This window comes from Kitasatospora sp. NPDC059646 (assembly GCF_042734615.1).
Taxonomy (GTDB): Bacteria; Actinomycetota; Actinomycetes; order Streptomycetales; family Streptomycetaceae; genus Kitasatospora.
In genome coordinates, this window is the sequence record NZ_JBHWDS010000015.1 from 39,033 (window position 1) to 96,489 (window position 57,457).

General features: G+C 72.5%; 43 protein-coding genes and 1 pseudogene. 19 read left to right on the top strand and 25 right to left on the bottom strand.

Annotated features, from left to right (window positions below):
- Positions 1-937: 937 nt before the first annotated feature.
- The gene (locus ACFV1L_RS13230; protein ID WP_380365401.1) at positions 938-1,150 is read right to left on the bottom strand and encodes a hypothetical protein; all 213 of its coding nucleotides are present in this window, start codon (positions 1,148-1,150) and stop codon (positions 938-940) included.
- Between the two features lie 485 nt (positions 1,151-1,635).
- Here ACFV1L_RS13230 and ACFV1L_RS13235 point away from each other — a divergent pair, with 485 nt between their 5' ends.
- Both ACFV1L_RS13235 and ACFV1L_RS13240 read left to right on the top strand, forming a co-directional pair.
- The gene (locus ACFV1L_RS13235) at positions 1,636-2,199 is read left to right on the top strand and encodes a hypothetical protein (protein WP_380365403.1); all 564 of its coding nucleotides are present in this window, start codon (positions 1,636-1,638) and stop codon (positions 2,197-2,199) included.
- A complete protein-coding gene (locus ACFV1L_RS13240) occupies positions 2,196-2,807 on the top strand; it encodes a trypsin-like serine protease (RefSeq protein ID WP_380365404.1) in 612 nt (203 codons plus the stop codon). The genes ACFV1L_RS13235 and ACFV1L_RS13240 overlap by 4 nt, the downstream gene beginning before the upstream one ends.
- 801 nt (positions 2,808-3,608) lie before the next feature.
- Here the strand turns inward: ACFV1L_RS13240 and ACFV1L_RS13245 are convergent.
- From ACFV1L_RS13245 to ACFV1L_RS13260, 4 genes are all read right to left on the bottom strand, one after another.
- Positions 3,609-4,433 (bottom strand): ABC transporter permease, encoded by an 825-nt coding sequence (locus ACFV1L_RS13245; protein ID WP_380365405.1) that lies wholly within the window; start codon positions 4,431-4,433, stop codon positions 3,609-3,611.
- A 15-nt stretch (positions 4,434-4,448) separates the two neighbouring features.
- A complete protein-coding gene (locus tag ACFV1L_RS13250) occupies positions 4,449-5,345 on the bottom strand; it encodes an ABC transporter permease (RefSeq protein WP_380365406.1) in 897 nt (298 codons plus the stop codon).
- A 3-nt stretch (positions 5,346-5,348) separates the two neighbouring features.
- Positions 5,349-6,554, bottom strand: coding sequence for an ABC transporter substrate-binding protein (locus ACFV1L_RS13255; RefSeq protein WP_380365408.1), 1,206 nt, complete (start codon positions 6,552-6,554; stop codon positions 5,349-5,351).
- A 63-nt stretch (positions 6,555-6,617) separates the two neighbouring features.
- On the bottom strand, positions 6,618-7,673 hold the full coding sequence (locus ACFV1L_RS13260; protein WP_380365409.1) for an ABC transporter ATP-binding protein: 1,056 nt from the start codon (positions 7,671-7,673) through the stop codon (positions 6,618-6,620).
- A 169-nt stretch (positions 7,674-7,842) separates the two neighbouring features.
- Here ACFV1L_RS13260 and ACFV1L_RS13265 point away from each other — a divergent pair, with 169 nt between their 5' ends.
- On the top strand, positions 7,843-9,261 hold the full coding sequence (locus tag ACFV1L_RS13265; RefSeq protein ID WP_380365558.1) for a PucR family transcriptional regulator ligand-binding domain-containing protein: 1,419 nt from the start codon (positions 7,843-7,845) through the stop codon (positions 9,259-9,261).
- A complete protein-coding gene (locus tag ACFV1L_RS13270; RefSeq protein WP_380365411.1) occupies positions 9,179-9,478 on the top strand; it encodes a helix-turn-helix domain-containing protein in 300 nt (99 codons plus the stop codon). The genes ACFV1L_RS13265 and ACFV1L_RS13270 overlap by 83 nt, the downstream gene beginning before the upstream one ends.
- A gap of 543 nt (positions 9,479-10,021) precedes the next feature.
- Here the strand turns inward: ACFV1L_RS13270 and ACFV1L_RS13275 are convergent.
- From ACFV1L_RS13275 to ACFV1L_RS13300, 6 genes are all read right to left on the bottom strand, one after another.
- Complete coding sequence (locus ACFV1L_RS13275) at positions 10,022-10,498, bottom strand: hypothetical protein (protein ID WP_380365413.1); 477 nt, start codon at positions 10,496-10,498, stop codon at positions 10,022-10,024.
- 91 nt (positions 10,499-10,589) lie between these two features.
- Positions 10,590-16,877: a DNRLRE domain-containing protein gene (locus ACFV1L_RS13280; RefSeq protein ID WP_380365560.1), complete on the bottom strand. Its 6,288-nt coding sequence runs from the start codon at positions 16,875-16,877 to the stop codon at positions 10,590-10,592.
- A gap of 511 nt (positions 16,878-17,388) precedes the next feature.
- On the bottom strand, positions 17,389-17,889 hold the full coding sequence (locus ACFV1L_RS13285) for a hypothetical protein (protein WP_380365414.1): 501 nt from the start codon (positions 17,887-17,889) through the stop codon (positions 17,389-17,391).
- A 484-nt stretch (positions 17,890-18,373) separates the two neighbouring features.
- Positions 18,374-19,117 (bottom strand): SDR family NAD(P)-dependent oxidoreductase, encoded by a 744-nt coding sequence (locus tag ACFV1L_RS13290; RefSeq protein WP_380365416.1) that lies wholly within the window; start codon positions 19,115-19,117, stop codon positions 18,374-18,376.
- A 14-nt stretch (positions 19,118-19,131) separates the two neighbouring features.
- Complete coding sequence (locus tag ACFV1L_RS13295) at positions 19,132-19,605, bottom strand: SgcJ/EcaC family oxidoreductase (RefSeq protein WP_380365417.1); 474 nt, start codon at positions 19,603-19,605, stop codon at positions 19,132-19,134.
- Between the two features lie 47 nt (positions 19,606-19,652).
- Positions 19,653-20,279, bottom strand: a complete 627-nt coding sequence (locus ACFV1L_RS13300) for an SgcJ/EcaC family oxidoreductase (protein ID WP_380365418.1) — start codon at positions 20,277-20,279, stop codon at positions 19,653-19,655.
- Positions 20,280-20,400: 121 nt separating this feature from the next.
- Between ACFV1L_RS13300 and ACFV1L_RS13305 the strand changes: the two genes are divergently transcribed.
- Positions 20,401-20,847 (top strand): MarR family winged helix-turn-helix transcriptional regulator, encoded by a 447-nt coding sequence (locus ACFV1L_RS13305; RefSeq protein ID WP_380365561.1) that lies wholly within the window; start codon positions 20,401-20,403, stop codon positions 20,845-20,847.
- Positions 20,848-21,765: 918 nt separating this feature from the next.
- Here ACFV1L_RS13305 and ACFV1L_RS13310 read toward each other — a convergent pair.
- Both ACFV1L_RS13310 and ACFV1L_RS13315 read right to left on the bottom strand, forming a co-directional pair.
- Positions 21,766-22,971 (bottom strand): PP2C family protein-serine/threonine phosphatase, encoded by a 1,206-nt coding sequence (locus ACFV1L_RS13310; RefSeq protein WP_380365420.1) that lies wholly within the window; start codon positions 22,969-22,971, stop codon positions 21,766-21,768.
- Positions 22,968-24,578, bottom strand: coding sequence for a CHASE3 domain-containing protein (locus tag ACFV1L_RS13315; protein WP_380365422.1), 1,611 nt, complete (start codon positions 24,576-24,578; stop codon positions 22,968-22,970). The genes ACFV1L_RS13310 and ACFV1L_RS13315 overlap by 4 nt, the downstream gene beginning before the upstream one ends.
- A 110-nt stretch (positions 24,579-24,688) precedes the next feature.
- On the opposite strand from ACFV1L_RS13315, the gene ACFV1L_RS13320 reads away from it, so the two are divergent.
- Complete coding sequence (locus ACFV1L_RS13320; protein ID WP_380365424.1) at positions 24,689-25,450, top strand: response regulator; 762 nt, start codon at positions 24,689-24,691, stop codon at positions 25,448-25,450.
- A 108-nt stretch (positions 25,451-25,558) separates the two neighbouring features.
- Here ACFV1L_RS13320 and ACFV1L_RS13325 read toward each other — a convergent pair whose 3' ends face one another.
- The 3 genes from ACFV1L_RS13325 to ACFV1L_RS13335 all read right to left on the bottom strand — a co-directional run bounded on the left by ACFV1L_RS13325 (position 25,559) and on the right by ACFV1L_RS13335 (position 29,250).
- Positions 25,559-26,758, bottom strand: coding sequence for a cytochrome P450 (locus ACFV1L_RS13325; RefSeq protein WP_380365426.1), 1,200 nt, complete (start codon positions 26,756-26,758; stop codon positions 25,559-25,561).
- Between the two features lie 104 nt (positions 26,759-26,862).
- Positions 26,863-27,840: a pentalenene synthase gene (locus tag ACFV1L_RS13330; protein ID WP_380365428.1), complete on the bottom strand. Its 978-nt coding sequence runs from the start codon at positions 27,838-27,840 to the stop codon at positions 26,863-26,865.
- Positions 27,841-27,891: 51 nt separating this feature from the next.
- The gene (locus ACFV1L_RS13335; RefSeq protein WP_380365429.1) at positions 27,892-29,250 is read right to left on the bottom strand and encodes a cytochrome P450; all 1,359 of its coding nucleotides are present in this window, start codon (positions 29,248-29,250) and stop codon (positions 27,892-27,894) included.
- Positions 29,251-30,316: 1,066 nt separating this feature from the next.
- On the opposite strand from ACFV1L_RS13335, the gene ACFV1L_RS13340 reads away from it, so the two are divergent.
- On the top strand, positions 30,317-30,769 hold the full coding sequence (locus tag ACFV1L_RS13340) for a hypothetical protein (protein WP_380365431.1): 453 nt from the start codon (positions 30,317-30,319) through the stop codon (positions 30,767-30,769).
- A gap of 378 nt (positions 30,770-31,147) precedes the next feature.
- Here ACFV1L_RS13340 and ACFV1L_RS13345 read toward each other — a convergent pair whose 3' ends face one another.
- Positions 31,148-32,263 carry a CU044_5270 family protein gene (locus ACFV1L_RS13345; protein ID WP_380365433.1) on the bottom strand — a complete coding sequence of 372 codons (1,116 nt, stop codon included), beginning with the start codon at positions 32,261-32,263 and terminating at the stop codon, positions 31,148-31,150.
- Positions 32,260-32,976, bottom strand: coding sequence for an RNA polymerase sigma factor (locus ACFV1L_RS13350; protein ID WP_380365435.1), 717 nt, complete (start codon positions 32,974-32,976; stop codon positions 32,260-32,262). Before ACFV1L_RS13350 ends, ACFV1L_RS13345 begins: the two co-directional genes overlap by 4 nt.
- A gap of 889 nt (positions 32,977-33,865) precedes the next feature.
- On the opposite strand from ACFV1L_RS13350, the gene ACFV1L_RS13355 reads away from it, so the two are divergent.
- From ACFV1L_RS13355 to ACFV1L_RS13375, 5 genes are all read left to right on the top strand, one after another.
- On the top strand, positions 33,866-36,571 hold the full coding sequence (locus ACFV1L_RS13355; RefSeq protein WP_380365437.1) for an AAA family ATPase: 2,706 nt from the start codon (positions 33,866-33,868) through the stop codon (positions 36,569-36,571).
- Between the two features lie 81 nt (positions 36,572-36,652).
- Complete coding sequence (locus ACFV1L_RS13360) at positions 36,653-37,108, top strand: SRPBCC family protein (protein WP_380365438.1); 456 nt, start codon at positions 36,653-36,655, stop codon at positions 37,106-37,108.
- A gap of 63 nt (positions 37,109-37,171) precedes the next feature.
- Positions 37,172-38,614, top strand: a complete 1,443-nt coding sequence (locus ACFV1L_RS13365; RefSeq protein WP_380365440.1) for an MFS transporter — start codon at positions 37,172-37,174, stop codon at positions 38,612-38,614.
- Between the two features lie 112 nt (positions 38,615-38,726).
- On the top strand, positions 38,727-39,167 hold the full coding sequence (locus ACFV1L_RS13370) for an SRPBCC family protein (RefSeq protein ID WP_380365442.1): 441 nt from the start codon (positions 38,727-38,729) through the stop codon (positions 39,165-39,167).
- Between the two features lie 56 nt (positions 39,168-39,223).
- Positions 39,224-40,570 (top strand): carotenoid oxygenase family protein, encoded by a 1,347-nt coding sequence (locus ACFV1L_RS13375; RefSeq protein ID WP_380365443.1) that lies wholly within the window; start codon positions 39,224-39,226, stop codon positions 40,568-40,570.
- Between the two features lie 459 nt (positions 40,571-41,029).
- Here the strand turns inward: ACFV1L_RS13375 and ACFV1L_RS13380 are convergent, their stop codons facing one another.
- The 3 genes from ACFV1L_RS13380 to ACFV1L_RS13390 form a co-directional block, all read right to left on the bottom strand.
- Positions 41,030-43,321 carry a catalase gene (locus tag ACFV1L_RS13380; protein WP_380365445.1) on the bottom strand — a complete coding sequence of 764 codons (2,292 nt, stop codon included), beginning with the start codon at positions 43,319-43,321 and terminating at the stop codon, positions 41,030-41,032.
- A 518-nt stretch (positions 43,322-43,839) separates the two neighbouring features.
- Positions 43,840-44,340, bottom strand: coding sequence for a hypothetical protein (locus ACFV1L_RS13385; protein WP_380365446.1), 501 nt, complete (start codon positions 44,338-44,340; stop codon positions 43,840-43,842).
- A gap of 94 nt (positions 44,341-44,434) precedes the next feature.
- The gene (locus tag ACFV1L_RS13390) at positions 44,435-44,893 is read right to left on the bottom strand and encodes a DUF6098 family protein (protein WP_380365447.1); all 459 of its coding nucleotides are present in this window, start codon (positions 44,891-44,893) and stop codon (positions 44,435-44,437) included.
- A gap of 434 nt (positions 44,894-45,327) precedes the next feature.
- On the opposite strand from ACFV1L_RS13390, the pseudogene ctaD reads away from it, so the two are divergent.
- The 4 genes and pseudogenes from ctaD to ACFV1L_RS13410 all read left to right on the top strand — a co-directional run.
- A pseudogene (ctaD, locus tag ACFV1L_RS13395) lies at positions 45,328-46,932 on the top strand (cytochrome c oxidase subunit I); the annotation flags it as partial.
- Between the two features lie 739 nt (positions 46,933-47,671).
- On the top strand, positions 47,672-48,184 hold the full coding sequence (locus ACFV1L_RS13400) for an NUDIX domain-containing protein (protein WP_380365448.1): 513 nt from the start codon (positions 47,672-47,674) through the stop codon (positions 48,182-48,184).
- A gap of 97 nt (positions 48,185-48,281) precedes the next feature.
- The gene (locus tag ACFV1L_RS13405; RefSeq protein ID WP_380365450.1) at positions 48,282-49,259 is read left to right on the top strand and encodes a radical SAM protein; all 978 of its coding nucleotides are present in this window, start codon (positions 48,282-48,284) and stop codon (positions 49,257-49,259) included.
- 17 nt (positions 49,260-49,276) lie between these two features.
- A complete protein-coding gene (locus ACFV1L_RS13410) occupies positions 49,277-50,413 on the top strand; it encodes a 50S ribosomal protein L11 methyltransferase (RefSeq protein WP_380365452.1) in 1,137 nt (378 codons plus the stop codon).
- Positions 50,414-50,791: 378 nt separating this feature from the next.
- On the opposite strand, the gene ACFV1L_RS13415 is transcribed toward ACFV1L_RS13410, so the two are convergent.
- Positions 50,792-51,352 carry a hypothetical protein gene (locus ACFV1L_RS13415; protein ID WP_380365454.1) on the bottom strand — a complete coding sequence of 187 codons (561 nt, stop codon included), beginning with the start codon at positions 51,350-51,352 and terminating at the stop codon, positions 50,792-50,794.
- A gap of 314 nt (positions 51,353-51,666) precedes the next feature.
- The gene (locus ACFV1L_RS13420) at positions 51,667-52,662 is read right to left on the bottom strand and encodes a DUF5937 family protein (RefSeq protein WP_380365456.1); all 996 of its coding nucleotides are present in this window, start codon (positions 52,660-52,662) and stop codon (positions 51,667-51,669) included.
- 225 nt (positions 52,663-52,887) lie between these two features.
- Here ACFV1L_RS13420 and ACFV1L_RS13425 point away from each other — a divergent pair, with 225 nt between their 5' ends.
- Positions 52,888-53,514 carry an RICIN domain-containing protein gene (locus ACFV1L_RS13425; protein WP_380365457.1) on the top strand — a complete coding sequence of 209 codons (627 nt, stop codon included), beginning with the start codon at positions 52,888-52,890 and terminating at the stop codon, positions 53,512-53,514.
- Positions 53,515-54,181: 667 nt separating this feature from the next.
- On the opposite strand, the gene ACFV1L_RS13430 is transcribed toward ACFV1L_RS13425, so the two are convergent.
- Positions 54,182-55,042 carry a universal stress protein gene (locus ACFV1L_RS13430; protein ID WP_380365459.1) on the bottom strand — a complete coding sequence of 287 codons (861 nt, stop codon included), beginning with the start codon at positions 55,040-55,042 and terminating at the stop codon, positions 54,182-54,184.
- Positions 55,043-55,204: 162 nt separating this feature from the next.
- Positions 55,205-55,783, bottom strand: a complete 579-nt coding sequence (locus ACFV1L_RS13435) for a hypothetical protein (protein WP_380365460.1) — start codon at positions 55,781-55,783, stop codon at positions 55,205-55,207.
- A gap of 343 nt (positions 55,784-56,126) precedes the next feature.
- Between ACFV1L_RS13435 and ACFV1L_RS13440 the strand changes: the two genes are divergently transcribed.
- Together ACFV1L_RS13440 and ACFV1L_RS13445 are read left to right on the top strand one after the other, a co-directional pair.
- Positions 56,127-56,588 carry a universal stress protein gene (locus tag ACFV1L_RS13440; protein ID WP_380365462.1) on the top strand — a complete coding sequence of 154 codons (462 nt, stop codon included), beginning with the start codon at positions 56,127-56,129 and terminating at the stop codon, positions 56,586-56,588.
- Positions 56,589-56,635: 47 nt separating this feature from the next.
- A complete protein-coding gene (locus ACFV1L_RS13445; RefSeq protein WP_380365463.1) occupies positions 56,636-57,310 on the top strand; it encodes a CBS domain-containing protein in 675 nt (224 codons plus the stop codon).
- Positions 57,311-57,457: the final 147 nt, after the last annotated feature.

A 57,457-nucleotide genomic window follows, 5' to 3' on the forward strand; every position in this document is an offset into this window, starting at 1 on the left:
ACGGGCCGGACGCGGCGGGCGAGCGGCGAATCCGGGCACTCGCCGACGCCGGTCCGGCCTGTCGGCGACAGCGGTCAGGCCGGGCAGCCGGGTACGGACGACAAGCCGACGCCAGGTGGCCCGTCCGGTGCCGGGAATCCGGGGTCCTGGCAGGGAAGATCAGCCATTCCGGTGCCAGGTTCGGACGCGCCGCGCCTGACGAAGGCACAGCGAGCACCGCCCCCGCACCAGCACCGACGGCGGGGCAGGGGGCGAAGTCCGGCCGGGGCCGGGGCGCCGTCCCGGAGCGGGGCCGGGCAGTGGTCGCCGCCCGGCACTCGCCGGCGGCGGGAACGCCCGGGCAGCGGCCCGAGCGGGCGGCGCGCCCCGGCCGCACAGCTTCACACAGCCTCACCTGCTGCCCAGTCCCGGACGGAGACAGCTGGCAGCCGACCGGCGCACGGACCACTCGCGCAACCGCTCCCCGACCGGGGGCTGCCGTGCGGGGCGCTCACGGAGGCGGCTGGCGTGCCGCTCGCACCGGCGCCTCCTGCTTACGGACGCACCTACCCTGTTCCGCGCGCTGCCGCCCCGCCCGGACGGGACCTGCAGACCGGCCCGTTCCCGGGCCGGCCAGGGCTGTTTCGAAGCCGCTGTCGGCGCGCGAGCCCGGCCGACTCCGCGCTACCCGCTCCATGAGTGCCCCGGAACCCGCCGGGCGTTCACCACCCCCGCGAGGGCCGCAGTACCCGGGACGGCGAAACACCGGCCCGGCGCACTCTGCTGACCGGCCTCACCCGACCGTCCGACGTCGCGGCGCAAGCGCCGCGGCCACGTGCGGAGATGTCGGATCTCCGATGGGACTCACCGGCAAAACTACCGGTCTCGCTCAGCACGCCGCCGCGGCAGCCGTGATCGACAAGGACGACGCCGCCGACCCCGGCGGCCCCGGCGCCTCTCATCGCCGGCGGCCTTCGGCACCCGGCCGGCCCCGCATCCACGCTCCGCCCGCGAGAACGGCCAGCACCCCCAGCACCCCCATGCCGACGGGCCAGCCCACCCGCCCCAGGACCGCGACGATCAGTCCCACCAGCCCGTCCCCGCCGAGGTTCTCCCCCGGAGCCGGTGGCTCACCGCCTGCCAGCAGGCCGAACATTCCGCTGCGCGCCATCTCCCTCTCCCTGCCTTGAAAGCCCCCGTCCGACGGACCGCACCCCGGGCCCCCTGGTGCGATCGCTCCGCACGGAGCGTCAAGCGTGCACCGTGACATGGACAACTGCCCACCGCCCCTCGGTTCCGCCCCTGGCCAAGACAGGTACAGCCAAGGCCCCTCGGGTCGCCGTGGACCGCCAGCCGGTGAGGAGCACTGGCGGGCATCGGACACCACCCGATGATTTCCGCATTGTGAATTGTCTGAGGAAATTATCCTTTTCCTTCCGATCCACCCGTCGAGTCCGACCTCGACAAATGGTCGCCCCTTGGTCGGTGATTAATTGTTCGATAACGTGCGATCGGCAATTCACCACTCGAGTGAAGTCCGTAATTTCCGTTTTGGGGGTTCCTTTTGCAGAGAATTAAGCGGTCCGCGGTACTGGTGGCCGCCCTGCTTTCCGTGCCGGGTGCCGCAGTCTCGCTACCCGCGTCCGCGACGGAACTGTGGCACCGTCGGCGGTGGAGGCGTTCGCCTACCCGGGCGCCGCGAAGATCCTGGCCGAGCAGAACCTGACGCTGAAGACGGGCGACGGCATCCGCCTCGCCGAATGCGCCTCCGAGTCGGGCCTGGTGCGGGTCGTTCGCCAGGTCGCCTCGCCGTTCGAGGTCTGTTTCAAGGTCACCGGCTCCTCCGGCTACCTCGCCCTCGAAATCTCCGACGTCACCAACATCAAAGGCGACAGCCACGCACTCAAGGCGACCGTCAGCTCCGAGGGCGCCACCAGCAGCGTCGACATCAAAAAGAACGAATGGACCCCGGTCGGCCAGGCCGACAACTCGACCGGCAACAAGCCGGCCGTGCTGCTCGAACTCGTCGCCGGCGACGGCACTGCCGCCACCACGCCCGCCCCCGAGTTCCCCGCCGTCGGCTCGATCACCGTCGGCGCAGCGGGTCGGGCCGGATCCCGCGGCTGCACCGGCACCCTGGTCGACCCGATGTGGGTCCTCACTTCGGCCGGCTGCTTCACCGACGATCCTCCGCAGCTCGCGCCGGCGCCCCTGCTGTGAAGAACTCGTTCGCTGCGGGCGGCCGCAGCGTCGACCTGGTCGAGCTTGTTCCCCGCGGCGACCGCGACATCGTCCTTGCCCGTCTTGCCACCCCGCTCAGCGGCGTCGCCCCGCTGAAGGCTGCCGCTGCGGCGGCGGCGAGCGGGTCCACCGTGAAGGTCGCCGGCTTCGGCCGCACCGCCACCACCTGGGGCACCGGCAGCGGTCCCCGCACCACCGCCCAGGTCCTTGGGACGGTCGCCGCCACCACTGTCGACCTCTCCCCCGTGAGCGGCGCGGCCGCGGTCTGCGCGGGAGACACCGGAGCTCCCCTGCTCAACGGCGGCGGGGAGATCACCGGTGTCGTCTCCCGTGCCTGGCAGGCCGGTTGCCTCGGCACTCCGGCGAGCGAGACCCGCACCGGCGCGCAGGCCGCCCGCCTCGACGGCCTCGATGCCTGGATCACGCCGCTGACCAACCGCTCCTTCGACCTTCTGAACCCCGCCAGCGGACGCTGCCTGAACGTCAAGGGCGCCGGGCCGAGTTGGGACAACGGCACCCCGATCATCCTGTTCGACTGCAAGGGCGACCCGAACGAGAAGTTCGAGCTCGTCTCTGTGAAGGCCTGACCTGCGACAGGCCCGGCCTGCCGCACCCGTTCGAGAACCCGAGCACTGCTCCGGCCCGGGCATCCGCACTGCCGCGGATGCCCGGGCCGGGCCTCGGACAGGTTCCCGCAACCGCACGTCGACCCTGTCTGCCCGGCGGGGCGCGCTCGGCCTGCCGCGTACGCCCCGACTCACCGGCGTGTCCGTCACTTTGGCGGCCGCTGCTCCGGCCTGTTGCTGGCGGCGGACGCCGCGACCACCTGGTCGCGGTCAGGTCCTTGGCGAAGGCCCTGCGCTTGCCGGTGGTCCTGGTGTCGGCGCCCGACTTCCAGCTCGCCGCCAATGGGACCAGGTGGTCGATGTGACTTCGCGTCGGTGAAGGCCTTGCCGACGTAGGGCTGGTCCAGGTGCCGGCCACGTGCGGCACTGGTCGTCCCGGACGACCTCCTGGCCGCCGCGGGCACCGACGACACTGCGGGTGTCGCACTGCCCGTACTGCGCGGGTCAGTGCGGCGACTCTCGCACGTGTAGCCGTCCATGGAGTGCGGGGCTTCGACGGCCAGCTGGTCGAGTCCGGCGCGGGCCCGTTCGGCCGAGCGTGGATGCGAGGGCTGCTGAGGGCATGTCCTGGGCGAGGTGGGACGAGGACTGCGGCCCGGGCCGGGCGGTTGGGGATTCCGTGGGCGGTGGGTCGAACAGGCTGGAGTACCTGGTACGGCAACGGTCGGGAGCGGAGTGCTCCGGACAGGCAGGCGGAGGGCGACCGTCCCTACGGGGCGACGCCGGAGGGGGCGGGCGGCCTCCGTCGGCACGCACCGCCTGTCAGGGGGCCTGCAGGGAGGACGCGGGCGACCCGTCGGAGGAAAGCCGCTGGGCCAGGTGGATCGGAACAACGGAGATCAGCACCAGGACGGCGGCCACGACGTTGACGACCGGGGCCTGGTTGGGCCGGGCCAGGTTGGCGTAGATCCACACCGGAAGGGTCTGGACGCCCGGTCCGGCGGTGAACGTGGTCACCACGATCTCGTCGAAGGACAGCGCGAAGGCCAGCAGCCCGCCCGCCAGGAGGGCCGGCCGCAGGGCCGGGAACGTGATGTGTCGGAAGGTCTGGAAGGTGTGGGCCCCCAGGTCGGCGGAGGCTTCCTCCACCGATGGCGAGGTCCGGCGCAGCCCGGCGGCCACATTGTTGAAGACGACGACGATGCAGAACGTGGCGTGCCCGATGACGACCGTGAGCACGCCGAACCCGATGCCGACCGGGCCGAGCACCGTGCGGAAGGCGGCGTTGAGGGCGATGCCGGTGACGATGCCGGGCAGCGCGATGGGGAGGATCACGAGGAACGACACCGCTCGGCGGCCGAAGAATCGGTGCCGCTGGACGGCGAGGGCGGTCATGCTTCCCAGGATCAGGGCCACCAGGGTCGCTCCGGCTCCCACCTGCAGGGATGCGAGGAGGGCGTGGCGGACGCCGTCGGAGTGCCAGGCACGCACCCACCACTGGGTGGTGACCCCGGCCGGGGGCCAGGCGAAGGAGCGGTTGCGGTTGAACGAGTTGAGGAGGACCAGCAGCAGCGGCAGGTAGATGACCGCGAGGCCGCCGGTCGTGGCCGTGTACAGCGCGATCCGGGTGCGGCGGGAGAGGTTCACGGCTGTTCGGTCTCCTCACAGCGAGTCCAGGGCGCCCGATCGGCGCACGGCCAACAGGTAGCCGACGATCATCGCCACCGGCACGCAGGACAGTGCGGCGGCCAGTGGCAGGTTGAGCGTCACGTTGTCGGCGATCGCCGTGCCCAGCATCTGGGTCCGGCCGCCGACGATCCGGACGGCGAGGTAGTCGCCCAGGCTCAGCGAGAAGGTGAGGACGGACCCTGCCAGCACCGAGGGCCTGACCAGAGGGAGGACTACCGAGCGGAAGGTCCTCCCGGGTGAGGCGCCGAGGTCGGCCGAGGCGTCGAGGAGGGCGGTGGGCAGCTGTTCCAGGCCGGCGAAGACCGGGAGGATCATGTACGGCAGCCACAGGTAGGCGAGGACGACGACGACGGCCGTCGTGCCGTACCCGGGGCTGGTCAGCCCGAAGGGACTGCCGAGCCAGTCGAGGATGCCGCCCCGGCTGAGGACGACGCGCCAGGCGTACGCCTTGACCAGGTAGCCGGCCCAGAGCGGGGTCAGCACGGCGACCACCAGGAGCCGGCGGGCGCGCGGCCGGACGAGCCGGGCCATGGCGAACGCCATGGGGAACGCCACGACGGCGTCGATCGCCGTGACGGCGGCGGCGACGGCGAGGGTGCGCAGCGCGATGGTCCAGTAGACGGGGCTGGTGAGGACAGTGGTGAAGTTGGCGGTGTTCCAGACCCGGACGATCTCGTAGGTGAAGTCGTCGACCGTCCAGAAGGCCGACAGGAGCAGGACGGCGAGCGAACCGAGGTAGGCGAGGACCAGCCAGGTCATCGGTGCGGCCAGCAGCGCGGCCAGCCGCAGCCCGGGATGCCGGTGCAGGACGGAGGCCGTTCGCCGCAGGCCACTCTGCCGCGGGGGTGGGGCAATCACCTCGTCGGCCACGGGTCAGCCCTTGATCTCGGTCCAGGCGGCGGTCCAGGCCGCGTAGTCGGTGCAGGACGTCCCGCGGCCGTCGAGGCAGTTCTTGACGGGGGTGGTCCAGGAGTGGACGTTCTCCCAGTACGCGTCGTCGGTGGCGTGGAAGACGGTGCAGAACGACTTGTCGGACGTCTGGTCGCAGGCCTTGGCGTTGGCGGGGGCCTCCCCGAACCACTCGGCGACCTGTGCGTTGGTCTTCGGCGAGACGATCCAGTCCATCCACCGGTAGGCGCAGTTGGGGTGTGCGGCCTTCGCCGAGACCATCCAGGTGTCGGACCAGCCGGTCGCGCCTTCCTTGGGCAGCACCGCCTGGACGGGCGTCCGGTCGGCCTGCGCCATGTTGGCGATCACCTGCCAGGTGGTGCCGATCACCGTGTCTCCGGTTTTGAAGGAGTTCTCGGCCTTCTGGTAGTCGCTCCAGTACTCGCCGACCGCCTTGCGCTGGGCCTTCAACAGGTCGACGGCCGCCTTGAGTTGGGCGGGGTCCAGGGCGTAGGGATTCTTGATGCCCAGGTCCGGTCGGGTCTTCATGAGGTACAGCGCCGCGTCGGCGATGGAGATCGGCGAGTCGTAGGCCGTGACGTGCCCGGCGTACGCCGGGGCGTCTTCGAAGACCGCGCGCCACGAGTCGGGTGCCGGGATGACCTTGTCGGTCCGGTACATCAGGAGGTTGGCGCCGCGGCCGTGCGGGATGCCGTACATCCGGCCGTTCACGGAGTTCCACGGCTGATTCTTCAGATTTTCGAAGACGTCCGCGTAGTTCGGCACCAGGCCGGTGTTGACGGGCGCGACGTCGCCGGCCGCGATCAGCCTGAGTGTCGCGTCGCCGGATGCGGAGACGGCGTCGTACTGGCCGGTCTTCATCAGGGAGACCATCTCGTCCGAGGTGCCGGCGGTCTTCGTGTTGACCTTGCAGCCGGTCTGCTGCTCGAAGGGGTGGACCCAGTCCACGTTGCGGTCGTTCGTCCCGTCTTCGGCGTAGCCCGCCCAGGCGATCAGGTTCAATCGCCCCTCGCCGGGGCCCAGGGATTGGAGCGCGGACCGTTGCGGCGGGTTCGGGCCGCCGCCGGAGGTCGTTGCGGCGGTGCCGCCGCACCCGGCAGCCACGAGGAGGGCGGCTGCGGTCGTGATCACCGTGCGGAGGGAGGAGCGCCGTCGGGCGGGAAGGGACATGCGCCGGATTCCGATCTCTGGGCGGACGGGTGGGGGTGCGGAAGGGGAAGCGGCAGGGACCGGCTATCTGCCGACGCGGACGGTGTGCTTGCGCTGCCAGGCCAGCACGACGGCCTGGCCGCGCCGGCGCATCACGTCGGCGACGTCCTCGGCGTTCTGCTGCACGGCGGTCAGCCGGGCGCCGACCTCCAGATCGACGAGGAGCCTGGTGTGTCCGCCGGCGTAGACGACCTCGGCCACGCGGCCGCTCGCCGACAGCTCGTGGGGGCCGGCGGGGGCATCCGGGCGGGTCAGCCGGATCTTCTCCGGCCGGATGCTGAACAGCCCGGCCTCGCCCACGACCCGCTCGGCCGCCGGTCCGTCCAGGAGATTGGAGGTGCCGACGAAGCCGGCGACGAACGCCGTGGCAGGACGCTCGTAGACGTCGGCCGGCGAGCCGACCTGCTCGATCCGCCCCGCGTTGACCACCGCGACGCGGTCGCTCATCGTCAGGGCCTCCTCCTGGTCGTGGGTGACGAGGAGGAAGGTGATCCCGACCTCGCGCTGGAGCTGCTTGAGTTCCAGTTGCATGTCGTGCCGGAGTTTGAGGTCAAGCGCGCCGAGCGGTTCGTCGAGCAGCAGCACCTTCGGGCGGTTGATCAGCGCCCGGGCCAGCGCGACCCGCTGGCGCTGGCCACCGGAGAGCTGGGACGGTCGGCGCTGCTCGAAGCCGTCGAGCCTGACCGTGGCGAGTGCGGCACGCACCCGGCGCGTCCGTTCGGCCTTGGGTACCCGCCGGACCGCCAGGCTGTAGCCCACGTTCTGGACGACCGTCATGTGCGGGAAGAGGGCGTAGTCCTGGAACACCGTGTTGACGTCCCGGTCGAACGGCGGCAGTCGGGAGACGTCCGCTCCGCCCAGCAGGATCCGGCCGGACGTGGGGGTCTCGAATCCGGCGACCAGGCGCAACAGGGTGGTCTTGCCGGATCCGGACGGGCCCAGCAGCGCGAAGAACTCGCCCTCGTGCACCTCCAGGTCGACGCCGTCGACCGCACGGACCCCGCCGTCGAAGGTCTTGGCCAGCCGTTCGAGTCGGACCGCGGCCGGGGTGGCCGGCGGCAGCGGTCGGTCTGTCGTCATGAGAGGTGGCCGTCCTCCGTCACATCGCGGCTGTCTGGTCGGCTTCGCCTGTCCGGCCGGGAGCACGGTGCGGCCCGGCCTTCAGAAACCTAGGAGTGTTCACTCGATCCGGCCATGGAGGCGTGCACGATCTTCCGCCCCCGGACTGTGCGCCGTTACAGTCCGACCCATGTCAATCACTCTGGGTGACCTGCTGTCACAGGAGGACCTCCGCCTCCGGCTGTGCACCGGCGGGTTCGGCACCGAGCGCGTGGTGCGCTGGGCGGCGGCGACGGAGCTTGCCGATCCGACACCGTGGATGACCGGTGGGGAACTGCTCCTCACCACGGGTCTGCGGCAGCGGAGCCCCGACGCTCAGGCCGCCTTCGTGCGGCGAGTTGCGGCGGCCGGCGCGGCGGGGGTGGGTTTCGGCACGGGGCCGAACCATCCCACGGTGCCGGTCGACACGGTGGCGGAGGCCGAGCGGCTGGGCCTGCCGGTGCTGGAGGTCCCGCCGGAAACGCCGTTCATCGCGGTCAACCGCCTGATTGCCGCACGGAGCACGGCCGGGGCCGCCGACCGGTCGTACCGGCTCCTCGACCGGCACGACCTCTTGGTCCGGGCCCTGCTGGAGGGCGGCGGCCTGACCGCGCTACTGCGGGCGTTGCACCGCATCTACGGGAGCGAGGTCGCAGTGGTCGACCGCCACGGCGCACTGCTCGCCGCGGCGCCGGGCCCCTGCAATGCGCTGCTCGACGAGCTGCAGGCAGGACCGGCTTCCCCGGAGGCTCCCGACCGCACCGGGCTGGTGCGCCTGCCGGTCAGGGTCGACGGGACCCTCGCGGCGCAGCTGTGCCTTCGGTCGGCCGACCCCGCCGAGCTGCTCCCGTACGCGGCCCGGCTGGTCGGTCTGGAGCTGGCCCGCCGGCAGGCCTACCTGGCCGGGCGGCGGGAGCTGGTCGGCCAGGTCGTCGAGGACGTCGTCCGGGACGTGATCGCGCCGGCCGCCGCCGAGCGCAGGCTCGCCGCGTTCGGGCTCGACCCGACGCGCTCGCACCGGGTGGTCCTGGGCTGCCCGGACCCCGACGGGGCGGGGACGGGCCGGGACCGGCGGCTGGCCCGGCTGCCCTGGCCCGCCGACGACTGCGGCGACCCGCCCGAGCCGCTGCTCACCGCGGTCGTCGACCGCTACCTGGTCGCGGTGGTCCCGCAGTGCGTGCCGGTGGAGGCGCCGGCCTTGCGGTTCGCCGCCGTGCTGTCCGGCCTCGACGCGCGCGCCGCAGTCGGGATCGGTGGCTGCTACCAGGGTGTCGAGGGCTTGCGGTGGAGCCCGGGCGGCACTCGCCCGGGGCCCCGGCGTTCACGCCGGCGGGCCGCTCGACCTTTCCCGGCTCCTGCTCTCCAGCCCCGGTCTGCCGCTGCGGCAACTCGCCGCCGAGGTACTGCGGCCGCTCACGCGGTTCGACGACAGCAACCGGGCAGATCTCGTCCCGACGCTGCACGCCTACCTGGCCGCGGACTGTTCGGTGCAGGCGGTCGCCGACCGCATGTTCGTGCACCGCAACACCGTTCGTTACCGGTTGGAGCGCATCGAGCAGCTCACCGGTAGGTCGCTGCAGTCCACCCACGACCGGTTCCAGCTCTGGCTCGCCCTCCTCGCCACCTTTCCCGACGGAGAGGCGGGCAGGGTCCCGGGGCGGACGGGCGGCCCTTCACGAGGGGCCCCCTCGGGGAGGGCGCAGCATCGCCGCTTCGCGCCGCAGGAAGGAGCTGGCTCACGGCCGCCCGGGCTGCGGCCGTCTCTCCACCCGGGACCGACACGTTGAGCAGCTCTGGCGCCGGCCGACCCGTGTCGCCGCCGTCACGGTCGTACGTCTGCGACGGTGGGGACGTTGACTCTGAGCGCGCCCTGAGACCCGCCCACCCCGTCTTGTGGTCGTTCGACGACAGGTGAGGTGCCGGCCCGTCAGTTCAGCGGCCGGGTCCGGGCGCTCCGGTCCGCCGGGCCGTGCATGGCCGGCACCTGAAGCCCGCCGGCCCCGGTGGGCCGCGAGGAGCGGCGCCACCTCGTGGAAGGTGACGGTCCTGGCAACGCCCTCTGCCGTAGCGACCGTCATCGTCGACGCGTCGACGCGCACGAGCCTGCCGCCTCCGGGCAGAAGGGGCCGCTGTTCCAGGCCGTCCAGCCCCGCCGGGGAACCGCCGCCCCCTCAAAGTCTCACCACGTCACGCCTGTACGCCCCGGCCGAAGCCCCGTAGGAGTGGCCCTTCGGCGGTCGAGACCACCGGCGACCAGCAGTGGGGCGCGGCCGGGGCGCGGTCTTGCTTCCCTGGGCCGGAGCGCAGGGCTCCCGCCGCGGCTCACGAGATCAGATCCAGCACCTGGGTCGGGAGTCGTTCAATGCAACCTCGGAGCGAATGGAATAAGTCTTGGCAGCAGTATCGAACCTCACGCGGATCATGGCCCACCGGCCTTCTATTTCTCTCGAAAAGCAGAAACCCCCCACCTCGGCGGAAATTGGTTCGCCTTCGCGGTCCCGCATCCACCCCATTGGCGCCGCCTCGCGAGTGTAGTAGTCGACCACGACAGCCTCCGGCACTCCGTAGCCATACACGAATCCAGCATGCGAAAATCCCCCGTCCACATTGCACGAGACGCCGGTCGGGCTTCCCTCGGGAACGCCTTCCGGGTGTTTCGCCGCCAACTGCATGACCGCATCCGACCCGGCGATCGCCGAGGCCTCTTTGCACCCTTCGCCGGAGACAATTCCAGGAATTATTAATGCACCCACCCCTATGGTGGAGGCGGCGATCAGGGCAGTATAAATTTTCCCTGCCGTCTTCATCTGGGATGTGCTCCGCTCTGCGCTCGTGAGCCCGCACCGAGCCCGCTGCCGTCGGACGGCAGCGGGCCCTGCGGGCGGAAGGATGGCTGAACTACTTGAGTCGCCCGTAGGCGTACATGGAAGACGCCTGACTGTACAGTGCCTCGAAGAGGTTTCTGCGCGAAATGGCGGCCTTCATTCTCTTGCGGAACCAGTAGTTCTGCGCCGTGGTCCTGGCCACATTGTTATTGAATACATCGATGCGATGGTCCTCCCCGCTCTCCCCGTACTCATGGGCATCACCCAGGCGTTTCGCTGCAGCCGCGCCGAAGTAGAGGGTGAGGGCCGACTGCCACATGAAGTGCCGAATAGCATTGTCTCGGCCGTGGCCGCCCGGCGCGATCTTCTTCACGATGTCGGAGAGCTGCATCGCCCACTGGCATCCTCGCTGTCCGAGTGAATGACATGCCTCTGCCTCGAGGTACCTGCGCTTCGCATATTTGCAGGCACCGCAACTCCACCGGCCGTCGAGGTCGAAACGCGTCAGCGGGTTGCCCGAGGTGTAATCATATGCATTGGCGTTTCCGCCGTACACGGGGTCGACGGACAGGAAGCGACCGGACGCCGGGTGGTAGAGGCGCACGCCCATGAGGGTGAAGCCGCCAGGGGTTTCGGTGGAGCGTTGCTTGCCTCCGAGCCAGCCGTAGCGGGCGGCGGTCTGTCCGGCGCGCGGGCTGCCGTACTCGTCGCTGTCGAGGATGGTGGGAGCGGCGGCGGTGTCCAGCGGAAGCTGGAGGGTGATGTCGCCGTGGAGGTTGGTGAGTTGGAGGACCGTACCGCCGGTCTTGGTTGTGGTCGCTCCCAGGTCGCCGTTCATGCCCGCGATGTTGCGGGTGAGGTTTCCAACGGTGTCCTCGGCGATCCAACGGGGGTTGTCGGCGTCACCGCCGTAGTGGTTGGTCTTAGTGCCCGTTGGGGTCCAGGTGCCGGCGTTGTTGGTCTCGGTGGTCCAGGTGCGCAGGCGCTGGTTGGAGTCGAGGGTCCAGGTCTGGCGGTTGGCGCCCGTGGTCTGCTGCTGGACGAGGTCGCTGTTGTAGTAGGCGACGGTGGAGCCGGGCAGTGCGGTGGTGCGGCCGAACGCGTCGTAGGTGTAGCCGGGGTTCACCAGGCGGTCGGCGGTGTCGTAGGTGTTGGTCTGGGTGGTGGCTCCGGTGGTGGTGCAGTCGGTGCCGCGGGCCGCGACGGCCGTGGCGAGGGAGGTGCGGTTGGTGTTGTTGTCGAAGCCGTAGCTGCGGGTGGTGCAGACGGCGTCGGGGGACGTGTCCTGGACACCGGTGAGGCGGCCGGCCCTGTCGTAGGCGTAGCTCTGGGCTGCGGTGACGCCGGGGGTTCCGGTGTGGGTGGCCCACTGGCTGTGGACGGTCTCGGTGATGCCGTCGGAGACCAGTACCGTGCCGTCGCTGTCGCGGGTGTAGGTGCGGCTGACTGCGGTGCCGGACGGGTCGTAGCGGTCGGTCATGGTGTAGCCGCCGGGCATGCCCTGGGTCACCACGGTGCCGTCGGCGTCGTAGCGGGCGGTGAAGGCGCCGGCGATCGAGTCGGTGACCGCGGTGGCCATGCCGCGCGGGTCGATGGCGGTGTCGTAGGCGTAGGTGGTGGTGGACGGGACGCTGTCGGTGACCTTGGTGGGCCGGTCGAGTGCGTCGTACTCGGTGGTGGTGGTCGCGCCGTCGGCGTCGGTGTAGGACGTCAGGCGGAGTAGCGCGTCGTACGCCTTGGTGATGGTTCCGCCGCCGGGGGAGGTCTGCTTGGTGACCTTGCCGGTGACCGGGTCGTAGGTGGTGGTGACCGCCGGAACTGCGGTGCCGAGGCCCCCGCTGAGGGCAGTGGTCACCGGTCGGCCGGCCGCGTCGGGGGTAACGGTCGTGGTACGGGTGACACCGTTCGCAGTCTCGTCGATCTGGGCGATCTGGCCGAACAGGCCGTACTGGACGGTCTTGACGGGGAGTTGGGCCGGGTTGGCGCCGCCGCCGGTGATGTCGCCGGCCGGGCCGGTGCTGCAGGCCTGGTCGGCCCATTCGGGGCGGCCTGCGCAGGCGCCGGTGCCGGTGGCGGACCAGTAGGTGGTGCGGGTGGTGCCCGCATCCGAACCGTTCGACTTGGGCAGTGACTGGGAGATGACGCGGCCCTGGTTGTCGTAGCCGGTGGTGGTGGTGAGGTTCAGGCCGCCGGCGTCCTGGATCTGCTGTGTGGCGAGTCCGAGCGCCCAGTCGAAGACGCTCTTGTCGGTGCGGGTCTCGGCGAACACCTCGGGCCAGGCGCGCAGCGCGCCGCCGGTGACGGTGGTGGTGACCTGGTCCTTGACCTTGGCGGTGCCGTCGCTGGGGCGGCCCTCGTCGTAGGTCTTCACGGTGCGGGTGCGGGCGACGGTCTGGGTGCCGGCCTTGGCGACGGTCGCGCCGCCGGAGGCCACGTCGGCGGCCAGGGTGACGCGGTGCAGGGGGCCGGAGTTCTCCGTCTCGCGCTGCCCGTCGGCACTGTAGACGCTGGTGGTGGAGAGCAGTTGGGCGCGTTCGCGGCTGGGCAGGTTGTTGACGCCGAGGTCGGCCAGTTGGGCTTTGGCGGCGTCGGTGGCGCCGAGGGCGAGGTCGCGGTTGGCGGCGGTCAGCGTGCGGACGCTGTTGCCCCACTTGTCGTACTCGGTGGTGGTGATGCGGTGCCCGGGGGCGGCGGTGTTGACCTGGCGGCCGGAGGCGTTCAGGTAGTTGACGGTGGCCCGGGTGTAGTCGGCCGCGTTCAGGTCGGTGCCGCTGTTGGAGGCGGGGACCTGGTCGGCGGGGAAGACGGCGGTGGCGTCGGTGGGCAGGTCGGTCTGGCCCCAGGTGGCACCGGCGGTGACCGACAGGTCCTCGGGTGCCTTGCTGCCGCTGGTGGGCACGCCGTACACGACGGTGGTGGTGGCGGTGCCGTTGACGGTGTTGGTGCCCGGGGCGAGGGTGTTGGTCCACACCTTGGTGAGCATGCCGTCGCCGGCGGCCGGGCTTGCCGCGATGTTGCCGTAGGCCATGTGGTAGCCGCCGTTCATGCCGGGCGGCAGGACGGCGTAGAGCGCGCCGTCGGAGGCGGTTCCCTCGATGTACGAGTACTGGGTCTTGGCACTGGTGCCCAGGCGCGGGTCCCAGAACTGGCGCAGTCGGCCGGCCAGGTCGTAGCGGTAGGTGGCGACGTCGGTGGCGGTGGCGGTGGCGGCGCCGGGGGCGGTGGCCCACAGCTTGATGGTGGAGACCTGTCCGGTGAAGTCGCCGAAGTCGGTGCCGCTGGTGTTGCCGGTCGCCGTGGTGGCGGTGGCGTAGACGAACTGCAGGACGCGGCAGCCCTTGGTGGCCGGGTCGGCCGCGCAGGCGGCGGCGGTGGCGGCGGAGGTCGGCGCGATCATGTACTTCGGCCGGGCCAGGGTCTTGCCGCCCGCCACGGTCTTCTCGGAGATGACGGTGGTGGTGGTGTTGGCCATGCCGTCGAGCAGGCTGGAGGAGACCGTCCAGGTGGCGGCGGCCGGGTCGACCTTGGAGAAGGTGGTGACGGTGCCGTCGGTGTCGGAGAGGGTGAAGTCGCCCGAGGCGAAGGAGCCGCGCAGGGTCAGCGCCTCGCTGCCGGGTTCCGGCACCCAGCCGTTGCCGGCCGTGTTGGCGGTGAAGCCGATCGTCTCGCCCTCGGCGAGGACGACGTCCAGCGAGGTGTTGGAGGTCTTGCGGATCTCGGTGTACCCGGACTGGGAGACCTCCGAGGCCACGCCGGAGGTCCAGTTGGGACCGAAGATCGGGGCCTGGCCGTCCTTGCTCGCCGCGGCCTTGGGGTCGCGGGAGGTGTTGGTGCGGCCGACCGTCAGGCCGAAGAACGAGGCGTCGGTGACAGAGACGGCGAAGTCGCCGGTGAGCAGGTTGAGGGTGCCGGGGCCGATCTGCTGGGTCGCGGCTCCGGTGGCCTTGCGGTCGATGACCGCCTTGACGCCCTCGGAGGAGACGGCGGCGTTGTTCGGGCCGGTGAAGTCGGCGCGGATCTGGATGGTGCCGTCGGGGTTGACGGTGGACGTGGCGTTCCAGGTCAGCGATGGGCTCTTGCCGCCGTTCAGCGCGACGGGCCAGGTCACGGCGCTGCCGGCGTTGGTGACGTCGGCCGCCGGGAGGGTGGTCCACGCGTCGGCGTCGGAGCGGCGCCAGGAGAAGCTGACGGCGTTGTACTTCGCGGCGTCGGCCTCGGCGATCAGCGGGAGGCGGGCGGCGGTGCGGGTGCCGTCGTTGGGCGAGATCACGCCGCCGGCGCCGACCTGGAAGGTGTAGGACACCGCCTCGGACTTGTTCTCGGCCTTGTCCAGCGCGCGGACCTGGAGGGTCTGGGTGCCGGCCTTGTCCGGAGTGACCGTCAGGTTGACCGGCGCGGTGGAGCCGCCGGTGGCGACCTTCGTCCAGTTGGTGCCGTCGAGCGTCCATTCCAAGGCGCTCTGGTCACCGGGCGGCGGGGTCACGGTGAACACGCCGGGCTGGCCGGCGCCCTTGACCCACTGCCCGGACGGGTAGTCCGTCGAGGAGACGGCGCCCGGCGCGGACGGCGCGGAGGTGTCGACCGTGAAGTACGCCCACGGCGACCACGTGTTGTTGTAGTGCATGCCGTCGTACGGCGAGGTGCGGAACCGGTAGGTCTTGCCGTTGGCCAGCAGCCCGGCCGGGACGGTCACCGAGGCGGGCTGGCCCGAGGGCACGTACGGGGAGACCAGGACGTTGCCGACCTGCCCATTGGTGTCGTTGTCGAAGATCTGGAAGGTGCCGTCGACCTTGTCGTTGTTCGGGTCGACGAAGGTGTCGCGCAGGGTCGGGGTGGTGGAGTTGACCCACCAGGTGCCGTTTGCGTCCTTGTAGAACGGGGAGCCGGCCTGCTGGTCGGTGCCGGTGCGCGGGCGGTAGTTGTAGGTGACCGTCAGCTTCGGCACGTTGGAGCCGGCCTCGGAGGAGTTGACCTCCTTCCAGTACTTGGTGCTGGTCTCGTCCGGCGCGCGCAGGCCCATGCCGGCGGTCGGCTTCTTCGCCGAAGTCCAGGTCTGCACGAGGTTGGTGACGTCGGCGTTGATCCAGCCGTCGTTCTGGCAGCCGGTGCGGCCCGCGGTCTCGTTCGACGAGGCCTGCTTGGAGTTCCAGGTCGGCTGCGCGGCCCATCGGGAGGCCGTCGAGGCGAGCCCGGTGTCGTAGACGTCCCAGGCGTAGGCGGCGCAGTCGCTGTTGCCGGAGTGGAAGTTCCACAGGCTCAGCGTCGCGTTCGTGATGAGCGCGTCCGCGATCGGGGCGGTGTTCCAGTTGATGAAGGCGCGGGCCTCGCGGGAGGAGCCGTCGGCGTTCTTGGTGCCCGGGTTGCCCCAGTAGATCTCGGTGTCCGCGGACCAGTCGACCGTCTCTCCCTTCTGCACGCGGGTGTCGAACACGTTGCCCAGCGCGATCGTCGACGGGTCGACGGTGACCGGGTACTGCGTCTTCGGGTCGGCGAGGAACGCGGCGTCGGGGGTGAACACCAGGTCGGTGTTCTCTCCGCGCTGCACGACCTTCAGGTCGACCGTCGCCCGCCTCGCGTGCTCGCGCGAACCCTCCGCGACGGTGGTGGAGTCCCACATCACCGGCGCGGGCAGCACGGCGCGCTTCTCGCCGGTCTTCCGGTCGCTGAACAGCACGCTGCCGTCGGCCTGCGCCTCGGCCTTCAGGCCCTTGGCCTTCAGCGGCATCGTGTACGAGTAACCGGTCGCCGCGGGGCGCTGCTTGAGGACGGTGTACTGCTCGAAGCCGGTCCGGGTGGCCTCGACGACCAGGTCGGCGGCGCCGTCGCTGATCGCGTCCTGGTACGTCGCCTTCGTGCCGTCCAGCACGGGCGCCGGCAGGCCGCCCTTCCACTGCAGTTCGACCTGCTGGTCGCCCTCGCCGAGGGTCACCAGGGTGCGGTCCTCGCCCTTGCCCGCCTGCGAGTCCGCCAGGGACTTCGCGCGGGTGCCGCCCGGCGCGGCCAGCTTCAGCCCGCCGGGATGCGCCTTCGGCGCGACCGAGCCGTCCGGCTGCTGGTGCAGCGTCAGATCGACGTCGGTCCACTGGCCGTCGCGCTGGAAGCGCACCGGCCCGGCGAACAACTCCGTGGTCAGCGAACCGTCCTTGTTCACCCACGTCGTCGACGTCTCGGTCCGCTCCGACAGCGCCTCCACGCGCTGCCCGGACAGCCGCGCCGCGACCCGCGCCGACGGCACGTCCGCCGCCGACGTGGCCCACTGCGGGTTCTTCGCGCCCTGCGTCGCACCGGACTTCTCCGGCTTCGGCGCCGCCAGCGCGCTCTCCGCACCGGCCAGCAGCGACACCGACACGGCGAGCGCCATGACGGCGCTCACCCCCCGGGCACCCGGCGGCGTCAGCCGTCTGCGGCGCCCCGATATGCGCTCGTGCACATCCACTCCTTGTCACTGACCCACCATTCCGATGGGACGTTCACGGATGCTAAAGGGAGCGCAAAGTGGGCGGAAAGGATCAAGGTCTCCCATGTACAGACAACGCAATACCCCAGGCGATCCGTTTGTGACCAAAGCGTGATGGGTCGTCATCTGCCGTACGCAGATCCCTGTTCGGCCGTACCGGTCGGAGTGCACGGACACGACGGCACCGCCGGGCACCGGATCCGCCCGCCGGCCGGCTGCACCGCCGAGAAGTCCACGTCGGACAGGCTCCAACCTTCGAAAATGCCGCGCGCCAGCAGCCGCAGCCGGAACGCGCCGGCCGGGCGAGAATGAGCGGCAGGTGCGCGCCGCACCTCATCGCCCGCAGCGCGCACCACACCTCACCGCCCGTCAGACACGCCCGAACGGCACCGGACGGCAACGGCCCGAGGGCCGGTCAGTACTCCACCCACTCGTGCTCGGCCAGCACCACACCCCGACCGACGACCGTCCCACCACCGGGGTAGTAGTCGTCCTTCGCCTGCACCACGCCACCGGCGCCCGGGTAGAAGTCGTCCTTGGCCTGCGCCATCCCACCACCGGTCGGGACGAAGAAGGGGCGGCTCAACGGGTGGTCCGGGCTCCAGCCCGTGCCAGCCTCGCAGCGGTCCTCCCCCGCCGGAGCAACCCCGCCGTGGCTCGGCCACGCGTCTTCCTTGGCCTGCACCACACCGCCGCTGGACGGCCGGGGCTCTTCCCTCTCGGGAGCCACCGGCACCGCGGTGTACTCGTCCTTGGCCTGCTGCACCCCGCCGCTGGACGGCCAGGGCTCCTCCTTCGCCTGCTGCACACCACCCGTGGACGGGTAGTAGTCCTCCTTCGCGGCGGCGGCACCGACCAGCAGCGCTCCGGCCACGACGGCGAGCACCGCCCCCTTCGCGAACAACGTCTTCCTCATGCTTCCCCCTCGGTCGAGCTTCCTGCCCGCAGCATGCACCGCAACGAAGCGGCACCGCTCCTGTGAACTCACAGGTTGCGGAACTCCTGGCCGACCTGTGCACGGCGATCGACAACACCTTGACCCTCGCCACCACCAGCGGACCCGCGACCGCGCCCCAGCCATCGCCGAGCAACGAACGCCTGGACTCCCCGATGCGATCGGCCGGGTTCCTCTCCGCACCGGGTGCTGCGGCGTCAGCAGCCCCGTTTCGAACGGGTGCCGCCTCAAAGGCCTACCGCTCCTGCCGGGCCCCGTGAGACACGTCGGCTGCCCGGCACGCTTCGTCGCGCCACGTCGTACTCCTCCGGGCACGGGACGCCGGCCGCCGGCCGCCGGGACTGGCCACTCAGCAGTGCGCGCCGTCCCACCACCCTTCGGCAGGCCCGCCGCGACCAAGGCCGCCTGACGGTCCGTCGGTGCCGGTGCCCGGTGCGCGGCCGGGTCAACCGTCGGCCAGGGCGGTGAGCACCCGACGGCGCGGCAGCGCCCTTGCGGCCAGCGCGAACAGGCGGTTCACGGCGCCGGGCACGGCGGTCGGCGCGGTGCCGCGCAGCGCGCGCAGCGCCGCCTCGACCACCTGCTCCGGGGTCTGGACCAGGGCCGCCGGGGCGTCGTGGTGCGGCTGCGACTCGGTGGCCGTCATCCCGGGGCAGAGCGCCAGGACCCGGACGCCCGAGCCCCGGAGTTCGGCCCACAGCGCCTCGCTGAGCGCGACGGTGTACGCCTTGGTAGCGCTGTAGACGGCGAGTTGGGCCTTGGGGGCGTGGGCGAGTGTCGAGGCGATGTTCAGCAGGGCGTCGCCGGATTCGGCGTGGGTCAGGAAGGCGTGCGAAAGGGCGGTCACGGCGCGGCAGTTGAGCTCAAGCATGGCGTCGGCCCGGTCCAGCGGGGTGGTGGCGAACGGGCCGGTGGTCGCGGTGCCGGCGTTGTTGACCAGCAGGTGGACCCGGGTGGTGCCGATCAGCTCGGCCGTGCGGTGCAGGCCCTCGGCGGTGGCCAGGTCGGCGACCAGGTGGTCGTGGTCCGGGCCGAGTTCGGCGGTGAGGGCGCGCAGCCGCTCCTCGTTGCGAGCGACGGCGATCACCCGGTGGCCCTCGCGGGCGAGCCGGCGGGCGAACGCGCGGCCGAGGCCGGTGCCGGCCCCGGTGACCAGCGCGGTCGGGCGGGGGGTGCGGGGGAAGGCCACGTCCGGCTCCCCGGTCACTGCGCGGCGGGGCGGGTGGCGGGCTGGGCTCGGAAGGAGAAGGCCTCCATCAGGGGCTTGCGCTGCGTCTTCTGGACGGCGGCGATCCGCCACCGGCCGTCCGCTTCGCGCGCCACCGTGTAGGTGGCGAGCTTGCCGAGCTTCCCGGCCTTGGTCCCGCCCTTGCGCACGTCGCCGCGGGTCACCACCACCGCGGCGTCGCGGCCCAGGAAGCGCAGGTCGACCAGGTCGACGACCAGTCGGGTGTCCTTCAGGAAGCTGTCGAACAGGGCCTGGTGGGCCCGGCCGATCTCGCGGTTGCCGCGGTACAGGGTGCCGACGTAGGTGACGTCGGTGGCGTCGGCGGTGAAGCAGTCGCCGTACGCCTCGCCGTTGCCGGCGGCCCAGGCGGTGGCGCTGCGCTCCAGCAGGGAGCGGATGGCGGCGGTGTCGTCGGCGCGGTCGGCGGGGGTGGTCGGGTGGGTGCTCACGGCGTGGTCCTCCGGGTCTGTCGGGGTGCGGGCGGGTTGAGGGGCGGTCACTTCTCGGACTCGGGCGCGGTGGCCGGGTCCCAGAGGAAGGAGATGCGCTCCATGACGTTCTGCCGCTTGGTGTTGTGGAAGGCGGCTATCCGCCAGCGGCCGTCCGCCTCGCGCACCAGCGTGTAGGTCTGGGTCTTGGTCAGCTCGGTGGCCGACGGGACGTCGCCGCTGTAGGTGTCGCCGCGGCTGGTGACGACGGCGGTGTCCGGCCCGTAGAAGCGCACGCCCAGGAAGGAGTCGGCGAGCCGGGTGCCCTTGACGAAGCCGGCGAACAGGGCCCGGTGGGCGTCGGCGATGTCGCGGCGGCCCTGGTAGTGGGTGCCGACGTAGGTGGTGTAGGTGGCGTCGTCGGTGAACTGCTCGCCGTACGCGGTGGCGTCGCCGCGGCCCCAGGCGGCGGTGAGGGCGCTGATGGTGCCGCAGACGGCGCGCTGCTCCTCGGTGCCGGGCGTGCCGGCCGGGGTGGCGGTGACGACCGGCTTCACGGCGGTGCAGTCGGCCTGGCCGGCGGTCCGGACGTCCGAGGTGGCGTCCAGCCAGACGTACCCGCCGGCGGCTGCGGTGGCGGCGGTGAGGGCGGTGACGGCGAGGATGCGCTTGACGGTGCGGCGGCGGATGGGCACGGGTTCCCCCTCGTGGTAGCTTCTCGGGAGAAGAAGCTTCGGATGAGATTTGTCTTCTTTGGCGATTTCTCTTCGTTGAGGAAGAGATTAGGGAGTGGAGGAGCCCGTGTCAACGCACGCCGTGCCGCGTGGAGCGAGTGAGACCTACCGCCGTTACCTGAGCGCCGTGATGCTCCACGGCCACGCCAGCGCCAAGGCGTGCGACCTCGGCGCCACCGACCTCTACGCGCTGAACGTCCTCGAACTGGGCGGGCCGATGACCCCGGGCGAACTCGGCGCCCGCACCGGCCTGACCACCGGGCCCACCACCCGGCTCATCGACCGGCTGGAGGCGGCGGGGTACGTGCGCCGCGTCCCGTCCCCGGACGACCGGCGCAAGGTGATCGTGGAACCGGTCGGCAAGCCCGCCGGCCTCGACGAGGCCATGGCGCCGGCCCGGCAACGGATCGGCCAACTGCTCGGCAGCTACTCGCCCGAGCAACTGGAGGTCCTCTTCGACTACTTCACCCGCGCCGCCGACGCCTACCGGGAAGCCGCCGAACACCTCCGCGACACCGCGGGCTCCTGACCCCGCCGCCAACCCCGCCCGGTTCCTTGCGCGACGCGAACGCGCACCCTGCGGGGCCCGGCGCCGGGTCGGAACGGGGTGTGCCCCGGGCTGCCGGCGACGTGCGTCGCCCCGCCATGACCCATCGCCACGCGCGCCGCTGGCACGCGGCGGCCTGGCCGCCGCCGTCGGGGTCCGCCCCGGCCGGGCCGCCGAGGAGCTCGCGCAGCACCGACGCTCCGGGTCCGACACCACCGCCCAACCGACCACCACAGTAGGAAGAGGAGCCAAGGGCAGGGACGTCAGATCTCCCCGGGCCCACCATCGTCGCTCTGACCGGGCGGGGCGCTGCGCGGCCTCCTGCGGCCGTCCGGCACCCGGAGGTCAGCGGCCCTGCTCGGGACGGGTGCCGCGCTCGAAGGACACCGCGCCCGGAGTGTGGTGGTCGGAACCCCTCGACCGCCCGGGTGCCGCGCGCACCGAGGCCGGCGCAGACGGTCAGGCCCGGCCCGTTCCCGGCATCCACCGGCCTCCGGCAGGCAGGGCTGCTCATCGCCGACCCGGAGAAGGCGCGTCGGAGTCCGCGGCAGTAGCGGGTGGGGCGGTGCCGGTTGCCGCTGATCCCGCCGGAGTCGCGTGGCGCCGGGCCCGGCCGAGGTAGGCGGTCGGGGCTGGCGGACAGGGCCGTGTCGCCGCCGGCTGCGAAAACTCCCCGCCAAGCAGCGGTCCGCTCCCCGGGTCGGGACGCCCAGACCGCGGTCGGCGGGTGCGCTCCCACCGGTCGGACGCTTGAGGGCCGAACGCGCGGCACACCGGCCACCGCCTGCCCCGCGCTGAGCCGGGCAGACCGCGGCGGGCGCGCCTCTCCTCCAGGGATCGGGTCTCCGCGGGGGCGGTGGTCCTGTCGGTGGTGCGGCCGATGAGGTCCGGCCCGGGAGTTCAGCAGGGGTCGCGCCGGCCCCAGGCGAGGTGGAGGACGGCGAGGTCGTCGGTGTGGCGGCCGGCGTTCAGCGCCTGGGCCCGTTCGATGAGCTGGTCGACCTGGACGGCCGGATCGTTCGAGGAGGTGGTGTCGATCAGGGCGAGGAGCCCCTCGACTTCGAGCCGCCCGCCGGAGCTGCCGTTGTGGCCCTCGATGAGCCCGTCGGTGTAGATGGTCAGCGCGCCCGTCTCGGGCAGCGGGACGACGGTGTGCTGCCACTGCCGCAGACCCGGCACGATGCCCAGGGCGATGCCGTGGGCGGCGGCCACCTCGCGGGTGCCTTCGGCGGTGGTCAGCAGCGGCTCGTGGTGGCCGGCGAGGTGGAGCGTCGCGGTGCGGTTGCGCTGATCGAGGGTGAGCAGCGTGCAGGTGGCGAAGAGCGAGGTGTTGTCGCGTTCGGCGACCAGGACCCGTTCCATCAGGTTGAGCAGGTCCTCGCCCCGGTGCCCGCCGAGGATCAGCGACCGCCAGGCGACCCGGAGCAGGACGCCGAGGGCCGCCGCGTCCCGGCCGTGGCCGCTGACGTCGCCGACGACGGCGTGCAGCAGGCCGTCGTCGCCCTCGACGACGTCGAGGAAGTCGCCGCCGAGCAGGGCCATGGGCGAGCCGGGCAGGTAGCGGCTGGTCACGCTCACCGCGGAGGTGCCCAGCATGGGGGGCGGGAGCAGTGCGCTCTCCAGCCGGGCGTTCTCCTCGGCGCGCAGCCGGACCGCCTGGGCCTGGATGCTGGCGTGCTCGGTCCGGCTGCGGTAGACGGCGTAGCGCAGCGAGCGGCGCAGCAGCTCGGCGTCGACCTTGCCCTTGACGAGGTAGTCCTGGGCGCCGGCGGCCACCGCGGCGGCGCCCGCGTGGTCCTCGGCCAGGCCGGTGAGCACGATGACTGCGTTGTGCGGCGCGAGGTCGCGGACGGCGGTGACGGCGGCGGTGCCGGAGACGTCGGGCAGGTGCAGGTCGAGGAGGATGCAGTCGATCTGCTGGGTGTTCAGGGTTGCCCGGGCGTCAGCGAGGTTGGTGCGGACGGTGAGGTTGAAGGGCATCCCGGTGTCGTGCAGGAGCTCCTCGACCAGGATGGCGTCCGCTTCGTCGTCCTCGATCAGCAGGACGCGGTAGGCCGGTTCGTCGGACGGGCCCCGGGGTGGGCTGACGGTGACCGTCGACGTCATCGTGCCTCCTCCTCGGCTGCGGCGGCAGGGGTGGGGCCGGCCGGGGTGGAAGGGAGGAGGGCCTCGGCCGGTTCGGCGTCGAGGGTGAAGACGACGCGGGTGCCCTCGACGTGGTGCGGGTCGATGGCGATGGTGCCGCCGTGGAACTCGACGATCTTCTTGCACATGGCCAGGCCGATGCCGCTGCCGGGGTAGGCGTCCTTGGTGTGCAGGCGCTGGAAGATCACGAACACCTTCTCGGCGAACTCGGGGGCGATGCCGATGCCGTTGTCCGTGACGGCGAAGTGGTACAGCCCGCTCTGCCGCTCCGCGGAGACGTGGATCCGCGGCGGGATGTCGGGGCGGCGGAACTTGACGGCGTTGCCGATGAGGTTCTGCCAGAGCATCCCCATCTGGGTGGGGTCGGCGAACACGGTCGGCAGCGGGTCGTGGGTGATCTGCGCGTCCGCCTCCGCGATGCTGTCGCCGAGGACGTCGAGGGTGCGGTCCAGCACGCCCTCCAGGTCGACGTCCTGGTGGTTGTGGTGGACCCGGCCGACGCGGGAGAAGTCGAGCAGGTCGTTGATCAGGACCTGCATGCGGTTGGCGCCGTCGACCGCGAAGCCGATGTACTGGTCGGCGCGGGCGTCGAGCTGGCCGCCGTACCGGCGCTGGAGCAGCTGGGTGAAGCTGGAGACCTTGCGCAGCGGCTCCTGCAGGTCGTGCGAGGCCACGTAGGCGAACTGTTCGAGCTCGGTGTTGGAACGCTGCAGGTCGGCGGCCTGGGCATCCAGCCGCAGCCGGGCCTGCTCGGTGAACGCCAGCTCCTCCACCAGTCGCCGGCGCATGGAGTCGATGTCGGCGCTGAGCCGCCGCAGGTCGGCGGGGCCGGTGGCGGCGATGGGGTGGTCGAAGTCCCCGGCTCCGATCCGGCGGGCGTCCGAGCCGAGCTGTTCCAACGGGCGGGTGATCCCGCGGCGCAGGCCTTCGAAGATCAGCGCGGTGAGGAAGACGATGACGATCCCGATCGCGGCGAAGACCCAGTTGCGCAGCCTCATGGTGGAGATCAGATCGGCCCGGGCGGCGGCGCGATCGGACCGCAGGTGGTCCTGCTGGCGCGCCAGTTCGGCCCGGACCCGGTCGAACGCGGTCTTGCCGGCGGCGGCCGACTCGGCGCTCTGCACCACGGGTGCGCCTGTCGGGGCGGACGCGATCGGCTCGGCGACCTCCCGCTGCCACACCGCGGCCGCGGCCTCCACGGCGGCCAGATCCGTCAGCGCGGTGTTGTTGCCGTGCAGGAGCTGGACCAGGCGGTCGGCCTGGGTCTTCTGGTCGGCCAGGCCCTGCCGGTAGGGCTCCAGAAGCTCCGGGTTCCCGGTGAGGGCGTAGCCGCGCGTGCCCGTCTCCTGGTTGACCAGGGCGGATTCCAGGCGGAGCGCGGCGGAGGTGGCGGGCGTGCGCACGTCCACCAGGTCGGTGCTGAGGTCCTGGGTGCGGTCCAGCACCCAGAACCCGAGCACGCCCAGCACCGCCAGCACTGCCAGGGAGAGCGAGGCGCCCACCCGCAGCCATCGCCTGGTCGTCCACAGGGACAGCGAGCGCCCGCGTGGCGGCCTGCGGTCGTGCATGGTCTGAACCTCTCCCGCGGATCGACGGCCTTGAAGGTGGCACCGCACACTGTAGGGGTTCATTGACAAGTGTTGTTGTCGAGGGTCGGATCAGCGCTATTGTTCCGGCTATGCCTGGCAAGAATTTCGTGCTTCGGTCGACCCCGCAGGAGACGGCCGCGATCGCGGACGCGGCGGTGCAACGGCTCGCACGGCATCTGGTCGCCGAGCTGCTGCTGGAGTCCAAGGGGGAAATGGGGCGGGCGTTGGGCACGCTGCACGTCCTGGACCACCTTCGAAGAGCAGGGGAGCGCCTCCAGCGGGACGTGGCCGTCGCCGCGATGAGAGCGGGAGCCGGTTACCCCCAACTCGGCTCCGCATGCGGCATGACCCGCCAGGGGGCCCGGCACCGCTGGCCCGGCATCAGTGCCCATACCGACCACGTACCAACGGAGATCCTGACGATGACCAGCCCTACCCGTGCCTTCGACGTGCTCCTGGTCGAGGACGATGTGGCCGATGCCATGCTCATCGAGGAGGCGCTGGCCGAGCGGGGCACCCGCAACCTCGTCCAGGTCACCGACGGCCTCGCCGCGCTGGAACACCTGCGCGCGCCCGACACCGTGCGCCCCGACCTGATCGTCCTGGACCTCAACATGCCCCGGATGAACGGGCGCGACCTGCTCAGGGTGCTCAAGACCGACGAAGAACTGCGGACCATCCCCGTCGTCGTCCTCACCACCTCCTCCGCCCCCGACGATGTCGTCGGCGCCTACAGCAGCCACGCCAACGCCTACGTCACCAAGCCCGTCAACCTGGCGGAGTTCGAGCAGGCCGTCCAGAGCATCGACGCCTTCTACCTCGACACCGCGACCCGGCCGCCCCGCGACTGAACCTCCGCGCCACTCCCCCGCGCTCCCGCTCGGACCAGGGGCGTACCCTCCGCCCTCGACGGTTGATCGCACCGCCGTGTCCGGCGGCGACCGGGCTCAGGGGGGCCGTCACCAGGTGACCGGGAGCGCCTCCACCCCGTAGACCGTCGATCCTTCGCGGAAGCGGAGATCCGCCTCGGGGACGGCCAGTTGCAGGGTCGGGAAGCGCCGGAGCAGCGCCGGCAGGGCGATCTTCAGTTCCAGGCGGGCGAGTTGCTGCCCGAGGCACTGGTGGGCGCCGAAGCCGAAGGACAGCTGGGCGACCGGTCGGCGGCGCAGGTCGAGGTCGTCCGGTCGTTCGGGGACGAGTTCGGGGTCGCGGTTCGCGGTCAGGGGGGAGAGCAGGACGTGCTCGCCCTCGGCGATCCGGTGGCCGTTGACGTCGATGTCGGCCACGGCGGTGCGCAGGAGCGGTGCGGGGATGGCGAGGTGGCGCAGCAGTTCCTCCACCGCCGTGCCGGCGGCCTCCGGGTCGTCGCGCAGGGTGGCGAGCTGGTCCGGGTGGCGGAGCAGGGCCAGTACGCTCAGGGCGAGTTGGGTCGCGGTGGTCTCGTGTCCTCCGACCAGGAGGGTGGTGCCGAAGCCGATGAGTTCGTCGTCGGTGAGCTCCGCACCGTGCTGCCGCACGACCTCGCCCAGCACTCCGTCCCCGGGGACGGCACGGTTGCGGGCGACGATGTCCGCCATGGCCGCGTTCAACTCGGCCGAGGCGGCGACCAGTTGGCCGGTGTCGGCGGTTCCGTCCATGATCACCTGGGAGCAGCGCTGGATCATCGTCCTGGTGTCGTAGGGGACATCGAGCAGTTCGCAGATCACCAGCGAGGGAACGGGCAGGGCGAAGGCCTCGACCAGGTCGACGACCGGTCCCTGCTCCGCCATGGCGTCGAGGTGCTCGGAGACGATCGTCTCGATCGCGGGCCGCAGCCGTTCGACCCGGCGGACGGTGAAGCTGCTGGTGAGCATCCGGCGCAGCCGGGTGTGCTCCGGCCCGCTGTACGCGGGCAGGAAGCCCGGGTGGTTGAACAGGGTGCGCGGGAGCGACGGGTCGATGCCGTCTCCCGTGACGAGGTCGTCGTTGGCGAAGGCGGCCCGGACGTCGCTGTAGCCGGTGATGACGACGGCGTCGATCTGGCCGCGCAGCGGGTGGGTGACGCGCAGCCGCGGCAGGTCGTCCTCGTCGCGCATCCTGCGGAGGTCCGGGGACGGGTCGAACGGGCAGGTCCGGTCCCGTTCGGAGGCGACGAAGGACGCCGAGCGGTGATCGGGCATGGTGAGGGCTCCTCATCTGGATCGGTCGGGGGGTGCGCGGTCCCGCGGCCGGAGGCGGGGGTGCGCGGTCCCGCGGCGGGAGGCGGGGGACGGGAGGCTTCGGCCTACCCGTGGTACCGGGTGGAGGCGTGGTGCCAGTCGTGGGCGCCGCGGATGGTGGTTTGCAGTGCCTCGGTGCAGTAGCGCTGCAGCAGGTCGCGTTCGGCCGGCGAGAGGTGGTCCGTCGCCGTGCTGGCGAGAAGGGCCTGGTGGGTGCCGGTGAACAGTTCCAGGGCTTCGCGGCGACGGCGCAGGGCCCGGTCGAGCGCCTCCGGCCGGGAGAGCCCGTGGTCCCGTTCCAGGCAGAGCACCAGGTTGTTCTGCTCCCCTCGGGCCGCGTCCTTCTCCAGCGAGACGATGTCGTTGTCGCAGATGACGAAGGTCTTCGTCATCTCTCGCATGACGGACAGGTGCGGCAGCGCGTACAGGTGGTCGGGCAGGACGCAGGAGGAGAGCCGCTCGGCGAGGTCGATGACCGGTGCCACCCCGATGGTGTGGCGCCGGACCCGAAGGTAGGTGCTCAGCGGCATGGGTGCGCCGGACTGCCGGCTGCGGGCCTCGTGGACGTGGTGGGCGAGGTAGGAGGACCAGTGGGCCGCCGAGCGCCGGATCCAGTCCTCGGGCATGCCGTGGCAGCTGCGCTGCCGCATGTCGGCGAAGGCGGCGGCGAGGGGCAGCGGTGACGCCTGGCCGGTGATGCCTTCCTGAACGAGTCCGACGATGTGGCGGACCCGTTCGGGCGAGCTTCCCCACTGTTCGTCGAGCGCGTCGTCGAACAGGAAGTACCAGCTCTGCTGGTCGACGCCGATGTCGAGTTCGCTCCCGGTCGCGTTCGGGTAGAACATGGCCGCGATCAGCGGGAACTGGCCCTTGAGGTGGTGGTCCCGTTCCGTGTCCGTGGCCAGGAAGCCGAAGGACCGGGGCCAGGCGAGGTGGCGGTCGTGGGCGGCCGGGAAGTCCGGGCTGGCCCGGTGCGGGAAGGGGAGCGGGTCGCGTGCCGGAGCTTCCGGGGCCGGGGAGAGGATCTCTGCCGTGGATGTCATGGTGAGGTGCACCTCCGGGAACGGGGCGGGGCCGTGCGGGACGGGGCCGGTTCAGTCGGTCGGCCAGGGCGAGAGGCGCATGGGCAGCGCGTTGGGCCGGATCAGCGCGTGGGCGACCGGCCGGACCCGGTGCCCTTCCACCGGTCGCGGCCGCCACCGGGAGACGATCGAGCGCAGGACGACCAGCATCTCGGTCATCGCGAAGTGGTCGCCGATGCACTTCCGGTTGCCCAGGGCGAACGGCACGTAGGCGCCCGGCGGCAGGTCCTTCTCGGGGCCGTCGAGCCACCGGTCCGGGTGGAAGCGCAGCGGGTCGGGGTAGTGGGCCGGGTCCCGGTGCATCGTCAGCGCGCTGTAGATCAGCTCGGCGCCCTGCGGGATGTCGATCCCGCAGACCCGCACCGGCTCCAGGGCACGCCGCATCAGCAGCCAGCTGGGCTGGTGCAGTCGGAGCACCTCGCGCAGGAACCGCTCGGTGAACGGGAGCGTCGCCGCGCCGGGCAGGGCGCCGGCAGGCAGGGCGTCGCACTCGGCCTTGATCCGCTCGGTGAGTTCGGGGCGCCGTCCGATCTCGTGGAGCGCCCAGGCCAGCGTGGTGGCCGTGGTCTCGGCACCGGCCATGAGCAGCGACAGCAGCTCGTCGCGGGCCTCCACGTCGGTCATTCCCTGCGGGTTGCCGGGGGTGGCGGCGAACATGATCGACAGCAGGTCGCCGCGGTCGGCCGGGTCCTGGCGGGCCTGCCGGACCGCGGAGTCCGCGAGTTCGCGCAGCGCCGCGGCTGCGGCCAGGTAGGTGCGGTGCCCGAACGCGGGCGAGGACGCGAGGGGAGCGGGCAGCAGGGTGCCCACGAAGACACCGCGCATCACCGTGTTCAGGTGCTCGGCGACGCGCTCCCCCAGCTCGGCGACGGCCGCGGCACCGTCGGGGCGTTCGGCGCTGAACAGGGTGGCCACGAGCACGGCCGTGACCGTCCGCCGCAGCACCAGGTCCATGGCGATCACCTCGCCCGGGCGCCAGGCGGAGACCTGTTCCTCGACGATGCCGGTCATCGTGGCGACGCTGCCGGCGATGGCGTCCCGTCGGAACGCAGGCTGGAGCGCCCGCCGTTGACGGAGGTGGACGTCGTGTTCGGAGGTGATGATGCCATTGCCGATGAAAGGCCGCGCAACGTCGAACAGAAGGCCTTTGCCGAACTTCCGGCTCTGGGTCAGGAGAACCTCGTGGACGGCCTCCGGTGAGTTCAGGACGAATATCGGCCTATTGCCGAGGAAGATTCTGACGATGCCGCCCTGCGCCCGGATCGACTGCAGGAACTCGACCCTTCTGAGAGCAAGTTGCGGCAGGTGGCCAAGGAGCGGAAAGCGTCCCTGCGCTACGGGCGCCGCCACGGGAGCACGGGTGGAGCTCATGGAATGCACAGCCCTGCACCTCCCTGAAGTTTCGAATCGAAAAAATCCACCTCAAATGGAACGTTCATTCGCTCGCGGTGCACAATGATCATCGGCTGGCAGATCAGCAGAGGTCAAGGGGCTGGCTGGAATTGCACCACCGGGGCGATTTCGCGCCGAACGGCATGGATTCCCCCACCTCCAACGCGTTTCCGGCCTCCTGTCCCGGATTGGAACGAAAAGCCGTCCCCACCCCGCCGCCGGCCTCAGGCCACCAGGAGCAGCGGCACCTCGACGCCGGGGTCGCGCACCACCAGGTCGGGGAGGCGGGGCGGCCGCCCTGACCGGGCACAGCGCGGAGCTCCGGGCGCCGGCCAGGAGAAGACTCTTGGCTTCACGGTGGCCGGCGCGGGTCGGGCACCAGAGCGTGCGGATCCGTCCGGCGGCCTTCGAGGGTGACCAGGGCCTGACAGGTCGCCCGGTTCACTTCCGACCGGGGGTGCGGAGTGGCCGCGGGAGGTGGCGGTGGAGCGGTTGCCGGGGGCGTCGTCCGGTCCGGACGGCACCGGCAGCTCAGGCTGCTCGCCCTGGCCGTCACCACCGTCGGGGCCGGGACGGCGATGCGCTCCGCGGGCTGCCGGCGCGCGTACCCGTCAGATTCCGGGGCGGTGGAGTCCGGCAGGGCAGGGAAGCCCGGACCGAGCCGGCGGCGGGCAGTCATGACACCAGTCCGCTTCCCGCCCGGCCCCGCGCCCGTGTCCCGCTTCCCCGCGGCGGCCCCGGGGTTGACGGGGTGTCCGTCGGCCCCCGTCCACCGGACGGCGGCGGAGGCCGCAGGCGGGGCGGCGGGGAGGTGGTTCATCCGGCGTTCGACGCGGGTTCGCCCGGGATGGTGGCCCCATTGGCCCGGTCCGGCGGATTTACGACACCAAGGGTGCACTTTCGGACGGACTGCCACTTCGAAGGCAGAAACGGGCCTGGGCCTTCGAATCGCATGGCAAAGTTTGGGTGGTGGCGCAAGTGAAATGTCACATGGCCATCAATGCCTGTCTTCGCACGGTTCCTCACTCGTCTGCAGGAGAAGACCATGAACCGCATCACCCGCATCGCGGTGGGCGCCGCCGGTGCCGCCGCCCTCCTCACGGCGCCCGTGCCGGCCTTCGCCGCCGCGACCGGCACCGACACCGGTGCCGCCACGGTCACGACGTGCAAGTACAGTCTGCAGGCCGGGTTGGCGACCTACGCCTGCGCGGACGTCACCGGCAGCAGCCTCGTGGTCTACGGGAGGATCGGCCTTGCCGGCCCGCCCGACGGGCCGGTGTCGTGGCAGACCCTGTACACCGACCTGTCGGCCGAGGTGGTCGGCGGCGACTCGCTCGGCTCCGTCAGCGGGAGCACGGCGTTCCATTCCACCTCGGTACGGGTGAACGGGTTCACCGCCACCGCCCCGTGCGGCTCGACGGTGCGTGTGACCTTCACGGTGCAGGGAAGCGGCCCCCTCGGCACTCGGCCGGTGGCGGAAGTTCCGGTGGCTTGCTGACGCTTCACCAATGCGGACGCCGGGCCCGGGAGTTGCCGGCGTCCCGGGCCCGGCCGCCGCGGCGGCCCGCACGGACCTCGTCCACCGCACAGGCCCGCCCGGACGCCCCCGCCCGCACACGCCCGACCCGGCGCGCCCTCCGGACAGGACGGCCCTCGCGGCACCGGCCGAGCCGGCGCTCCGCACGGGACTCATGTGAGCGCTTTCTCGCGCCGGTGCGTTCGGGCCGGCAGCCGCCGGGTCGCGGCCGGGCCGGGAGACCGGTGGTGCAGCCCCGTCGGCCGCCGTCCGGTACGGGGGCGGCACCCGGCCCGGGCGCGGCCGCCCGCCCCGCCGATGGGGCGGGACGGGCGGCGGCGGTGACGGCGTTGCGGTGGGTCAACTGGGGTGGTTCTGCTGCGGCACCTGCTTGATGTCGTTGACGACGGCCCGCTGGGTGACGGCGCTGGTGAAGAGCACCGTTCCGGGGGCGATGAGCTCCTCGGGGCCGGTTGCCCTGCCCACCTGGACGGTGCGCTTGCCGAGGAAGACGTGGGTCGTCGTGTCGAAGATCCACTCCTCTCGCTGGCCGCTGGTCTCGTCGAGCCGGGCCACGGCGGTGCCGTGGCGGCCGACCGCGTCGACGGCGTCGTCGACGGCGACGACGCCGGGGATCTTCCCGGCGGCCTTGAACAGGGCCTTGGTCAGCGCGGGCGGGGGGTAGCTCTCGCCGAGCAGGTCGCCGATGGTGGTGAACGCTTCCTGGTCGGGCGAGTTGCCGTGGCCCCTGGTCTGCTCGTAGATCGTGGCGAGGAGGGCGTCGGGGTCGGCGGGCAGCTTGGCGAGGAGGTCGTAGGAGGGGTGGTTCAGGCCGGCGACAGGGGTGTTGCCCTGCTCGTCGGGGAGGCTGAGGGTCTCCCCCTCGGGGCTGTCGTTGACGGCGGGGTCGATCAGCCAGCCCTTGGTGCCGTCGGCCGAGTACCAGACCTGGCGTTCGTGCAGGGCGTGGCTGGCGAGGCTGCTCCTGCCGTTCACGGTCTTCACGAAGGTGTCGGCGGTCCGGGACTCGATGTACACGTACTGGCCCGGGGCGAGGGCCGGGTGGCTGTCCGGGGCGGCGACCAGCGAGGCCTGGTCCAGCAGTTGGGTGACCCCCTGCGGACTGGCTGCCCCGATCCTGGTGGTCAGGGCCGGGCCGGTGGCGAGGGCGGCCCGGTGGCCGGGGCCGCCGCCGACCGTCGCCGTGGCGGCGAGAACGGCCGCGGCGGCGGCTGCGGCCAGGGCGGGCAGGACGATCGCCGGTCGGCGCAGCCGTCGCGTCCTCGCGCGGGCGGCGGGGGCGGCGGGGGCGGCGGGGGCGGTGTGCGGCTGCCCGGCGTGTTCGATCGCTGTCATCAGGCGTTCCTTGTGGTGGTGGTGACGGCCCGTCGGCAGGTCGTGTGCGGTGCGGGACAGCAGCTGTGCGGCGGCTTGCTCCCAGTCGCCCGGGCTGTGCCGGGGAGTGTTCGCGCTCATCGGTGTCCTTCTTGTGCGGGCCGGACCGCGGTGGTGCGGTCACCTGGTACCTGTCGGCGGTGGGCCGTGACTTCCCGTTCGAGCCGAGTTTTTTCCGGCCGGGCCGCGCTCGCGGTGGGCGCCGTCCGCCGTCTGCGGGCGTCGGGCCCGGGCGGGGCGCCCGCGGCGGCGGCCTTGCCTTCGAGTTCGGCTGCTGTGAGGGTGCGCAGCTTCTTGCGGGCGCGGGAGAGGCGGGAGGCGACGGTTCCGACCGGGATGCCGAGGGCTTGGGCCGCGGTCTCGTAGTCGAGGCCTTCGCCGAGGCAGAGCGCGACGATCTCCCGTTCCGCCGGGCGCAGCCGGCCCAGCACCCGCAGGGCCGCCGCCAGTTCGCGCCGCTCGTCGAGCCGGGCCGTGACCTCCTCCGCGTGGTCGGGCACCGACAGCTCGGCGGCGGCCGTGGCCAGTACGGCGCGGCGGTAGAGACGGTTGCTGCGGACGTGGTTGCGGGCGGTGTTCGTGGCGATGCCGAGCAGCCACGGCCGCAGCGAGCCCCCTTCGGCATCGATCCTGTCGCGCAGCCGCCACGCTTCCAGGAAGGTGGCGGACATGACGTCCTCGGCCGTCGACCGGTCGGCGGTCAGCCGGAACGCGTGGTTGTACACGCTGCGCGCGTGGTCGTCGAACAGCTCGGCGAACGCGGCCGGCTCTCCCGCCCGTAGTCGGGCACGCATTTCTATGCTCACCTCCGTCAGCTGTCTGCTCCCGGGCCGGACTTCCCGTGAGCTGCCTCACACCGCGGCGGGTCCGTGGTGCGGGGCGTTGAACCGCGCGGCGGTGCCCGGGGCGGTCCTCGTCCACCGCCCCGTGACGGCTTCCGGGCCCTGTGCCGTGCCCGTCGGCCGGCGGAGGGCACGACGCGCGACTCTTCCATGGGCCAGCCGGCTCTTGTCCGGGCTCCGTTCGGCTGCGGGCGCGGAAGGGACGGGCAGCGGAGGCGGCACCGTGGACAAGCAGCACCACGCGCACCGCATCATCGGGGAGTTCCTTGCCGAGAACGAACTCCTGGCGGCATCCACAGCGGAAAGCCCGCACGGGGAGCCTGGCCGAAGCGGGCGTGCCCCCACCGCGGATGCGGGCGTTCGACCGCTCACTCGACTCTCTCCACGACCGGCCCGCGGCCGCGGCGGAGGCGCTGTACGCCTGCCGGTTCGTCGTCGGCCGGTTCCGCACGCCCGACGGCAGCCGACGCGGAGCGGGCCCGACCTGCTGGTGCTGTCGCGGCGGGGCCGGCCCCGGCAGGACGTGCCGGACCCCGGTCGAGACGCCGGTGGTCGGCGAGCAGCAGCGGGAGGGCCGGTGGCGGCCGCGCGGGCCGGGCAGGGCGGCCGTCGGGCGGCCGCGGCCTGCGAGGCTCTGCCGCGTCCGGGACGCGGGAAGGCCTGCGAGCGTCGAGCGCGACGGGGGCGGTCTCCGTGCGTGCGTCCGGTGGGAGAGGGCTGCACCGGATTCCCTGACGCTGCCGCAATGTCCGTCGCCTGCGGGGTGTTCACGGCGAGCGGGTGACCTCGGCCGGCACCGTGCCTGAAATCCCGAGGTCAGGGGGCATGGCATGATTCCCGGGTGCCTTCCGTGACCGTCTCCGAGTACCTGCCGCCCGCTGAACGTGCTGCTCTTGTCGACCTGTTGGCCGGGGCGCGGGCCGGTCGGGGCGGGGCGGCGGTCGTCCGCGGTGAGGCGGGCATCGGCAAGACGACGTTGCTGCGCCATGTCACTGACGGGTTGTCGGGTGTGCGGCTGCTGTGGGTGAACGGGGCGGAGTTCGAGGCCGACTTCGCGTACGCCGCCGCGCATCAGCTGACCCGCCCGCTGCACGAGCGGATCGGGCGGCTGGCCGCCCCGCAGCGCGACGCGCTGGCGGTGGCGCTGGGGTTGGGCGAGGGCGACACGCCGAGTCGTTTCGCCGTCGGTCTGGCCCTGTTGGGGCTGCTGTCGGACGCTGCCCGACAGGAGCCCGTGGTGTGCGTGGTGGACGACGCGCAGTGGCTGGACCGGGCGTCGGCGCAGGTGCTGGCGTTCGTGGCCCGGCGGGTGGCGGACGAGCCGGTGGCGATGGTGTTCGGGGTGCGTGACCCGCACGTCGTCGGGGAGTTGGAGGGGCTGCCGGTGCTGACGCCGCCCCGGCTGTCGGACCAGGTGGCGCGTCGGCTGCTGGCGTCCAGTGTGCTCGGCCCCTTGGACGACCAGGTGCGGGAACGGGTCCTTGCGGAGGCGCGCGGCAACCCGCTGGCGTTGCTGGAGCTGCCGCGCCGGCTGGGGCCCGCCGCGCTGGCGGGCGGTTTCGGGCTGCCGACGCCGGTCTCCCCGGCCAACCGGATCGAGCAGAGCTACCAGCAGCGGGTCTCCCGGCTCTCCGAGGACGCCCGGATCCTGCTGCTGGTGGCAGCCGCCGAACCGCTGGGCGACCCCGGCCTGTTGTGGCGGGCGGCCGACCTGCTGGGGCTGGGGCCGCAGGCCGGACCGGAAGCCGAGGCGAGCGAGCTGATCGAGTTGGGCGGGCAGTCGAGGTTCCGGCATCCGCTGGTGCGCTCGGCGGTGTACACGGCCGCTTCCCCCGCGGAGCGCCGCCGGGTGCACGAGGCGCTCGCCCAGGTCACCGATCCGCTGACGGCGCCCGACCGGCGCTCGTGGCATCGGGCGCAGTCCCTGTCCCGGCCGGACGAGGAGGCGGCGACCGATCTGCTGCGCTGCGCGGAGCGGGCGCGGCGCCGGGGCGGGGCCGCTGCCGAGGCGGCGTTCCTGGAGCAGGCCGCGGGCCTGACGGCCGACCCGCGGCTGCGGGCCGAACGCAGTCTCGCTGCCGCGCGGGCTGCGCTGGAGGCCGGCTCGTTCGAGAGCGCGCTGACGCTGGTCGAGGCGGCCGAGGGCGGGCCGATCGACGCCGCCGGGCGGGTGCAGGCGGAACTTCTGCGCGGCCGAGCGGCGTTCTTCGGCGACGGTGCGGCCGACGCGGTCGGCCACCTGGTGGCGGCGGCCGGCCTCGAACCCGGCCGGGCGCGGATCCACCTGCTGGACGCCCTGCAGGCGGGTCTGGTGGTCGGCAGGTCCTCGCCCGCAGCGCGAGCTGCCCTGGCGGCGGCCCGGCGGGCGCCCGCCCCGGCCGGTGACCGCTCGAGCGCGGACGTTCTGCTGGACGCACTCGTCGGCTACCTCGACGGCGATCTCGCGATGGTGCCGGTGCTGCTCGGGCTGCTGGCCAAGGTCGCCGACCCGCTGTGGACGGGCCGGCTGTCGCTGGCCGCCCTGCTGGCCGTCGAGTTGTGGGACGTCGCCCTGGAGGACCGGCTCGCCGGCCGGGCCGTCGACGCCGCGCGCGCCGACGGGACGCTGGCGATCCTGCCGGTGGGCCTGTGGATGCGGGCGATGGCCGCCGCGCAGCGCGGGGACCTCCTCGATGCGGCGGCACTGAACAGCGAGGCCGACGGCATAGCCGAGGTGACCGGCGTCCCGCCGCACTGGTACGGCCGGCTGTTCGCGGCCGCGGTGCGCGGGGCGGACGCCGAGGCGCGGCCGCTGTTCGAGCGGGTGCTGGCCGAGTCGCACGCCCGGCGCAAGGGCATGCTGACGGCGACCGTCCACGCGGCGGCGGCGCTGTACGCCAACGGTGCCGCCGACCACCGCGCGGCCCTGGCCTCGGCCCGGCTCGCCATGGCGGACGGCGAGCTGGGAACGTCCAGCCTCGCCCTGCCCGAGCTCGTCGAGGCGGCCGTCCGCTGCGGCGAGCCGGACACGGCCCGGGAGGCGTTCGCACGGCTGTCGCGGCACGCGGCGGCGGCGGGCACCGACTGGGCGCTGGGCGTGCGCGCGACCCTCGCCGCCCTGCTGTCGGACGACCCGGAGGAGCTCCACGCCGAGGCGGTGGCCCGGCTGGACGCCGCAGGCCTGCGGGTGTGGCACGGCCGGGCCCTGCTGCACCAGGGCGGGTGGCTGCGCCGGGACGGCCGTCGCGGCCAGGCCCGCGAGGCGCTGCGCACCGCTCATGAGCTGTTCACCGCGATGGGCGCGGAGGGATTCGCCGAGCGGGCCCGGGTGGAGCTGGCCGCCGCCGGCGAGCAGGCCCGGCAGGCGGGGCTCGGCGCGGTGGAGCTGTTGACGGGTCAGGAGTTGAACATCGCGCGCCTGGTGGCGACCGGTGCGACGTCCCGGGAGGTCGCCGACCGGCTGTTCCTGAGCCCGCGCACCATCGACGCCCACCTGCGCAGCGTGTTCCGCAAGCTCGACATCACCTCGCGCCGGCAGCTCGCCGACGCCCTCGGCCGCGATGCCTGAGCCCGTTCGGCCCGCTTAGGCAGTCGCCTAGGTGACTTTCGCCGATGAAGGCGCGGGGCGGCTCGGACCAGACTCGGGGGCATGAAGAACACGCCCTCGGGCATCGACCGGAACGCCCCGGTCGTCGCCCGCCGTGAGCTGCCGATCCGGGCCCCGGTCCCGGCCGTCTGGACGCTGTTGACGTACGTGCCCGGCTGGCCGGCCTGGCAGCCGGACATCGCCGAGGCCCGCGCCCTGACCCCGCTGACGCCGGGCGCGGTGTTCCACTGGCGCACCGGCGGCGTGGAGGTGACCTCCACCGTGTACGCGGTGCAGGCGCCCCGGTCGATTCTCTGGGGTGGCTCCTCGCAGGGCATCACCGCGATCCACCGGTGGACGTTCACGCCTTCGTCCGGGGCGACCCTCGTCGCCACGGAGGAGTCCTGGGACGGTGCGGCCGTGCGGGCCGACGCCGTCGCCGTCGCCCGGGCCCTGGACCGGTCCCTCGCCCAGTGGCTGCTGCACCTGAAGTCCGCCGCCGAGCACGCCGCGCGCTGACGCCGCCGCGCCCCCTCCCTTCTTCCACCGGCCTGTCGTCACGGCCCACTTCACGGAGTTCCCATGCCCAGTCCGCTCCGCGGCGCCGTCCTCGCGGTGCTGGCCGCCGCCCAGTTCACCGTCATGCTCGCCACCTCGATCGTGAACGTCGCCCTGCCGCAGATCAGGGACGGCGTCGGCCTCTCCGACTCCGCCACCACGTGGGTGGTCAACGCCTACGGCCTGGCGTTCGGGGCGCTGCTGCTGCCCGGCGGGCGGGCCGCCGACCTGCTGGGACGGCGCCGCGTCCTGCTGGCCGGGCTGGGCACGTTCGGGGCCGCCTCCGCCGTCGCCGTGCTGGCCGCCTCGCCCGGTGTGCTGATCGCCGCGCGGGCCGTCCAGGGGGCCGGGGCGGCGGCCGTCGCCCCGGCGGCCCTCGCCCTCGCGGTGGGCCTGTATGCGCCGGGCCCGGCCCGCGGCCGGGCGCTGGCGGTGTGGGGTGCGGTCTCCGGTGCGGGCGGTGCGGCGGGCGTGGTCCTCGGCGGGCTGCTGACCCAGGCGTGGGGCTGGCCGTGGATCTTCCGCACGGTGGCGATCGGCAGCTTGGCGGTGCTGGCGGCGACGGCGGCGTGCGTCCCCGCTGCGGGCCCGGCGGAACGGACCAGGTTCGACTGGGCCGGGACGGCCACGAGCGCCCTGGCCCTGACCGCCCTGGTCTGGGGCCTGACCACGGCCCGCCGCTCGGGCTGGACGGACACCCGGGTGCTGGCCGCGTTCGGCACCGCCGCCGTGCTCGCGGGGGTGTTCTGGCGCCTCCAGCGCGCCGGCGCCTCCCCGCTCGTGCCGCCGCGGCTGTTCGCGGCCCGCGACGTGACGGTCGGGAACCTGCTGACGGGCCTGTTCGGCACGGTGTGGATCGCGTTGTTCTACTTCCTTCCGCTCTATCAGCAGCAGGTCCTCGGCCAGAGCCCGCTGACCGCCGGCCTCGGCCAACTCCCCCTCGCTTTCGCGAACATGCTCGGCGCGGCCCTCGCCCCCGCCCTGGTCCGCTTGGCCGGCGGCCGCATCACGCTGGTCGCGGCGCTGCTGACCGAGGCGGCCGGGATGCTGTGGCTGTCCCGGATCGGTGCCCACGGAAGCTTCCTGGCCGACGTGCTCGGCCCGAGCGTCCTGGTCGGCCTCGGCCTGAGCGTCGCCTTCGTCCAGCTCACCGGCCTGTCCGTGGCAGGGGTCGACGGATCGGACGCGGGCCTGGCGGGCGGCCTGGTCAACACCACCCGGCAGGTCGGGGGCGCCGTCGGACTCGCCGTCCTGGCGACCGTCGCCGGAACCGCCACCGCCCGCGCCGCCGGCCACCAACCGCCCCTGGAGGCGCTGACCGCCGGCTACCGCACCGCCTTCGCCCTGGGCTCGGCCGTCCTGGCCGGCGCCGCCCTGCTCGCCGCCCTGCTGGTGCGCCGCACGCCCACCGCCGACCGGCCCCGCCGCACACCCGCCCCGGAACCCGCCGTCCCCACCCGACGCTGACCGCCCGACACCCGGCTCACCTCACCGACCTCCCCCACTCCTTCGCACCAGCTACCGGCTACCGGCCACCGGCCACCGGCCACCGGCCACCGGCCACCGAGAGGAAACACCCGTGTTCACCGTCGACGAGAACGCACCCGTCATCGTCCGCCTGTCCACCGCGATCAACGCCCCGCTGGAGCGCGTCTGGGCCCTGCACACCGGCATCGACGACTGGCCGGTCTGGAACCCCGACATCGACCAGGCCCGCCTGGAGGGCCCGCTCACCGAAGGCTCCTCGTTCACCTGGCTCACCCACGGAATGGAGATCACCTCCACCGTCCGAGAACTGGTGCCCGGCGCCCGGATCGTCTGGGGCGGCCCCGCCCACGGCATCGAAGGCGTCCACGTGTGGACCTTCGAACAGAGCGGCGACGGCGTCGTCGTCCGCACCGAGGAGTCCTGGAGCGGCGCGCCCGTCGACGCTGCCAGCGACCAGTTGGCCGCCGCCCTGCGCGGTTCGCTGGAGGACTGGCTCACCTGCCTCAAGAACCGCGCCGAGAAGCTCTCCTGACTGACCCCAGCCCCTTTCCCCCGTTTTCCCGCACCAAGAACACGAGGAACACGAGCATGACCGCAAAGCCGTACCTGACCGGCCACTACACCCCCGTCGCCGACGAACTCACCGCCACCGAGCTGACCGTCGACGGCGCCCTCCCGCCGGAACTGACCGGCCGTCTGATCCGCAACAGCCACAACCCCAAGCCCGGCGTCACCCCCGCCCACTGGTTCAAGGGAAGCGGCATGGTCCACGGCATCCGCCTGCGCGACGGGCGCGCCGAGTGGTACCGCAACCGCTGGGTGCGCACCCCCGCCCTGGACGGCGCGCCGTACATGACCGAGAACGGTCCGGACCTGACCGCCTCCACCGCCGGCACCCACGTCATCGAGCACGCCGGCCGCCTGCTCGCCCTGTGCGAGGCCAACTTCCCCTTCGAGCTCACGCCCGACCTGGACACCGTCGGCGCCTACGACTTCGACGGCAAGCTGCGCAGCGCGATGACCGCCCACCCGAAGAGCGACCCGGTCACCGGCGAGCTGCACTTCTTCGGCTCCTCGCCGTTCCCGCCCCACCTGGTCTACTACGTCGCCGACGCCAAGGGGCAGATCACGCACAGCGCAGAGATCCCCGGCGCCGGCGCCGCCCTCAAGCACGACTTCGCGATCACTCGCAACCACGTGGTCTTCGTGGAGGGCACCGTCACCTTCGACCCCGCCGAGCACTCCGGCATCCCGTACTCCTGGCAGGACGGGCAGCCGGCCCGGATCGGTGTCATGCCGCGCGGAGCGCAGGGCGCCGCCGCGATCCGCTGGTTCCCGATCGAACCGGGCAACATGCTGCACGTCGCCAACGCCTACGAGGACAGCGCCGGCCGCATCGTGCTGGAGGGGCCGACCGTCGACCGGGAGGGCTTCCGCCTGTCCTGGAACTGGTGGGTCGGCGCGCCCGGACGCGGCAGCGAGCCCAACGCCCGCTCCTACAACCGCCGCTGGACCATCGCCCCGGCCACCGGCCACGTCGACGAGCGCGCGATCGACGACCTCGCCATCGAGTTCCCCACCCTCAACGAGGACTTCCTCGGCATCGAGAACCGCTACCAGTACGCGATCTCCTTCCCCGACCAGGACGGCTACGGCGGCTACGGCGTCGTCAAGTACGACCGCGCCACCGGCGAACGCCGCATCCACCAGGCCGGCGACGCCCGCCTTCCCAGCGAAGCCGTGTTCGTCCCCGCGGCCGGCGCCACCCGCGAGGACGACGGCTACCTCCTCACCGTCGTGTCCGACCTCAAGCAGGACGCCTCCCAACTCCTCGTCCTGGACGCCTCCCGCCTGGAGACGATCGCCACGGTGCACCTGCCGCGCCGCGTCACCGCGGGCATCCACGGCTCCTGGATTCCCGACACCACCCACTGACACCACCCGAACGCGATCCCCGGGGGCGCCCACCGCCCCCGGGGATCCGCCCGACCACACCGCCCTACCTTTCCGGCCCCGGCCCCGCCCGTGACGCCGAAGCTCCCCCGCCGCGGCCGAAACGAGCGAACGAACCCGCTCTCTCCGCGACCAGGGCCTGGGTCACTTCGAGGTACGCAGGTCGGTCCCGGCGAACCGGGCCGGGCCGGGCAGCGGCAGGCGGCCCGCGAGGTGGACGTCCGCCACGGTGAACCGGGCCAGGCCTTCCGCTCGTCGACGGTCAGCCCGGCGGGGAGCAGCCGCTGGACCGCATCCGGCGGATAGGGCCGGTGGACGAACGCCAGCCGCAGCCGGCGCATCCGCAGCGCGGGGAGGGCGATGTGCCGCTCAGCAGTTCTCGCCACCGTGCCCGGTGCCTCCCCGTGCTCGGTGCCGGCCTTTCCGCGCGCCGGGCCGGTGTCAGCGCGCGGCCTCCGTCGGCGGCGGGAAGCGGTCCCAGGCGCGGTGGGCAGCGAGCAGGCCGGTGAGGCCGTCCAGCAGCGCGCCGGTGTCGTCGGCCACCACCACGCCCGGGGCGTCGGGGGCGATGCCGGCGGCGTCCAGGGCGCGGCGCGCGGCCGGGGTCGCCCCGAGGGCCTTGGCGTGCCGCCATGCCTCGCCGAGCATCAGGACGATCCGGGGGTCGACGGGGCCGGGTGCACCGCCCGCGCCGGCCTTGGCGTCGCGTCCGGCGGTCGCGTCCGCCGCCGGGGCGGGGGCGCCGAGGAGCACGATCGCGTCGAACTCGACGGAGCGCGCGGTGGCGAACGTCCGCTGGACCGTCACCGGGTCCGTGCCTTCCCTGGTGAGCCGGCCGCCGGTGGGAGCGATGACCAGCGGCACCATGTCGGCGTCCAGGACCGCCCGGCGCAGGGACGCCAGCGTGGCGAGGTCGCCGGTCGGGTCGGCGACCAGGCCGATGGTCCGGCCGGCCACCGGCCAGGTGCGGCCGAGCTGGGACAGCGCGGGGCTCGGCACGGTGTCGCCGGGCACCTCGGTGGGCTCGGGGGCGGGCAGGCCCAGGCCCTGGGCGACCTGGGCGCACAGGAACGGGTCGATGTTGGCCAGGGTCCGCAGAGCGCGCTCCTTGACGGCCTGTTCGTAGCACTTGCCGAGCTCGAAGCCGTAGGCCGCGATGATGTGCTCGCGTTCGACGGGCGTCATGCTCCGCCAGAACAGCCGGGCCTGGCTGAAGTGGTCGTCGAAGCTGGCGGGTGCCTGGCGGACCTTGGTGGCCGCGGCCACCGGCAGCGGGTGTTCGACGAAGGCGTGCGCGTCGGTGCCGGCGAAGAACGGGCAGCCGCCGTCCAGCGAGTTGGGCTTGTAGGGGGCGACGCCGGTGTGGACGGCGTCCTGGTGGAAGCCGTCGCGCAGCATGTCGTTGACGGGCGCGTGGGTGCGGTTGATCGGGATCTGCGCGAAGTTGGGGCCGCCGAGCCGGGTGATCTGGGTGTCCAGGTAGGAGAACAGCCGTCCGGCCAGCAGCGGGTCGTCGGTGATGTCGATGCCGGGGACGAGGTGCCCGGGGTGGAAGGCGACCTGCTCGACCTCGGCGAAGAAGTTCGTCGGGTTCGCGTTCAGGGTCAGCAGCCCCACGGGCTGCACCGGGGCCAGTTCCTCGGGGACGATCTTGGTGGGGTCGAGCAGGTCGATGCCCTCGAAGGTCTGCCCGGGGGTGTCCGGGAAGACCTGGACGCCGAGCTCCCACTGCGGGAACGCGCCGGCCTCGATGGCGTCGTAGAGGTCGCGCCGGTGGAAGTCGGGGTCCGCGCCCGCGATCAGCTGCGCTTCCTCCCACACCAGGGAGTGGACGCCGAGCTTGGGCTTCCAGTGCCACTTGGCCAGACTCGTGCCGCCCTCCGCGTTCACCAGGCGGAAGGTGTGAACGCCGAAGCCCTCCATCATCCGGTAGGAACGCGGGATGCCCCGGTCGGACATGTTCCACAGCGTGTGGTGGGTGGCCTCGGTGTGCAGCGAGACGAAGTCCCAGAACGTGTCGTGGGCGGACTGCGCCTGCGGGATCTCCCGGTCCGGGTGCGGCTTGCCCGCATGGATGACGTCCGGGAACTTGATCGCGTCCTGGATGAAGAACACCGGGATGTTGTTGCCGACCAGGTCGAACACGCCCTCGTCGGTGTAGAACTTGGTCGCGAAGCCGCGGGTGTCGCGCACCGTGTCCGCCGAGCCGCGCGAGCCCAGCACCGTGGAGAAGCGCGTGAACACCGGCGTCTGCACGCCCTTCCCCAAGAACGCCGCCTTGCACACGCTGCCGGCCGCGCCGTAGCCCTCGAAGACGCCGTGGGCGGCGGCCCCGCGGGCGTGGACGACCCGCTCGGGGATCCGCTCGTGGTCGAAGTGGGTGATCTTCTCGCGCAGGTGGTGGTCCTGGAGCAGCACCGGCCCGCGCGGGCCCGCCTTCAGCGAGTGGTCGGAATCCGGCAGCCGGGCGCCCTGGGCGCTCGTCAGGTACGCACCGTCCTGCGACCGGGCCGCCGCGCCGTCCTGCGGGCCGCGTCCGGTCGCGGAGAGCGGGGCCGGGGCGCCCTGGTCCGGCTTGGGCGGCAGCGGCTCGCGCGGCTCGGTGGGCTCCGCCACCTCGGCGGGCGCGGCTCCCGGTGCCCCCGGCACCTCCGGGCGGCGGTCGGGCGCCACCGCCTCCACGGCGTCCTTCACCTTCTCGGTGATCTTCTTCATCGGCCCCGAGTCGCTCATGGCCCTCCTCGTCCAGTGTTCGGTGGACGCCGTCCCGGCGCCCGGCTCCCCCAGGACGCTATGGCTGGACGGGATTCGAATCCGTTTGCGGGCATGCCGTGTTGGCGAAGAGCCCGGGACGGAAAACGAAAGCCGAAGCGCGTGGCAGAGCCATCGGACCCTGCGTTCGGGTGGATCGTGGGCGGGGGCCGCGCCGGACCGCGAAGTGCGGTAGTCGCGGTCTCCCGGCGCATTCGGGTTCGGCAGGGGGCACGGAGTGGCTGCGGAGCGTTGTGCTCGCCTCCGCCGTGACGCCCTTCATGCTGCGGACCGCGACAGCCCGCGGGGCCCGCTGACGGAGGCGGCGGCCGACACGGCCGCTTCGGTCGCCGGGGTCCAGGACGCGCCGAACGTCGCCACGGCGGCGCGGAAATCTGTGGAGCCAAAGACCGTCATGCACTCCGGGGCGCCCGGCCGGGCACCCCGTCGGCCGGGTGCGAGGGGCCGGTCGTCCGTCGACGGCCGTGGTGCCCGTCCGGTCACGGCCGGGCGGGCAGCACTCCGGCGGCGCGCAGGCGGAATTCCTCCAGCAGGTCGGCCTGCCGATCGGCTCGTTCGGTGAGTTCGTCGAGCCGGGCACGGTCGAGCCGGGGGTCGTCGCCGAAGTGGGCGGCCAGGGCGGCCCAGAGCTGGCGCTTGCCCAGGACGCCCAGGCGGAGTGCTTCCAGTTCGACCAGGTCGGTGAGCGGGGAGCGGCGCAGTAGGGCGCCGTTCGGTTTGAGCAGGCCGGCCAGTTCGCCCGCGCGCCCGAGCCAGGCGTACGGGCGGCGTTCGGGGACGCCGAGTTCCCGCATCACCCGGCGCAGGGAGGTCAGGTCGTCGGCGATGTCCGCGGCCAGTTGCCGCAGAGCCCGGCCCTCCGCCCGTTCGGAACGGGCGGAGGCAAGCCGGCGGGCCCGGCTGGTGCCGGCCTCGGCACCGGCCAGGTGGTTGTTCAGGTAGATGGTGAGCATGCGGTGGCTGTCGGGTCGTGTCGTCATGGGCGTGTCCGCCTCTCGTGTCGCCGGAGGACGGCCCCGCCCCTCTGCGGGCGGCGCAGACGTCCCCGGGGTGCTTTGCGGTCCTGCTCGGGTCTCAGTTGTCCTCGCCCCGGCGCATGGGCCCCCAGCGGCCCGCCTGGCGGGCGATCTCCTCGTCCGCCTCGGCGATGACGTCCTCACTGATGCGGGCCAGGGGGCGGGCGCCGGTGAGGAGGGGCTCGTTGTCCGGTCCGCGGCCGGTCTCGGTGCCGGTGAGGATCCACGGGTGGACACCGGGTGCCTTGTCGCGCCGCAGGTGGGAGTAGTCGTACAGGCGGCGTGCTGCCCACAGACGCAGCGGGCGTCCCTGCCACCAGTTCTCGACGGAGAGGGAGTTGACGGACAGTCCGGGCAAGGTCTCGCGGGTCAGGTCGTCCAGGCTGCCGCCGTCGCGTGCGAGGTCCGCCCCGGGACCACGGGACCAGCGCACGTACAGCCGCCGGTCCTGGTGGGCGCGAAGGAAGTCGGCGAGGGCGTCCAGGCTGGTGATGTCGGGGTGAGGAAAGGGCGTCATGGGGTGGGGAGTGCTTCCGTGCGGCTGCCGCCCCGTCCGGACGGGGCGGGCGGTGGTCGTCCGGGCGGGACCGGGATGGGGTGGTCGGGTGGCGGGGACCGCCGCCAGCACGTCGCCGGTCGCTCATGGTCTCGCGTGCGGCCGTCATGTCGTTCCTCGTTCTCGCGGCGGAGCCCGTCTGGAGGGGCGGCTGCCCGGGTGCCGGAAGCCCATGCCTCGCCGCGCTCTGGCGGATGTCCGGGAAACGAAGACCTCGGCCCGTTGCACGAGGGTCGGCTTCAACGCACCGGTGCGCGACCGGGGCCGCGCGCGAAGGTGCTGGTAGAGGTGGCGGGTTCACCCCTGACGAGGAGCTCCTCTTGACCGTCCTGACCGGCGGCAGTCCGCCGCCCGCCCCCTCCCCCGCGCCGCCGCCCGCCCGTCCCGGACACGCGATCATCCGCTGGATCACCACCACCGACCACAAGACGATCGGCAGCCTCTATCTCGGGACGTCGTTCGCGTTCTTCCTGATCGGCGGCGTGCTCGCCCTGGTCATGCGGGCCGAGTTGGCCCGGCCGGGTACCCAGATCCTGTCGAACGAGCAGTTCAACCAGGCGTTCACCATGCACGGCACGATCATGCTGCTGGTGTTCGCCACCCCGCTGTTCGCCGGCTTCACCAACTGGATCATGCCGCTCCAGATCGGCGCCCCCGACGTCGCCTTCCCCCGGCTGAACATGTTCGCCTACTGGCTGTACCTGTTCGGCTCGCTGATCGCGATCGCGGGCTTCCTCACCCCGAACGGGGCAGCCGACTTCGGCTGGTTCGCCTACACGCCGCTGTCGGGCCCCGAGCGCAGCCCGTGGATCAGCGGCGACATGTGGGTGATGGGCCTGGCCTTCTCCGGCTTCGGCACCATCCTCGGCTCGGTCAACTTCATCACCACGATCATCTGCATGCGCGCGCCCGGCATGACGATGTTCCGGATGTCGATCTTCACCTGGAACGTCCTGCTGACCTCGCTGCTGGTCCTGCTGGCCTTCCCGGTCCTCGCGGCCGCGCTGTTCGCCCTGGAGGTGGACCGGAAGTTCGGGGCGCACGTCTTCGACCCGGCCAACGGCGGGCCGATCCTGTGGCAGCACCTGTTCTGGTTCTTCGGCCACCCCGAGGTCTACATCATCGCGCTGCCGTTCTTCGGCATCGTCTCCGAGATCCTGCCGGTCTTCTCCCGGAAGCCGATGTTCGGCTACTCCCGCCTGATCGCCGCCACCATCGCCATCGCCGGCCTGTCGATCACCGTCTGGGCGCACCACATGTTCGTCACCGGACAGGTGCTGCTGCCGTTCTTCTCCTTCATGACCTTCCTGATCGCGGTGCCGACGGGCGTGAAGTTCTTCAACTGGATCGGCACCATGTGGAAGGGATCCCTCTCCTTCGAGACGCCGATGCTCTGGTCGATCGGCTTCCTGGTCACCTTCCTGTTCGGCGGCCTGACCGGTGTCCTGCTGGCCTCCCCGCCGATCGACTTCCACGTCTCCGACTCGTACTTCGTCGTCGCGCACTTCCACTACGTGGTGTTCGGCACCGTCGTCTTCGCGATGTTCGCCGGCTTCCACTTCTGGTGGCCCAAGTTCACCGGCAAAATGCTGGACGAGCGCCTCGGCAGGATCACCTTCTGGACGCTGTTCTTCGGCTTCCACACCACCTTCCTGGTCCAGCACTGGCTCGGCGCGGAGGGCATGCCCCGCCGCTACGCCGACTACCTGGCCTCGGACGGGTTCACCACGCTGAACACGGTGTCGACCATCGGCTCGTTCCTGCTCGGCCTGTCGATGCTCCCGTTCCTCTACAACGTGTGGAAGACCGCGAAGTACGGCGAGAAGGTCAACGTCGACGACCCGTGGGGCTACGGCCGCTCCCTGGAGTGGGCGACCTCCTGCCCGCCGCCGCGGCACAACTTCACCACCCTGCCGCGGATCCGCTCCGAATCGCCGGCCTTCAACCTGCACCACCCCGAGGTCCCCGACGAACTCCAGGACGCAACTCACGATTACCACTTACCGGGTGGACCCCGACGGCACCCGCGGCCCGCAGACGACCACCGTGACCGAATCGATCACACCGCCGCTGTCCACGTACACCTGGCCCGCCTGCCGATGCCACAGGTGCCCCGGCGGCAGAAGCACCCAACGCGACGCCGCCTGACGGCCCGTGGACTCCGACGCGACCAGCGTCTACGGCATCGGCATCGGCGGCTTCTTCAACGGCGCCCGCGCGGCCCGCAACGAGACGCTCATCGCCGGGCGCACACCACCCCGATGGCTCACCACCGACCAGTTCAGCGACGAGAAGCCGTTGAACTCCTCAACTCCCGCCGGCCCACACCCGGCGGAAGGGCGCGACTGCCCCCCCAGCCGCGCCAGCCGCCCCCGGCCCGCACTACGACAACCGCGCCCCGGGGCGGCACCCCTCAGCCGGCCGGCTGTCCAACCCCCGCCCGGCGGCCCCGGGCGAGCAGGCGATACGGCCGCGTCGCCTGCGGAACGGACAGCCGGCCCCCCTCTCGGACGGCACCACACACCCACCATGTCCGGGTCGAAGCAGCCCAACTACCTCTCATCCCCCCGTGCGGCGGCACCGGCCACAGGTACGAGCAGATCTCCCGACCCGACGTCGTCGACCCCTCGAAGACCTTCACCTACCAGAAGCGCGTCACCTGCCAGTCCTGCAACGGCACCGGAAAGCTCTACTGCTGACCGGCCGCCACCACCGCCGAGACACGAAAGAACGCCAACCGTGGCACACAGCGACATCCCGAACAACGCCCACCCCCGACGCCGAGCCGGATGCCTCGGCATCGCCCGCGACGAAACAGGGCGCGTCCTCCTCGTCCGCACCCTCTACGGCAAGGGACTCATCCTGCCCGGCGGCGGCGCCAACGAAGACGAACCCTTCGACGAAGCGGTGCGCCGCGAATTCGCCGAGGAAACCGGCCTCCACGTCCGCCTCTGGGCGCTCGTCGCCGTCGACCAGGTCCCCGCCAACCCCGTCACCGGATCCTGCGAAGGCGTCAACTTCGTGTTCGACGCCGGCGAGTTCACCGAACAGCAGAAGGCCGGCATGCGCGTACCGTCCGGAGCCGTCTCCGAAATCGCCGGCTTCGAGTGGCTGCACCCCGACGAACTCGCCACGCACCCCGAGGTCTCCGACGGCACCGCCCGCCGCATCGCGCAAGCCCTCGACGCGATGAAGCACGGCATGTGGCTGCCGCTGCTCCACGAAGGCCGGCCCGCGCCGGCCGCCGCCTGAGACTCCGCTCCGGCGGCCGTGCCACCGCTGTCGGCCGCCGGAGCGGCCCAGCACCGACCCCCTTCGCTCACCTCAACCCGAAGGAAGGACAACCATCATGACCGCGATCATGGAACGACCCCAGGGGGCGGCGTTCACCGCGCCCGCCTCGGTCGAACTGGAGCTGACCGGCAAGTGCCAGCTCTCCTGCACCCACTGCTACAACGAGTCCGGCCCCGACGTGCCGCACGGCACGATGACCCTCGACGACTGGAAGAAGGTCATCACCGAATGCGCCGAACTCGGCGTACGGCTGGTGCAGTTGATCGGCGGCGAGCCCACCGCCTACCCCGGCTGGTCCGACCTGGTCGACCACGCCCTGGCGCTGAACCTCAACGTCGAGGTGTTCACCAACCTCTTCCACATCACCGAGAAGGGCTGGGCGGTGCTCTCCAAGCACGGCGTCCGGATCGGCACCTCGTACTACTCCGTCAACGCCGGCGAACACGACCGCGTCACCAACGTCCCCGGCAGCCACGCCAAGACCCGCGCCAACATCGCCAAAGCCCTCAGCCTCGGCATCCCCCTCCGCGCCGGCATCGTCCGCTGCCACGACGGGCAGCTCGAACAACTCGCCATGCAGGAACTGCAAGCGCTCGGCGTCCAGAGCATCACCCTCGACGACGCCCGCCACGTCGGCCGAGCCGGCGGCGGCCAGCCGCCCACCCTCGACGCGCTGTGCGGGAACTGCACCCGCGGCCGGCTCGCCATCCTCCCCGACGGCCGCGTAGCGCCGTGCGTGATCGGCCGCTGGCTCGACTCCGGGAACGTCAAGAAACCCGGCGGACTCGCCGCGGTCCTCGGCAGCACCGAGTGGGCGAACGTCGCCGCCAGCATCCCGCCCAAGCGCACCGCCACCGCCGGCTGCACGCCCAACGACTCCAACGACTGCAACCCCGCGAGCACCGAAGCATGCTCGCCGGCCTACGGCACCGCCCCGCCGCCCACCACCTCGCTCATGGAGTGCGCGCCCCACGACGACAGCCAGCAGTGCCCGCCGACCAACTCCTCGTGCAACCCCGCCCACGGCCTGTAGAAAGGAGGGTGACCCTGATGGACTGGACGAAACACGCCCGCGGTCTCGCCGAACAGACCACCGACCCGGACTCCCGCTGGCGACACCCCGTCAGCGAAGTCGCCCGGCACCTGCTGGTGCCCAAGTGGTGGGAACCCGCAGAAGCCGGCGGCTGGCGGCTGATCGACGGCATGAAGGACCCCGACCTCTGGCACAGCCGCGCCTACGGCCACCAGTCCATGGTCACCAGCGTCGGCGGACTCCACGCCGACCACGCCACCCCGGACGACAACCCGGCCGGGCGGCCCACCAGTTCCGCCACCCTCACCGCGCTCGTCGTCAAGATGCTCCGGCACGCCCGCATCGGCGACGACCACACCCTGCTCGACGTCGGCACCGGAGCCGGCGGACTGACCGCCATCGCCTCCATCAGGCTCGGCGACCGCCGCGTCACCAGCATCGACGTCGACGAGTACCTGACCCGCGCGGCAAGAGACCGCCTCGACGAGGAAATGGGACTCCGGCCCCAGTTCCTCACCGTGGACGCCACCGGTCCGATCCCCGGCACCTACGACCGGCTCGTCGCCACCGTCGCCGCCCGCCCCATCCCCGCCTCCTGGCTCCAGGCACTCCGGCCCGGCGGACGCCTCGTCACCACCATCGCCGACACCGCGCTGATCCTGACCGCCTGGAAAGACCGGGACGGCGGCGCCACCGGTGTCATCGAACGCGACTGGGCCGGCTTCATGACCACCCGCCACGGCCCCGACTACCCGCCAGGACTCGACGGCATCTTCAAGACCGCCCGCGAAGCCGACGGCGAACACGTCGCCGCCTACCGGTATCCCGTCGCCGACATCCGCAACAGCTGGGAGATCTGGTCGATGCTCACGATCACCACGCCCGGTATCGAAATCGACTTCGACGAACGACCCGGCCGGCGCACCGCCTACCTCGCCCACCCCGACGGATCGTGGGCCCGCGCCGAAGCCGAACGCTTCGAGCCGCCCACCGTCCACCAGGCTGGGCCCCGCCGACTCTGGGACGGCCTCGAACGGATCCGGAACTGGCACGCCGTCGAAGGCGGCCTGCCCCTCTACGGCTGCCCGGCAAAGATCGACCCCGACGGAAGAATCCACCTCAGCCGCGGCCGCTGGTCCGCGACCATAGACTGAGCACGAAGACCTGCCGGCCGGCGAGCCCCAACCCATTGCCCGAGGCGCGCCGGCCGGCGCTTCGCTGCCGCTACGCATAAACACCGCCCACGCGGCGCATGAATATCCGCCGGATATGCACCGGCGGCAACCACCGCCCGCCACCGCCGAGCCGACCGATCAAGCGCCGAACCGGTGCCCAACAGCATTCATCGCCATAGCGTCGGAAAGGCCGAAATCCGCAGCTCAACCGCCACTCGCCTGCGGATTTCGCGGATAGAGAGAAGCCTCTCGCTGCTGCTCAACGCCCACCAGTTTCTGGCCCGGGGTCGTCCCCTCGGGGACTCGCTACCAACTCCCACAAACTGTTCTCCCCCCTGGTTGGCCACCAGGGGTTTTTCATGCGTCAGCTCTGCTCCCTGTCAGCGCCTTGAGCATGTCGGCCCACGTCCACCACGGGAACGTGATCTTGCAGGGGCCGGTGCCGGGGGCGCCGGCGCAGCGGACGACGGTCCCGGAGTCGATGCTGCGGTCGACGGCGAGGGCGCCGCCGCAGTCGCACACCATGTCGGTGAAGTGCTGCTGCTGGTGTTGGTAGCCGATCAGGATTCGGGCCCGGCGGACGATCGGCCGGAGGTCGGCGGCCAGCTCGCGGGCTTCGTCGTCGTCTTGGGAGGCTGCGGCCAGGGCGCGCAGGTTGGCCGTCACGTCGCTGTGCGCGCCGCCGAGCCACGCCTTCGAGTAGGCGTAGGCCACGTCGGTGAGCTTCGACATGATCTCGTCGGGCTGCTGGAGATTGCCGGGCATGCGCGAGGACGGCTTGCTGTTGCTGCTGCCGCCGGTGTTCGTGTCGGTTGTGCGGGCCGGCGCCTCATAGGCTGCGGCGGCGAGCTGTTCGATCAGCGGGCGGTGGCACCGGTTCTCGGCGCGCTGCTCCGGCCCGAGACCCGGCATCGCCACCGAGGCCCCGTTCGTCGTCGCCGGATTCGCAGCGGCGATCTGGTGCGAGGCCGTGAACGACGCCCCGACGCCCTCTCCTTCCTCCTCCTGCCCCGCCTTCCCGCCCTCGCCGAACGCGCCTGGACGGGCCTGGACGGCCGGGCCCGGGCGGCCGGGACGACCTGCGCAGCCGCCTCGGCGCACAGGCGGCGGCATGGCGCCGCCCGGGCACGCGTGGGTCCCGGCGCCCTCGGTGGAGTGGATGCGGCGTCCACCCGCCCCGACCGGCGGCGGGACCCGGACGCCCGACCCGCCCTGACGGGTCGTCGGCACCGTCACCAGCTGCGTTCCAGCAGGGCGAGGGCGGTCGGGGTGACGGTGTGGAGGGCGGTGTTGCGGTCGCGGAGGGTGGTGACGAGGCCGGCTTCGCGCAGGACGGTGGCGTGCTGGCTGGCCCCGGAGGCGGTGATGCCCAGGGCGCCGGCGAGTTCGCCGGTGGTGCAGCCGGGGCGTTGGGCGATGGTGTGCAGCACGGCGGCGCGGGTGCGGCCCAGGAGGGCGGACACCGGTGCGGGGGCGGAGTCGGCGGCGGGCCTGGGGACGAGGAAGGGGCCGGCCGCCGGGTCGTAGTGGGCCGGATAGGTCAGGACGGGCCGGGGTTCGGTGTCCGGGTCGACCAGGGGTGCGTGGGTGGCGAACACGGAGGGCATCAGCAGCAGGCCCCGGCCCTCCAGGTGGACGTCGCCCTCGATGCCGGACAGCAGGTCCACTTCCAGGACCGGCGGCCGCCAGCGGATCCGCGGCGGGTACAGCCCGTTCAGCAGCCGTTCGACGCCGCCGTGCAGCATGTGCCGGGCCCGCAGCGCCCGGTCGGCGGCGAGGCCGGCGCTGACCTGCGGCCAGTACGGTGCCAGCGCCGCCGAGTGGACCTGCCCGAGGGTGTCGGCGAGTTGGCGAAGGAGGCTCGGGTCCTCGCCGAGGTGGTGCGTCCAGGCGGGCAGGCCCTGGTGGTCGGCGATGGCGGCGAGGGAGGCGCGTATCCGGGTCCGGGGGGTGGCGGCGACCTGTTCCAGCAGTTCGGGCAGGGGGCCGCTGCCGGCCGGGCTGAGGAAGGCGGGTGACCAGCCGTGTACGGGAGTCAGGTCGAGCACCATGCGGGCCCGTGGGGTGAGGCGGGCGCGGGTCGCGCGGCGCCACGCGCCGAAGCGCAGGTCGTGGTTGCGGTCCTGCAGGACGCGCAGGGCGATGCCCAACTCTTCGAGCGGCCGGGCGGTTTCGGCGACCCGGGTGCGCGCCAGGTCCGCGCTGGTGAAGTGGAAGCGGTAGACCATCCGTTCCCCCCGTTCCCTCTCCTGGCTGCGGCGGCAGCAGGTCTTGTTTCGAGCATGCCACGAATTTCGCCCAATTCGCCCTTGTTCAGCGGACGTTGAAACAGGAGGACCGTTCCCGGCGCCGACGCCGATGCTGGTGCGGGAGAGGCGGACCGGGCAGGCGGCGGTCCGCACCCCGTCGCCCGCCCAGGAAGTGGGCCGGGCCCCGGACAGGAAAGGACAGCAATGTCTCGTGTCTCCAAGCCCCTCGGTGCCGTGATCACCGTCCTGCTCTGCGCGCTGGCGGTCCCCGCCTACGGCGCCCCGAGCACCACTGCCCAGCCGGACTCGCGGGTGGACGCCGGCTCGGCGGGCCAGCGGCTCACGCCCGACGAGGTGAAGGACCTCGCGCGTCTGGCGCCGGCACAGTTCGCCCGTGCGCAGGAGTCGCTGTCGCGTTCCTCGGCGGCTGCCACCTTCTACCGGATCGTCAACGACGGCAGCGGCCGGTGTCTGGCGATCGGGTCGAGCAGCACCGACAACGGTGCCCACGCCATCCAGTGGGAGTGCCTGGAGAACAGCCTCGGGCAGATCTGGTACGACGACGGAGACCACATCGTCAACTTCAACAGCGGCAAGTGTCTGGCCATCGGGTCGAGCAGCACCGACAACGGCGCCCACGCCATCCAGTGGGAGTGCCTCGACAAGAGCCCCGGCCAGGTGTGGTACCGCAGCGGATCGCAGATCGTCAACGGGCACAGCGGCAAGTACCTGGCGATCGGTTCGAGCAGCACCGCCAACGGCGCCCACGCCATCCAGTGGGAGGCGACCGGCAGTCTGGGACAGAGCTGGTACCAATGGCCGGTCGCGTGACCGGGTGTCAGACTCCGCTGCCGTACCGGTCTCGGTGAGCAGGTGAGCATGGGTACGGATGCGGCGGCTCGGTCGGGCGGTCTTCGGTCTGCCCGTGCATGACGACAGGGCCTCCGGTGCGGCTCGGGTTCTCGACACCCCGGGCACGCGAGGGGGCCCTGTCGTCGCCGTTCGACGCCCTCGCACCGGCCGGTGCCGACTCGGCCCTGCCGGCGACGGTCGGCGCGGCCCTCTTCGCCGTAGTGACCGAGCTCGGTGATCGGCGCGGCACCGCACTCGGGCATGTCCGCCTCCCGGTCGACGTGGAGCCGGCGGGCCGGTGGGCCGCAGCGGGCGGGGTGGTGAAGGCGGGCCGGTCGCCCCGCTGCCGCAGGCGCTGCTGACGGGTCCGGTGGTCCGCCCAGGCCCAGCCGGCTCCGAACATCAGCCCGCCGGCGTCGCCCTCGGCACAGGGGGAGAGGTTCCCCGTCCGGAAGGACCTCTCCTCCAGCAGTTCAGGGGGCACAGACCGGACCGCAGGGACCGTTGTGGTGGCCGGCTGTCCGTGCGGGACATCCGCGTCGTTGGTCACGCGGGCCACCGGGCGGCGGAGCGTCAACCCCACAGCGACCGGCGACCGGATCGCCGGCGTGCCGGCCCGAGAGGGCGACGGCGCGGGGCGGCGGTCTCAGTCGTGCGGGACGACGGCGACCGGGGCGGTGCAGTGGTGGATCGCGGCATGGGCGACGGCGCCGAGCCGGGTGCCGAGACGGTGCTGCCGGCGGCCCACCACGACCAGGTCGGCCTGGGCCGAGGCGGCAACCAGCGCGTGCGCGGCGCCGCCGGTCCTGGTCTCGGCGACGGCTTCGACGCCGGGATGTGCCGCCCGGACCGGCGCGAGCGCCTTGGTCAGCACGTCCATCAGCTCGGCGCCGCGGAGTTCGACGTCCTCCTGCGGCGGCATCCAGCCTGCCGCGGTCCAGAACGGGACCGCCTCCCATCCGTGCACGGCCCGCACTCGCGCTCCCCGGCGCTCGGCCTCGGCGAACGCGAACTCCAGCACCGCCGCGGAGGATTCACCGGCCACGCCCACGACGATCTCGGGACGGTCGGCGGCGCCGGCAGGAGCTGCGGGCGCGCCGTCACGGACCAGCACCACCGGGGTGGTGCTGCGGGCGGCCACGGCCAGGCCGACGGAGCCCACCAGCAGGCCGGCGAAACCGCCGAGGCCGCGCGAGCCGAGTACGACGAGCCGGTGCTCCGCGGCACGGGCGAGCAGGGCGTCCGCGGGGTCGTCGGCCACCGCCTCGGTGACGACGTCCAGCCCGGGGTGGGTGCCGCGCAGTCGGTCGGCAAGGCCTTCCAGCTCCTCCAGGGCGCCGCGGTGGGGAGCCGCCGCGGGCCCGTCGCTCCAGGCCGAGCCGAGCCAGGGCCAGGCGTGCACGATCCGCAGCGGCTCGCCCTGCCGGGCCGCGTCGGCGGCGGCCCAGCCGACTGCGGCTTCGGACCGCGCCGATCCGTCGAACCCGGTGACGATTCCGTGGCCCATGGCCGTTCCCTTCGGTCGGACGGTGACCCGGTGTCCCGCCTCCGGGATCCATGCTGCTGCTCGCGGCGGCCGCCCCGACAGGACCCGACGGTCCCTCGCGAGGACCCAAGGTCCTTCTTCGCAGCAGGACTTGGCATGGGTCCGGGTGGCGTCGGCGGGTGTTCAGCGCAGCCAGCGGCGGAACCGGACCACCGGCAGGGCGGCCCACTGCCGTCCCAGGCCCCATCGGTCACCGGCCTGGGTGGCCGCGAGGACGATCAGCAGGAGGGCATAGACCATGTGGTAGTCGACGACCGGGTTGGTCGATCCGCTGGGCGCCCCGCCGGCGAGGTGCCGGGCGGGAGGCCACTCGGCCGCCCACATCATGGCGAGCAGCAGCGTTCCCGACACCGCCGCCGGACGCAGCGCCACCCCCGCGATCAGGGCCGCACCGATGCCCAGCAAGCCGAGCATGAACAGCCAGTCCGCCCACGGCTGGCCGGCCCAGGCGTGGAAGGTGGACCGGAGCGGACCGGCCTCGACGTGGCTGAGGAAGCCCTTGGTCGGCGAGCCGCCCTCGACCCAGGCGTTGGCGGACTTGGTGGAGTAGCCGAGGCCGAAGGCCTTGTCGAGGAAGGCCCAGAGGAAGACGGACCCGAGGGCCATCCGCGCGGCGGCGAGTGCACGCCCGGCGGTCTCCTGGCCGGGGCCCGCGGTGCGGGGGTCGGTGTGGGCGGGGGTCGGTTCTGCGGTGGACGTCATGGCGGTCTCCTCACGTGCGCGGTCGGCCAGTCAGGAAGCCCTGGATGGCGTGGGGTTGGAACTCCGTCCGGTGGACGGGGCGGCCCGGGACCAGAGTTCAGGGCACGGGCCCGGTGCGGCGCTGGGCCGTTGGTCACCGCCCGGCATCCGTTCGGCCCCCGTCCGGTGCCTGTCCGGTGCCTGTTCGGCGTCTGTCCGGGGCTTTGCCGTCGCCAGGGGCCCGGGGTCGCCGCGGCGGGACCGTCGGCCCCCATGGTTGGCCCCAGCGGCCCTGGAGCGCCGCGCACCGTCGCACGAAGGTGGAGCTACCACCGGGAACGACTGGCCCCAAGGGAGGCACACCGTGCAGGAGCAGAACGCGGTACCGCGCAGGATCGTGGTCGGGGTGGACGGGTCCCCGGCCTCCGTCGACGCGCTGCGCTGGGCCGTCGGACAGGCGCACGCGGTGGGCGCGGCCGTCGAGGCCGTGACCGCCTGGCAGCACCCCAACGCGCCGGGCTGGACCGGCCACCCCGACGACGAGGACTTCGCCGCCGGCATCGCACGCAAGACCCTCGACGCCGCCATCGCCGAGGCGTCCGACCCCGAGCGCCCGGTCTGGATCGCCGCGCGGGTGGTCAGGGGCGGCGCGGTCGCGGCCCTGCTGGCCGCGGCCCGCGACGCCGAACTGCTGGTCGTCGGCAGTCGCGGGCACGGCGGGTTCGCCGGGGCGCTGCTGGGGTCGGTCGGCCAGCACTGCGTCCAGCACGCGCCGTGCCCCGTCGTCGTGGTCCGACACGACGCGTCCCCGCCGTCCGCCCGATGACCCGCGACCGCACGGGACCAGGAACAGGAACAGGAAGGACGGTGACGATGCGGCACCGAAGCGTGGGTCAGCTGATGACCCGTCCGGTGGTGAGTGTGCGGCCCGGGACCGGGTTCAAGGAGATCGCCCGGCTGCTGGCCGAGCACGACATCACGGCGATGCCCGTGCTGGACGCCGAGGACCGGCCCGTCGGAATCGTCTCCGAGGCGGACCTGCTGCTCGGCGAGTGCGCCCAGGAGGACCCGTCCGGGCTGCTGCTGGCACCCGACCTGCCCCCCGAGCAGGCCGCCCGCAGCCGGGCCACCACCGCGGGCGAGCTGATGAGCCGCCCGGCGCTGTGCTGCCGCCCCGAGTGGACGGTCGTGGAGGCCGCCCGCCGGATGCAGGACGCGCACCTCAAACGGCTCCCCGTCGTCGACGAGGCCGGACGGCTCATCGGCATCGTCAGCCGGGGCGACCTGCTGCGGGTCTTCCTCCGGCAGGACCGGGCGATCCGGGAGGAGATCCGCCACGACGTCCTCGACGCCGCGATGGGCCTCTCCCCGGACGGGCTCGGCGTCACGGTCGAGGAGGGCCGGGTCACGCTCACCGGCACGGTGGAGCGGCGCAGCCTCGTCGACGTGCTGGAACGCCTGTGCCGCAGCGTGGACGGCGTCGTGGATGTCACCGTGCTGCTCGACCACCGCACCGACGACACCGCCGGCCTCGGCGCGGAGCGCTGACCCCTCCCGGTGGGCCGCCCACCAGGCTCGGTGGGCGTGGTCGGCGAGGAGGCTGATGGCGGTGGGCGCCGGGCGTGCCCGGCCCGGAGGAGCGGATCGCCGGGCCCGGCCGCCGAACTGACGGCCCGGCACCTCACCTCGCCGTCA

Bases quoted from the DNA above. Each gene is read 5' to 3' on its own strand.
- ACFV1L_RS13435 (WP_380365460.1), bottom strand. From the start codon at position 55,783: ATGACGTCCACCGCAGAACCGACCCCCGCCCACACCGACCCCCGCACC.
- ACFV1L_RS13325 (WP_380365426.1), bottom strand. From the start codon at position 26,758: ATGCCCGATCACCGCTCGGCGTCCTTCGTCGCCTCCGAACGGGACCGG.
- ACFV1L_RS13255 (WP_380365408.1), bottom strand. From the start codon at position 6,554: ATGTCCCTTCCCGCCCGACGGCGCTCCTCCCTCCGCACGGTGATCACG.
- ACFV1L_RS13360 (WP_380365438.1), top strand. From the start codon at position 36,653: ATGAAGAACACGCCCTCGGGCATCGACCGGAACGCCCCGGTCGTCGCC.
- ACFV1L_RS13315 (WP_380365422.1), bottom strand. From the start codon at position 24,578: ATGCACGACCGCAGGCCGCCACGCGGGCGCTCGCTGTCCCTGTGGACG.
- ACFV1L_RS13330 (WP_380365428.1), bottom strand. From the start codon at position 27,840: ATGACATCCACGGCAGAGATCCTCTCCCCGGCCCCGGAAGCTCCGGCA.
- ACFV1L_RS13390 (WP_380365447.1), bottom strand. From the start codon at position 44,893: ATGACGCCCTTTCCTCACCCCGACATCACCAGCCTGGACGCCCTCGCC.
- ACFV1L_RS13265 (WP_380365558.1), top strand. From the start codon at position 7,843: ATGTCAATCACTCTGGGTGACCTGCTGTCACAGGAGGACCTCCGCCTC.
- ACFV1L_RS13350 (WP_380365435.1), bottom strand. From the start codon at position 32,976: ATGCGTGCCCGACTACGGGCGGGAGAGCCGGCCGCGTTCGCCGAGCTG.
- ACFV1L_RS13345 (WP_380365433.1), bottom strand. From the start codon at position 32,263: ATGAGCGCGAACACTCCCCGGCACAGCCCGGGCGACTGGGAGCAAGCC.
- ACFV1L_RS13430 (WP_380365459.1), bottom strand. From the start codon at position 55,042: ATGGGCCACGGAATCGTCACCGGGTTCGACGGATCGGCGCGGTCCGAA.
- ACFV1L_RS13380 (WP_380365445.1), bottom strand. From the start codon at position 43,321: ATGAGCGACTCGGGGCCGATGAAGAAGATCACCGAGAAGGTGAAGGAC.
- ACFV1L_RS13260 (WP_380365409.1), bottom strand. From the start codon at position 7,673: ATGACGACAGACCGACCGCTGCCGCCGGCCACCCCGGCCGCGGTCCGA.
- ACFV1L_RS13275 (WP_380365413.1), bottom strand. From the start codon at position 10,498: ATGAAGACGGCAGGGAAAATTTATACTGCCCTGATCGCCGCCTCCACC.
- ACFV1L_RS13405 (WP_380365450.1), top strand. From the start codon at position 48,282: ATGACCGCGATCATGGAACGACCCCAGGGGGCGGCGTTCACCGCGCCC.
- ACFV1L_RS13335 (WP_380365429.1), bottom strand. From the start codon at position 29,250: ATGAGCTCCACCCGTGCTCCCGTGGCGGCGCCCGTAGCGCAGGGACGC.
- ACFV1L_RS13310 (WP_380365420.1), bottom strand. From the start codon at position 22,971: ATGACGTCGACGGTCACCGTCAGCCCACCCCGGGGCCCGTCCGACGAA.
- ACFV1L_RS13410 (WP_380365452.1), top strand. From the start codon at position 49,277: ATGGACTGGACGAAACACGCCCGCGGTCTCGCCGAACAGACCACCGAC.
- ACFV1L_RS13365 (WP_380365440.1), top strand. From the start codon at position 37,172: ATGCCCAGTCCGCTCCGCGGCGCCGTCCTCGCGGTGCTGGCCGCCGCC.
- ACFV1L_RS13320 (WP_380365424.1), top strand. From the start codon at position 24,689: ATGCCTGGCAAGAATTTCGTGCTTCGGTCGACCCCGCAGGAGACGGCC.
- ACFV1L_RS13445 (WP_380365463.1), top strand. From the start codon at position 56,636: ATGCGGCACCGAAGCGTGGGTCAGCTGATGACCCGTCCGGTGGTGAGT.
- ACFV1L_RS13230 (WP_380365401.1), bottom strand. From the start codon at position 1,150: ATGGCGCGCAGCGGAATGTTCGGCCTGCTGGCAGGCGGTGAGCCACCG.
- ACFV1L_RS13280 (WP_380365560.1), bottom strand. From the start codon at position 16,877: ATGGCGCTCGCCGTGTCGGTGTCGCTGCTGGCCGGTGCGGAGAGCGCG.
- ACFV1L_RS13420 (WP_380365456.1), bottom strand. From the start codon at position 52,662: ATGGTCTACCGCTTCCACTTCACCAGCGCGGACCTGGCGCGCACCCGG.
- ACFV1L_RS13340 (WP_380365431.1), top strand. From the start codon at position 30,317: ATGAACCGCATCACCCGCATCGCGGTGGGCGCCGCCGGTGCCGCCGCC.
- ACFV1L_RS13385 (WP_380365446.1), bottom strand. From the start codon at position 44,340: ATGACGACACGACCCGACAGCCACCGCATGCTCACCATCTACCTGAAC.
- ACFV1L_RS13425 (WP_380365457.1), top strand. From the start codon at position 52,888: ATGTCTCGTGTCTCCAAGCCCCTCGGTGCCGTGATCACCGTCCTGCTC.
- ACFV1L_RS13285 (WP_380365414.1), bottom strand. From the start codon at position 17,889: ATGAGGAAGACGTTGTTCGCGAAGGGGGCGGTGCTCGCCGTCGTGGCC.
- ACFV1L_RS13375 (WP_380365443.1), top strand. From the start codon at position 39,224: ATGACCGCAAAGCCGTACCTGACCGGCCACTACACCCCCGTCGCCGAC.